The sequence below is a fragment of the bacterium genome, assembly GCA_017744355.1.
Taxonomy (GTDB): domain Bacteria; phylum Cyanobacteriota; class Sericytochromatia; order S15B-MN24; family UBA4093; genus JAGIBK01.
The window spans coordinates 57672-113600 of the sequence record JAGIBK010000003.1; the positions used below are offsets into that span (position 1 = coordinate 57672).

A 55929-nucleotide genomic window follows, 5' to 3' on the forward strand; every position below is an offset into this window, starting at 1 on the left:
GGCGTGGCCGGTGGCCTTGACGTTGCGGTAGACGGCCTTGAGGACGCCGTCCGCGCCGATCACGAAAGTCGAGCGGATGACGCCGACGTAGACCTTGCCGTAGTTCTTCTTCTCGCCCCAGGCGCCGAATAGCTCCATCAACTTGTTCTCGGTGTCGCTCAACAGGGTGAAGGGCAGGCCGTACTTGGTCTGGAACTTGAGGTGCTTCGTGGGGGCATCAGGGCTGACGCCGACCACCACGACCTTCTCGCCGTGGGTGGCCAGGCCGTCGCGGAAGTCGCAGGCCTCGGTGGTGCAGCCGGGGGTGTCGTCCTTGGGATAGAAGTAGAGGACCAGGTCCTTGCCGGGCACCAGCAGATCGGCAAGGCGATACTCGCCCTCCTCACCTGCCGGATTGACGCCGCGCAGGGTGATGTCCGGGATGGGGGATCCGACTTCGAGCATGGGATAGGTTCCTTTCAAGAATCAGGCGAGAATGGCGCGCAGGGCCTCGCGGAACTCCTGCATCGTCGCGAAGCGCGAGGCGGGCAGGGGATGCATGGCCTTGGCGAGGGCGGTGCCAAGCGCCTCGGGCAGTTGCGGGTTCAGCTCGTGCGCGGGCGGGTTGGACGTGCGGGAGATGAAGCTCTCGGGCTTCTGGCCCGTCACCAGGTGGTAGAGGGTGGCGCCCAGGCCGTACACGTCGCTACGCGGATCGGCACCCGAGGCGTTGGTAAAGAGCTCCGGGGCCGAGTAGGCCGGGTCGCGGCCGTGGATCGCCTCGGTGAAGACGATCGAAGGGTCCCCCTCGATGTGCGCCCCCGAGAAGTTGGTAACCTTCACGATCTCGTCCGAAACGCGGATGCTCGCGGGCGTCACGTTGCGGTGCACGACGGGGGGCGTGGCGTGGTGGGCCGCGTTCAGACCGGCGGCGGCCTGCGCTGCGTAGCCCACGGCCTCGCGCCACGAGAGCGAGCCGATCCGATCGACCAGGTTGAAGCCCTCGACCCACTCGGCGATGACGTAGAGGTTGCCCTCGTCCTCGATCACGTCGAGGATGGTGACGAGGTTGGGGTGAGAGAGCTTGGCCGTCGCTCGGGCCTCGCGCACCGCCCGGTTCTTCCAGAGGGCGAGCTTGTCCGGCGGCAGGTTGACGTCGGAGATGAGCTTCTTGATGAAGACCTGGCGCTCGGTGATGGCGTTGAAGGCCTTGAAGGAGACCGAGCGGGGCGAGCGCTTGAGGGTCTCGGCGATCCGGTAGTTCTCGAAGGGCAGGTACTCTTCCTCTTCGAGGTTGCTGCCGACCAGCACCTGGGCGATCGCCTGGACCTGGGCAGGGGTCGCCTCGTGGCGCATGCGCTCGGCGTCGGCCTGGATGACCGGCAACAGCCGCTCCAGCGTCACCAGCTCGATGTCGGTCGGGTTCTCCACGTGCATGGGGGTGTGGGGCGGCACGACGATGAGGGCCTTGGTCTTGAGCTTGCCCATCAGCCCCGAGTTCCAGCGCGAGAGGATGGTGTTGAGGGTCTTGGCCTTCATCTCGCAGCGCTGCAGGGGGTTCTCGATCTGGTGGGGCGGGTTGTTGTCCCGGTGCACCCGCCAGGTCTTCTGGTTGACGTGGCCGTGGACCTCGCCCTGCCAGTACTTGGTCTCGATGGCGTAGACCGCGTGGGTCGAGACCAGGATGATGTCGATCTCGATGTTGCTCTGCTTGTGGTAGAAGCCGGGCAGGATAACGTTCGTCAACGCCACGAAGCCCTCGGGAAGATGGCCGAGCGTGCGCGCGACGGTCTTCTCGAATTCGTTCACGGGGTTTCCGGCCACGATGATCTGGGCCATGGGGCGAGGGCTCCTTCCACGTAAGGCATGAGTCTTGCTCTCTTCATCCTACCCGGAAGAGCGCTTGGCTACGCCTTTTCGTGGCTCACGCCAGCGATCGCGCCACCACCCGATGCCAGACCCCCTCCAGGGCGCGCTTGAAGCTGAGGGCGTCCGGATAGCGATCGGCGGGGTTCTCTTCGAAGGCCCGGCGGATGATCGCGTCGAGCCCGGCGACCCAGCCCAGGTCCTCCGAGAGGGCCGGGGTGGCCGCGAGGGTGAGGGCGATCGCCCGGCTCTCGGCCGTCAGGGGCCTGAAGTGCTCGGTGGGGATCAGGCCGAAGGTCCGGGGCCCCAGCCAAGGCTCGGTGGGCATCTCCCCGGTGATGAGGCGATAGAGGGTGAGCCCCAGCGAGTACAGGTCGGAAGGGGCCTTGGCCTGGTTGGGGGCCGCGAACTGCTCGGGGGGCATGTAGGTGAAGGTGCCGATCGGCACGTTGGCGTCGAGCGTCAGGTTGGAGGTGCCGAGGGCCGCGTTCTTGGCGATGCCGAAGTCCAGGAGCTTGACGTGGCCCGTGTGCTGCGTGCGCATGATGTTGCTCGGTTTGATGTCCCGGTGCACGATCCCGCGGGCGTGAGCAAAGGCCAGCACGTCGCAAATGGCGATGCCGACCGAAAGCACCTGCTCCAGGGGCAGGGGCGCTGCCTCCTCGAGGTTCTCGCCCTCGATCCACTCGGTAACCAGCATGGAGGGCTCCATGTAGTCGTAGACCTTGACCACCCCGTCGTGGTGGTTGGAGAGGGCGATGAGGCTCTGGACCTCCTTCTGGAAGCGGGAGATGATGCCGTCGAGGGTCCCGGCCCCGCTCGCCACCTGCTTGAGGGCGACCTGACGGCCCAGCCGCGTGTCCTCGGCGCAGTAGAGGATCGAGTGCAGGCTGCTGCCCACCACCCGCAGGATGCGGTAGGAGCCCACCATCTCACCCGCCTCGCGCATGCGCACGCCCAGCGGGCCGTAGGTGACGGGTCCGGTCTGTTCGGCGCGCTCGCTCACCGGCGCCTGTGGGGGCGCCGGAGGCACGGGGCGCTTGCGGCGCGAGAAGCCAAACGCGAGCGCGCCGGCGCTGAGCGTCAAGAGCGAGCCCAGGGCCACGTACAAAGAGGTCGGCACCGCAGGGGCCACGGGGGGCGCGGGCGACGGCGTGGGCGAAGCGGTCGTCTCGGGCTTGAGGGCCCCCGACTGGATCTGGAAGATCAGGTCCTGGGCCGCGAGGCGCACCGCCGGGTCGCGCTTGATGGCCTCGGTGCAGAGCGCGATCGCCGCCGCGGGCCGTCCGGCCAAGGCGAGCACCCGCGCGACCGGCAGGTAGTTCCAGCCGTTCTCGGGCCAGGCCTCGATGGCGTCGTTGCCGTGAGAAATGGCGGCGTCGTAACGCCCCAGCCGCCCGTACAGGCTCGCCAGGCGCAGGTGGGCCTCGCCGGCGCGCACCTTAGGGGCCGCCTTGAGGAGCGCCTCGAGCTGCGCGATCGCAGCCTCCGGCCTGCCCTGGGCGATCAGATCGTCTACCGCCTGCATGGCATACACCCAGGCGCGATCGCCCGTGACCTCCTGAGCCGCCCACGCAGGCGCCATCGCCCCGGCGGCCGTCAGGGCGACCGGGGCGATCGAGAGCGTCATGGCGAGGATGAGGGCGGCCTTGCCTATCAATCCGGAGTCCTTCTTCGAACAGTGCCTGGGCCCCTTGCCTGAGTCATCATAACAAGCGCGCCGGCCTCTGCTCCATGTACCCCGGCAGCTGGCGAGCTATCCGGAAGACTGGACGAAAAGCGGCAATCTAAGCCAATCAGGGGCAGTTCAGGGCGCGATCAGGAGCGACGCGCCAGGTAGGCGATCCGGTAGGTCGAAGCGCTCACGGCGTTCAGGGTCAGGCAGTCGTAGGCGTTCACGAGGTCGAAGCCCGCGCGCTCCAGCGCCTCGCGGACCTCGAAGAGCGAGTAGCCGCGGTGGTGGTGGGTCTCCCGGATGCGGCGGTACAGGCCGGTGTCGGCCTCCTCGACGAAGTAGTCCACCTTGAGGGCGCCGATCCGCTTGTGCGGGTCGTAGGAGGCGCGCCAGATGCGGGCGTAGGCGTCCTCGACCTTCACCTCGGTCTCGTTGCCCCAGGCGGTCGAGACCGCGTACTCGGTGATCGCGTCGAAGAGGAAGAGGCCGCCGGGAGCCAGGTGGGCGGCCACCCGCTCGAAGGCCTTTTCGAGATCCTCGGGAACCAAAAGGTAGTTGATGGAGTCATAGAAGCAGGTGGCGGCATCGAAGGTGCCACCCAGCGCAAGCTCCCTGATGTCCTGGCAACGCCAGCGCACCTCGGCGCCCCAGCGCGTGGCCTTGGCCCGCGCGAGCGCCAGCATCGCCTCGGACTGATCCACGGCGGTCACGGCAAGTCCCCGGTTGGCGAAGGCCACCGCGGCCGAGCCGGTCCCGCAGGCCAGCTCCAGCAGCGATTGAGGTTCATGACCGGACAGCTCCCAGAGCTCGCGGGCGTAGCTGACCATCCGCAAGCTGAAGCGGCTCTGGCCGGTGCGGTCGTAAACGGAGGCGTAAGCGTCGTAGAGGGCTGACATGGCAGGTCGCCTGATACAAAAAAGATCGGACGGGTACGATGAAAGACACGTCGCCCCGCCGGGAAAGCCGGTATTAAATGATTTTTAAAGATTAATAAAGAATACGCTAGAAATCGGTCGGATTTATCTATATACTGAAAAGCTGCCGAGCTCTTCGTGCGATCGACTGTGACACGCGTCACTTTTCCCGCGGAGCCCGGCGATCCGAGACCAGGGCATTATCCCCTGCGCAGGCGAATTTGGCAAACTGGCCATCCCCGCCTCGCCCGACCCGGAGCCCGATTCGGATCGCCCCGTCGCCCCGCGACACGCAGAGCGGCCACGCCAGTACGCCTGGCTTTAAATATGAGGAGGTGCTAGTTGCCTAAGCTCGCCGGTGAAATGCTCGTTGAGATCGCCGCTCCGGTCCCCTTCGAAGAAGAGCCCCTCACCCATTCGTCCGACCTCGCCTTCACCAACGCCGAGGAAGAGACCGAAGATCTCGACGCCACCGAGACTCCCGAAGAAGAGAGCACTCACACCAAGAAGATCAACGTCGCCACCACGGGGGCTCACCACGAGCAATCCGACGACTCCATCCGGATGTACCTGCAAGAGATCGGCCGTCGCCGCCTGCTGACCCATCCCGAGGAGCTCGAGCTCGCCCGCCGCGTCGCAAACGGCGACGAGAAGGCCAAGCGCATGCTGGTCGCCGCCAACCTCCGTCTGGTGGTTTCCATCGCCCGCAAGCACCTGGGTCGCGGCCTCTCCTTCCTCGACCTGATCCAGGAAGGCAACATGGGCCTGATGCGTGCCGCCGAGAAGTACGACTATCGCAAGGGCTTCAAGTTCTCGACCTACGCCACCTGGTGGATCCGTCAGGCCATCACCCGCGCGATCGCCGACCAGGGCCGCACCATCCGCGTGCCGGTCCACATGGTCGAGACCATCTCGCGCGTCAAGAAGACCATCCGCCTGATGAGCCAGAAGCTGGGCCGTGCTCCCAACGAGCACGAGGTCGCCACCGAGCTTGCGATCACCGTCGAGAAGCTCCGCGAGATCACCAAGGCCGACCGCGAGCCCATCAGCCTCGAAACCCCCATCGGCAAGGACGACGACAGCCGCCTGGGCGACATCATCAAGGACCAGTACACCGCAAGCCCCCCCGCGACCGTCATGAACCGGATGCTCTCCGAGGACGTCCAGACCATGCTCGAGACGCACCTGACGGACCGCGAGCTGTACGTGGTGCGCCGCCGCTTCGGCCTCGACGGCGAGACCCAGCGCACCCTCGAAGGCATCGGCCACGACATGGGCGTCACCCGCGAGCGGGTCCGCCAGATCGAAGCCAAGGCCCTCCAGAAGCTGCGCAGCTCGGCCTTCAAGGAGCAGCTGCGGGGCTACCTCAGCTAGAAACCTCAACCCCATCTCACCCGGGACCTTTCGGTCCCGGGTTTTTTGTTGCAAGGAAGTTCAATTATTTTAACTTGTGAAATATCTAGTGAGCGAATATTTTAGTAACTGAAAGTTCAAAGGGAGAGCCCGATGCCGTTTTCCGATCCGAGAGCCGAAGTCCTGAATGACCTGTTCGACGGGTTCCGTGGGATGCGCGAGCTGTTCCACGGGCTCATCGCCCTGTACGGCCTGAACATCTCTCACTACGCGGCGCTCAAGCACCTGCACCGCCAGGGCCCCCGCTCCATGAGCCAGCTGACGAGTTTCCTGAACGTGACCCACGGCGCGAGCACCAGCGTGATCGATCGGCTCGCCGCCATCGGCCTCGCTGAGCGCCAGGCAGCCCCGCACGATCGCAGGGTCGTGCAGGTCCAAATCACCCTCCAGGGCCAGGAGGTCCTCAAGGCCATCGCCGACGAGTCCATCCTGCGCCTGACGACGGTATTCGCCGATCTGTCGAACGACGACCGGCAGCAGCTGGCGCAAGGACTCAAGATCCTCGCCAATTCCATCCGTACCGCCCACGCATCCCCGCTTGGAGAGAACCATGCCAACCGCTGAATCCAGCACCAACGGTCAAGCCCCCGCCCCCGTCGAAGACCTGAAGGTCACCCCGAAGCGCAAGCCTCCCGTCGTCCTGATGGGCGTGCTCGCCATCGGCCTGGTGATCGGCGGGGTGTACGGCGGCAAGTGGTGGACGCACCGCCAGGCCTTCGTCTCGACCGAGGACGCCCAGGTCGCAGGCAACCTGATCACCGTCAGCTCGCGCGTGCCGGGCCGCATCGGCCAGCTCCTGGTCGACGAGGGCCAGCAGGTCCAGGCGGGCCAGGTGGTCGCCGTCCTGGACGAGACCGACTTCAAGGCCCAGCTCGCTCAGGCCGAGGCGGGGCTCGCCGTCGCCAAGACCGGCCTCAAGACCTCCGAGACCGGGGTCTCGCTCCAGAGCGCCCAGACCACCTCGCAAATCGCCCAGGCCGAGGCCGGGGTGCGCGCCGCCCGCGCGGCCCTCACCAGTGCCGAAGCCAGCGCCGAGAAGGCGCACGCCGACCTCTCGCGCGTCGAGCGTCTCTTCGAGGCGGGCGGCATCTCCAAGCAGGCGTACGAAGCCGCCAAGACTGGCGCGACCGCGGCCGACTCGGCCCTGACTGCCGCCAAGAGCCAGCTCAGCTCGGCCCAGGAGGGGCTGCGCCTCGCCAACGCCGGCACCCAGGCGGTGAGCATCAAGCGCGGCGGGGTCGAGACGGTCCAGGCCCAGATCGCCCAGGCCGAGGCCGCGGTCAACCTCGCCAAGCTCCAGCTCGCCCACGCGACCATCACCGCCCCGGTCTCGGGCGTCATCGCCCGCCGCATGAGCAACCTCGGCGAGCAGGTCGCCCCCGGCCAGGGCCTCTACTCGCTGACCGAGACCGACAAGGTCTGGATCTCGAGCTACATCGAGGAGACCTACATCCGCCGCGTCCACCAGGGTGCTCCGGTCGACATCCGCATCGACGCCTACCCCGGCAAGACCTTCCACGGCAAGGTCCAGCAGGTCGGCTCGGTCACCGGCGGCCAGTTCTCGCTCTTGCCCGCCAACAACGCCGCCGGCAACTTCACCAAGGTCGTCCAGCGCATCCCGGTCAAGATCGCCGTCGAGGACCAGGGCCACGAGCTGAAGCCCGGCATGTCCGCCGTCATCGACATCGACGCCCGCACGCTGTAACCAGGAGGCCCCATGGCCATCGCAAGCCCGCGCAAGGGGTTCCAGAACCCGTTCGCCAAGCTGATCACGGATCAGAACTACATGTGGTGGGCGGCCCTGCCGGTCATCATGGGCATGTTCATCGTCATCATCGACTCGAGCATCGTCAACGTGGCGCTGCCGCACATCATGGCGGCTTTCGGCTCCAACGTCGACGACATCGAGTGGATCTCGACCGGGTACATGCTCGCCGCCGCGGCCATGATGCCGACCACCGGCTTCTTGGCCGATCGCTTCGGCCGCAAGAAGCTCTACGCCATCGCCATCTTCCTGTTCACCCTCACCTCCATGCTGTGCGGAGCGGCATGGAGCGCCGAGAGCCTCATCTTCTTCCGCATCCTCCAGGGGATCGCGGGCGGCGCCATCCAGCCCGTCGGGCAAGCCATCGTCTTCGAGGCGTTCCCGCCCGAAAAGCGCGGCATGTCCATGGCCATCGTGGGCATCGGTGCCATGCTCGCCCCGACCCTGGGCCCCACCCTGGGCGGGTACCTGGTCGAGTACATCAACTGGCGGTGGATCTTCTACGTCAACCTGGTCCCGGGGCTCATCGCCACCTTCATGGCCGCTGCGGTCCTGCGCGAGACGGCCCTCAAGAACGTCAAGATGGACGTCTGGGGCTTCGTCTCCATGGCGATCTTCCTCTCGACCTTCCTGGTGGGCGTCAGCGACGGCCACGCCAAGGGCTGGGACAGCCCCTACATCTTGGGCCTGTTCGCGGTGGCCGCCGTCAGCTTCGGCCTCTTCCTCGTGATCGAGCTGTGGCGCAAGGAGCCCCTCATCGACCTACGCCTGTTCAAGAACTTCACCTACAGCGCGGGCACCGTCGCCTCCATCGTCATGGGCATCGGCCTGTTCGGGGGCATGTTCCTGCTGCCGGTCTTCCTGCAGACCGTCATGGGCTTCGACGCGGTCAAGACCGGCCTCATCATGCTGCCCTCGGGCCTATCGGTCGCCTTCATGATGCCGGTCGCGGGGCTGCTCTCCAACCGGCTGGACCCGCGGGTGCCGCTGATCGGGGGCCTCAGCCTGATGGGCCTCTCGCTCATCCTCCAGTCCCACATGACCCCCGAGACGCCGCTCTTGACCATCTACGGCTGGACCATCCTGCGCGGTATCGGCATGGGGCTCGCCTTCCCCAGCATGAACCAAACGGCCCTGGGGGCGGTCCCCATCCAGAAGATCGGCCAGGCATCGGGCCTCTTCAACGTCACCCGTCAGATCGGCGGCAGCTTCGGCATCGCGATCCTCGCCACCATCCTGAGCCAGCGCACGGCCTTCCATACAGCCATTCTGGGCCAGGACGCGGCCCGCACCGGCGTGGCGGGCCACGCCATCGGCGCGCTCAAGGGGCTGATGCTGAGCCACGGCGCAAGCCCTCACGTCGCTCAGCAACAAGCCGGCGCCGTGATCGGCATGCTCGCGGGCAAGCAGGCCGCCGTCCTCGCCTTCCAGGACACCTTCTGGATCTCGGGGATCATCATGTTCGCGGGTGCTATCCCCGCCCTCTTCCTGGTCAAGAAGAAACAACAAGGCCAAGCGGGCGCTGCCCACATGGCCGTGATCGAGTAACCCCTACGACTATCCCTGACGGCACCGGAGGCCGCTTGCCATGAACCATCCCCTCACCCGGGGCCTTTCGCCCCTCCTCGCCGCCGCGACGCTTGCCGTCGCCACCCTCCCGGCTCAGGCGGCCGAGCAACCCCTCGACCTGCGCGCGGCGGTATCGGCCGCGCTCGACACCAGCCCCGCCGTCACCGCCGCCGAGGCCAAGATCGGCGCCGCCGAGGCCCGGCAGGGCGAGGCGAACGCCCGGGTGCTGCCAACCGTGACCCTCAGCGCCATGCCGGTTCACATCGGGATCCTCGACAACAACCTCTCGCGCATGCTCAAGGCGATGGCCCCGGGCCTCAGTCTCGATTTCATGCTCAGCGAGACGCTGACCGTCACCCAGCCCCTCTTCACCGGCGGCCGCATCGGGCTCGGCCGCGAGGCCGCCGAGGCAGGCAAGGCCATGGCCCAAGAGGGCGCGCGCCTCTCGCGCCAGAACGTCGCCTTCGAGACCGCCACCTACTACCTCAACGTGCTGCGCGCCGAGAGCCTGCTCGAAGCGGTCCTCGAGAACGATCGCCAGGCACAGGCCCACCTCAAGGACGCCCAGGCCCGCGAGAAGAACGGGCTCGGCACCCGCTTCGACACCCTCCAGGCCCAGACGGCCCTCGCCAACGTCAAGGGCCGGGTCATCCAGGCCCGCAACGCGGTCAAGCTCGCTCGGCTGAGCCTCTCGACGGCGATCCACCAGCCGCTCAACGACCGCCCCCTGGCAGCCCCCAGCCTCCCGATGTTCAAGATCAGCGAGAGCAGCATCGCAAGCGGCATCGAGGCCCGGCCCGAGGTGAAGGTCGCCCAGGGCCAGCAGAAGATCAATGCCCTCAGCACCGAGATCAGCCGACGCTCCCTGCTGCCCACCGTGGGGGTCCAGGGCATCCTCTTGGCCGACAAGCTCAACGTGCCGGGCTACGCCGTCATGGGCTCGGCCAGCTGGGAGCTCTTTGATGGCGGCAAGGTCCACGCCCAGATCCGCGCGGGCGAGAAGACCGAGGAGGCCGATGTGGCGAACCTCCAAGCCATGCGCGAAGGGCTCCGGCTCGAGGTCGAGAAGGCGATCGCCGATCGCAGCGAGGCCAAAGAGCGGATTACAGCCGCCGAGCAGGGTCTGAAGGCCGCTCAGGCCGGCTACGACCTGGCTCAGCTACGCTACAGCGAAGGGGCCGGCACCGGCACCGAGGCCATCGACGCGGCCAGCACCATGTCCCAGGCCCGCGCGACCTACATCCAGGCCACCTACGACGCCTTGGCCGCCGAGCTCAAGATCGCCAAGGCCCTCGGGCTGGACCTGGCGGGAATGCTGCGCAAGGCATAATCCTCGAAGCAGACGAGGCCCGCCATCCTGGGACGGCGGGCCTCGTTTCGTCCTGTTGGGTCCTGCCGTTACCAGCGCTTAGGAGGCGCGCTCTTCTTGCTGCTGCCGCTGCTGAGGTTGTTGCCGTTGCCCGTCTGCTGGCTGGAGCCGCCGACGGCTTGGTTGTTCTGGTTGATGCGCACCTTCGAGCGATCGCCGGCATAGACGTCGCTGTAGTTGAGCTGCATCGTGTTGCCGCTGTTGCCCCACTCGCCGAAGTTGTCGCGGTTGTCGCTCGGCCCACCCGAGCCGCTCTTGGAGCCCGACCCACCGCTGCTCGCGTTGTTGCGGTTGCCGACTTGCTGGGCGGCGCCACCGACCGCCTGGTTGTTTTGATTGACGGAGACGTTCGACTTGGATCCGGCCTTCACCTTGCTCACGTTCGCCTGATAGGTGTTGCCGCTGTCGTCCCAGTCACCGAAGTTGTTGCGGTTGTCCGAGCCCTGGATCGACCCCACCGGGCTGTGCCCGCAGGCCACCGTGGTGAGGAGCACCGCCACAATCGCGGAAAGATGAACAATACGCATGTTTCAAGTCCCCCTTCTTAATACTGGTCGTACGCTACGCCGTACCTTCTGCACGGGTTGCGGGGCAACTATAGGCTGCCAGCAGTCCGGAAAAATACCCCGCCTCGCCGCATCATCTTTGGGCAAGAGCACCCAAGTGGCCGTTGAGCAAGCGGCCTGAAATGCAATAATTGAGCGCATTTGAGAGGGCACGGTCAGCGACGGGCAAGCAAGCAAAGGATAGGCCTCATTTCTTCTCCCGAACGACGGAAGACTCCGCGCCCCACCTGCGATGGCGCCTCTCAGCGGCACACGCCGGCGGCGGAGCGAAGGCGGGCTCTCCTTCGGCCCAGAACCGTCACCCCCTTCATTCCGCGCGACGCAGGGCGCAATCCCACAAAGCAAGGTCCGAGACTGGACGCGTCCCCGCAGCGACCGTAAGATAAGGGCATGAGCGACATCCAGCACCCTTTGACCCTCAACGCCCCCCTCTGCACCACTTTCCTCGAGAAGTTCCTCGTCAACGAGGTCACGAAGGTGGGCTTCAAGCGAGTCGTACTCGGCCTCTCCGGCGGCATCGACTCGGCGCTCGTGGTCTACCTGGCGGTGCGGGCGCTCGGCCCTGAAGCGGTGAGCGTCATCGCCATGCCCTACAAGTCGAGCAATCCCGAGAGCCTCGCCCACGCGCAGCTCATCGCGGACGACCTGGGCCTCTCGCTCATGACCGAAGAGATCACCCCGATGGTTGACGCCTTCTACGCGCGCCACCCGGAGGCGAGCGCCCACCGGCGCGGCAACTTCATGGCCCGCCAGCGGATGTGCGTCCTCTACGACCACTCGGCATTGGTCAATGGCCTGGTGCTCGGCACCTCCAACAAGACCGAGCTCCTCCTGGGCTACGGCACCCAGCACGGCGACCTGGCCTCGGCCTTGAACCCACTGGGCGACCTCTACAAGACCCAGGTCCGCCAACTCTCGCGTTACGTCGGCGTCCCTGCTCCGGTCATCGACAAGCCGCCTTCGGCGGACCTGTTCGAAGGGCAGAGCGACGAGGCGGATCTCGGCTTCACCTACGACGAAGTCGACCGCTTGCTCTATCACCTGGTGGACCTGCGCAAGAGCCGCGAGGAGGTCCTGGCCCTGGGCTTCTCGCCCGAGATGCTCAAGACCGTCGAGCGGCGCATCCGCCTGAACCACTTCAAGCGCCGCCCGCCCATCCTGCCCAAGATCTCGAACCGCACCATGGACAAGGACTTCCACTACCTCAGGGATTGGGGCGTCTAAGCCTCGCTCGAACGTTAGTAGGGCGAGTCCTTCGGTTTCCCCCCCTTGGGCCAGTCGTGGACCTTCGGCCCGAAGTCGGGGCGGGGCTGCGAGAGCAGGTAGGCGGCCACGTCGTACGCCTGCTGGTCGCTGAGGGTGCCCCCCTGCCCCAGGGGCATGTTCCACTTGATGAAGGCCGCCGCCGTGTCGAGCCGCGCCATGCCGGCTCCGATATTGAAGGAGCGCTCGCCCCAGAGGGGCGGGAAGGCGGCCGTCCCTTGTCCATCGGGCCCGTGGCACTGCGCGCAGCTCGTCCCGTAGACCTGGCTTCCACGTTTCGCGTCAGGGGGAGCGGACGGGCTGATCCGGGAAAAACCTTGGCCTTCGACCTTCATGCCCGTCGGCACTCCCTCCGAGAGCCAGGCCATGTAGGCGACCAGGGCGGTCATCTCTCGGCTCTCGTAGGGCAGGGCCTTGCCGTTCAGGCTGCGCTGGAAACAGTCGTTGATCCGATCTTCGATCCGATCGACCTTTCCGCTCCGGGCGCGGTACTGGGGAAAGCTGGCATACACCCCGACGTACGGGGCCGCCTTCGGCTTGCGGCCCGCCTCCAGGTGACAGTTGGTGCAGCTCAGGGCGTTGCCGACGTAGGGCTTGGCGAAAACGCCCGTCTGGGTGACGATCCGCTGGCCGTATCGGATCGTCTCGCCGCGCACGTCCGAGGGGAGCATCGCCTCGGATGGCGGGTTGAAGGGGGCGACGGGGGCGGCACCCGAAGATGGCGTCGCCCCGAGCGCCAGGAGCGCCCAGGCGGTGATCGCCACTGCTTGCAAGTTCATGGCGCCTCCTCGCTTCGCGGCACGCCCTCAAACGAACGGCCGGCCACTCGAATGAGCAGCCGGCCGTTTGTTTGAGGGATGTTACTTCTTGGTCGCCTTCTTGGCGGCCGGGGCCTTCGCAGCCGGCGCCTTGGCGGCAGCCTTCGCGGGGGCCTTGGCGGCGGTGGTCTTGGCCGGAGCCTTGGCCGCAGCCTTCAGGGTCGCGGGCTGGGGAGCCGAGGCGGCCTCAGCGGCGTACTCGGTGGCCAGCTCGACCAAGAGGCGGACGCCGATGCCGGTCGCGCCCTTGGGCACGTAGGCGGAGCCCTTCTCGTTCCACGCGGTGCCCGCGATGTCGAGGTGGGTCCAGGGGTAGTTCTTGGCGAACTTCGACAAGAAGGCGCCGGCGGTGATGGTGCCGCCCGCGCGGCCGCCCGTGTTCTTGAGGTCGGCCACGTCGCTCTTGATCAGATCGAAGTAGTCGTCCCACATGGGCAGCTTCCAGGCGCGCTCGGCCGAACGCTCGCCAGCCTGGCGGACCTTCTCGCCGAAGGCGTCGTCGTTGGTCATCAGGCCGATGGCCTGGGTGCCCAGGGCGATGACGCAGGCGCCGGTCAGGGTCGCGAGGTCGACCACGCCGCGGGGCTTGTAGCGCTCGGCGTAGGTCAGGGCGTCGGCGAGGATCAGGCGACCCTCGGCGTCGGTGTTGATGACCTCGATGGTCAGGCCGCTCATGGAGGTGAGCACGTCGCCGGGGTGGATGGCGTCGCCCGAGGGCATGTTCTCGGTGGCGGGCACCAGGGCGACTACGTTGACGGGCAACGCGAGCTTGGCGATCGCGCGGATGGCGCCGATGACCGCCGCAGCGCCGGCCATGTCGTACTTCATCTTCTCCATGCCCTCGCCGGGCTTGATGGAGATACCGCCCGAGTCGAAGGTGATGCCCTTACCGACGAAGACCAAGGGAGCTTCCTTGTCGCCGTTGGGCATGTACTCGAGGACGATGAAGCGGGGAGGCTCGGCGTCGATGGAGCCCTGGGCGACACCCAGGAACGAGCCCATGCCTTCCTTCTTGATCTGCTTCTCGTCGAGGACCTTGCAGGTGATCCCGACTTCGGCGGCCATCTTCTTGGCCATCTCGGCCATGGTCGAGGGGGTCAGGTCGTTGGGGGGCATGGAGACCATGTCCCGGCTCAGGGCCACCGCATCCGCGATCGCCTCGGCCTCGGCCTGGGCCTCGCCGATGAGCTCGGCCTGCGCCTTGTCGGCGGCAAGCAGGGTCACGCCGTCGAGATACTTGTGCTTGTCCTTGTTCTCGGTGCGGTAGACGTTGAACTGGTAGTTACCGAGCAGCATGCCCTCGACGAAGGCGCGAGCGGTCGCATGCGCGTCGATGTCCTCGGCGTCGAGGCCGAAGACCGCGGTCGAAAAGGTCTTGATGCCCAGGTCGCGGGCAGTCACGGTCGCCTTGCCGGCGGCCTGGCGCACGCGCTCCACGGTCAGCTCGGCGGGCTTGCCGAGGCCCACGAGCAGCAGGCGCTTGGCGCCGAGCTTGCCGCCGGTGGGGATCATCATGGTCTGGTTGAGCTTGCCGGCGAAGTCGCCCGACTTGAGCACGTCGGCGACGATACCGCCGAGGGCCTTGTCCACGGCCTGCGCGTCGGCGCCGAGCTTGCTCTCACCTTCGAACAGGGCGATCGCGATCAGTTCGCCTTTCTCGGCGGCCGGAGCACCGGTCTTGATGGTTAGCTTCATAGAGACTCCTCAATTCGTTCGACGGCCTGAGCGATCCGCTTATTTAAGCCCGTCTAAACCCCATGATAACAGATTTTCGCGCATGCTCGCTCGCGCGCAGGAACGTGACGAGCTTGTGAGGTTTCGATAAATCTATCAGGGGACGGGTATAGTCATGTCAGGCGAGGGTCATCCCCCTCGCCCCTCGCCGGCCTACTTTCAGAAATGGTTGACGGATTCGCATGAGCACGTCGATTCGCACGCCCCTCGAAGCCCTGCAGCCCGGGATGGTCCTGGCAGAGCCAGTCTTCCATCCCTCGGATCGGCAGCAGTTACTGGGGCCCGGCACCGCCATCACCCCCCAGAACCTCTCGCTGCTCTATCGCGCAGGGGTCGAGGCGGTCACGGTGATCAACTTCCAGGCCCAGCCCGTGAAGGCACCCTCCCGCCCCTTGGCGGCTCCCGTGCGGCAGACGGCCAAGACCGGCCCCCTGGGGCGCCTCTTCGGCGCGAACGAGGCCCCCGCGAAGCCCGCCACCCCCGCTCCGCCTTCCCGCGCCGAGACCGGCGCCCTGTCGCGCTTCACCGAGAGCCGCATCGAGAAGCTCGCCCGCGACGTGGTCACCCACAACGTCGCCTCGATCCGCGAGATCGCCAACACTTACAAGGAGTCGGCAGCCATCGACTTCGAGAAGGCCGACTCGTGCGTGCAGACCACGCTCCAAGAGATCGTGATGAACAAGGAGATCCTCAACAGCCTCTGCGATCTGCGGGTCTACGACGAGTACACCTACGCCCACTCCGCCAACGTCATGAGCCTTAGCCTCCTAATGGGAGTCACCCTGGGCTACCCCATCGACAAGCTGCGCCTCCTGGGGATCGGCGCCCTGTTGCACGACGTGGGCAAGAACCTCATCCCCGACTTCATCCTCAACAAGCCCGGCAAGCTGACCGAGGCGGAGTTCGCGGTCATGAAGACCCACTCCGAGAAGGGCCTGCGCCTGATCCAGAACCACCGCTGGGCCACCCCCGAGATCAAGGGGATCGTCCTGCACCACCACGAGAAATGGGCGGGCGGCGGCTACCCCTACGGCCTCAAGGGCAACGACATCCCCGAGATGGCCCGGGCCGTCGCAATCTGCGACGTGTGGGACGCCCTCATCTCCAACCGCGTCTACAAGAAGGGCATGCCCCCCAACCAGGCCTACCGGATCATCCTGGAGGGCATGGACACCCACTTCGAGCGGCGCATGGTCTGGGCCTTCCAGAACTTCATCGTGCCCTACCCCAAGAACGCGCTGGTGCTGCTCAACTCGGGCGAGATCGCGAAGGTCGCCCAGGTCAACCGAGAGGACCCGACCCGGCCGGTGGTCGAGATGGACGGCCAGCTCATCGACCTGGGCAAGCACGGCCGCCTGGTGGTCCAGGACCTGTACCGCCCCGAGGTCAAGGCCTAGGCCGGCGCCTGAGGTATAATGGGGCGAAACGTCCCACGATACCTTGAGGAAGAACCCACCACCATGGCGAGAACGGTCAAGTGCGGCCTGATCCAGGCCGCGAACGTCGAGAAGGACACCTCCAAGCCCATCGAAGCGATCAAGAAGGCGATGATCGACCACCACGTCGCCATGATCCACGAGGCCGGCAAGCAGGGCGTCCAGATCCTTTGCCTGCAAGAGATCTTCTACGGCCCGTACTTCCCGGCCGAGCAGGACACCCGCTGGTACCAGGCCGCCGAGCGCATCCCCGACGGCCCCACCGTCAAGCTCATGCAGGAGCTGGCCAAAGAGCACCAGATGGTGCTGATCGTCCCCATCTACGAAGAGGAAATGGCGGGCGTCTACTACAACACCGCCGCGGTGATCGATGCGGACGGCACCTACCTGGGCAAGTACCGCAAGCACCACATCCCGCACCTGCACCCCGGCTTCTGGGAGAAGTTCTACTTCAAGCCCGGCAACCTGGGCTACCCCACCTTCGAGACCCGCTACGCCACCATCGGCGTCTACCTCTGCTACGACCGGCACTTCCCCGAAGGGGCCCGGGCCCTGGGCCTCAACGGCGCCGAGATCGTCTTCAACCCCTCGGCCACGGTGGCGGGCCTCTCGGAGTACCTCTGGAAGCTGGAGCAGCCCGCCCATGCGGTCGCCAACGGCTACTACGTCGGCGCCATCAACCGGGTGGGCCACGAGGCCCCCTGGAACATCGGAGAGTTCTACGGCCAGAGCTACTTCTGCGATCCGCGCGGCCAGATGGTCGCGGTCGCGAGCCGTGACCAGGACGAACTGCTCGTCGCCGACCTGGACCTGGACATGATCCGCGAAGTGCGCGACACCTGGCAGTTCTTCCGCGATCGCCGGCCCGAAACCTACGACGACCTCACGACCCAGAGCCGGTAACAGCCAGCAAGAGGCCCCGGAACCAAACGGTTCCGGGGCCTCAATCTTTGTCGGACTACTCGACCATCACCGGGACCATGGTGGAGTCCACCATGCCGTGGATAGCCTTCTTGTCCGCCGGTGCCACGGTGGCCAGGATCCCGTGCAGGTGCGCCTGTTCGCCGTCCACGAAGTAGTAGGGACAGAGGCGCACGCGGCCATCGAACTGGCGGATCTCGCGCCGGTTGAAGTCGTAGTACCGGCTCTGGACCTTGGCGGGCTTGTGGTACTCCTGCAGCAGGTACGGGGTCTCGGGGAAGCTCGCAAGCGCCGCCTCGACGCGCGTGGCCCACTCCTCGGAAGGGGTGTCGCTGCCGAAGGTGATGCCCCGGCTGCCCCAGGCGAGCTCCGAGAAGCCCGAGGGCTTGAGCACGAACTCGCGCTGCTTCTTGGTGGTCGGGATCAAGTCGCGGAAGTCGCTGACCGGGCGTCCCTCGACCGTGAGGCCCGGGATCACCCCGTGCGGCGGCAGGGGGCGCGCATCCACGATCCAGGTGCGGGGCAAGAGCCGCTCCATGGCATGGAAGCTCTCGGCGCCCAGCTCCTGCTCCCAGTAGCCCTGGAGCATGGGGTGGTGGAAGAGGGCGAAGAGCATCTTCTCTTCGAGGAAGGTCTTGAAGGGGGGCGTGACGACGACCTGCTGCTTCTTGGCCGCGTACATCATCAGCTCGGTCTTGGGCACGTTCTTGAGATCGAACAGCTCGAAGAAACGATAGATGACGTCGAGGCGCTCGGCGTCGAGCCAGAAGGCCTCGTCGGCGTAGCGCAGCTGCTCGGGACGCACGACCTGGACCCGCAAGAGCCCCGCGGCGTTGAGCGCGTCGGCGACGTGGGCCATCTCGTTCCAGTAGTCGTTCGACTCCTGGGAGATGACGATGGCGACGAAGGGATCGGCCACCTCGGGCACCTGGGCACGGATCATGCGGGCGAAGCCATGCAGCATGCCGTCGGCGCCGCCCACGGTCTCGAAGCCGAGCTTGGCGTAGGCCGTCGAGAGGCTCGAGACGAAGCCCTGACCGCCGGGCACCGAGTCGAGCTCGCAGGCGATCGCGCGTCCCTCGTCGGTGAAGATGAGGTCCGGCCGGATGATCGCCGGCACGAGCTTCTTCTGGCGATTCATGCGGGCGTACTCGATCAGGTGCTCGGGCTTGCCCTGCTCCAGGTACTCGGCCACCCAGGGCGCGATCTTGCCCTTGACGCTCTCGTAGTAGAGCTTGTTGGCGGCCTGGTAGAACCGCAGCAGGTGGTTACCCAGGCTCTTGACGTAGAGGTACGTCTCCTTGGAGATGCAGAAGGGCTCCGGCGCGATGCGCCAGGGGATGTGGCTGTCGGGGTGATGGTCGCGGGTGGTCGATTTGAAGATCGCCTCCCCCTCGGCCATGCGGTTGAGGCTCAGGCAAGCCTCGACCGGATCCACGTGAGAGGGCTTGAGCGCACAGTTTCCGACAATGGTCATAAGCTCGGCCTAGTTGTTGCCGGTGGCGCGCGAGACGCCCCAGGCGATGAGGATCACCACCAGTACCAGCACCATGCCGATGCCGAACCAGGAGTCCTTGCCCCCCTCGCCGTGCTCCCCGTCGCCGAAGTCGCGGTCCTCGATGCCCAGGGCATCCAGGTCATCGGCCTTGAAGCCCTCGGTCGCGGTGGGCGGGGGGATGGTGATGCCCGTGAACTGAGGCGTCTGAAGGTAGCTGGCCTTGGCCTCGGACACCATCAGGGCCCCGCAGTGCTTGCAGAACTTGGTGTCTTCCTTGTAGCCGCAGCTCGGACAAGTCATCATCGCGTCAATACCTCAATGCGTGCGAATGAACCCTGCGAGCCGGCACGACGCGCGGCACGCAAGACCTCCATTATCGTCGATCGCGGCCCGTCTGAAAAGGGGGCTAACCTTTCGTTAGTGACTTTCGCGCCGTTCGAGGATCACGATGCCCGGCGGCCAGGGGATTCCCGCCGGTTGCGGCGACAGGATCCGGGCCCCGTCCCCGTCCACCTGGAAGCGCGCGACCCGCTGGAAGGTGCCCCCGCCGCCGTCCTTGACGGTGAGAAAGACCTCGTAGATGCCCGGGGTACGCGGCGGCAGGTAGGCGCTGTAACTGGTGGCCAGCGAGTCCGAGGCGACCGGCACGCTCTCGGAAGCGACCGATAGCCAGCCTGCGCTGGTGCGCCAGTTGAAGGCCATCATCCCCACCCCGCTCGCAAGGGCCATGAGTTCGAAGGGGCCGCGCTTCTCCAGGGTGGAGGCAGGGCGCGCCTCAAAACGGACGATCAAGGGATTTTGCTCGCTGCGCGGGCCGTAGGCCCCGGTCAAGTGGTCGCAGGCGCTCAACGACGCCACGATCATCGCCCCGGCCACAACCCAGCCCATCCACTCGCCTGCCTGACGCATGGTGCAGACCTCCCGGGCTGCGCTTATGCAGCCAAGGCTTACGATACCTGCCTTCACGCCCATGCCACAGGCCGGGACCGACGAAGTTTCACGCATGCCTCGTGCGATATGACCAAAGCTAATTTCTGAGCTTGAGCGTCAACACCAGGCGCTTGATGCCGCGCGGCGCGGTCATTTGAAGCTCCACCCGGCACGAGCCGGCGGGCAGCGTGGCAGGGAGCCGGGTCGTCACTTGCCAGTCACGTTTGTCCACCCGGCGCAAGGGGATGGGTGGCGATCCCTCGAAGCGCAGCCAGACCTGACGCGCCGTGGCGATCGCCCGGACCCGCACAGTGACGGGCCGCCCGCGCACGGCGGGGTCGGGGGTGAAGACCACGGGCGGCGGCGAGTTGTGCGGCGCTTGAGGCTCGGCCGCCGTCTCGAAAAACTCAGCGGACAGGGAGCCGTCGAGCTTGAGCAGGGGGGCCTCTTTCTGGCTCACGACGAAGTCCAGGTCGTCGCGTGCGGCCTGCTCTTTCAGAGAAATGGCATGGGCCTGCTCTTCCCAGGTATAGTCGCCGTCCATCGAGGAGCTCGCAAGGCGTACCACGTAATGGCCCGCCGGCAGGGCCTCGAAGGCGTAGCGACCTTCCGCGTCGGTCCATGTCTCGCGCGCCTCCTCGCCTTCGAGCGCCACGGTGAGCGACGCCACGCCGCGCCCCTGGCGATCGCGCACGCGGCCCGCGAGGCGGCGCGCGAGCTGGACGTCGAAGCGCAGGTCCAGAAGCTGCTGCCCCTTGGCCAGGGTAACGGCGCGCACGGTCTGAGCAGGCGCGATCGCAAGCGCCAAAGGCAAGCGATTGGCGTCGAGCGACACGAGGTGAGGGCCCGGCGTGACCTCGTCGAAGGCAAAGCGCCCATCCGGGGCCACCGTCGCAACCTGCACCCGATCCAGCAGGACCCGCAGCTCGCCTGTGACCGTGCCGGGCGGCAAGAAGACGCGTCCGCCGAGGCGCGCCGGGCGCTCATCAGGCGTCCTCTCGCCCGGTGGCCCGAAGCGGCTCTCGTAGCGAGCGAGCCAGCGGGCACTCGCCGGCCCACCGATGCTCTGTTCGAGCGCCCCCGTCGCGCTGAGCTGCTCGCTCTCGGAGAGCAGGGTGCTCAGATCGAGGCTCAGCCCCACGCGGCTGCTCGGATCGAAGGGTTCGGTCGCCAGGTGTTCGAGAAAGGCGCCGCTACGGACCTGCACCCGTCGATCCAGGAGCGGCCCGCCCCAGGCGAGGCCGTGCAGGAGCCTGGTCGGGGCATCCGCGCGAAGCGTCACGTTCTCGTTCCAGTCCAGGGCGCTGCCGAACAGGCCGCTCTCCTGCAAGCCCAGCAGGTGCTGCTGAATGGGAGCACCTGAGAAGTGGCTCTGCCACCACTCCCAGCGGGCCCGGCTGCGCTGCGCGAACGGCAGCTGAAAGGTCAGCTCGCTCGCGAGGCGGTCGAAGCGCAGCGCATAGGACGTAGAAGCGCTGGTCGTGAGCATGTCGCTCTGCGAGTAGCTCACGTTCGTGCCGGGCCCCTGCCGTGGCTGGTAGGCGAGCCCCACCATGGCAAAGCCCGATTGCTGGCGCGGCAGGGCCGCATCCCCGGCCAGGTTGAGCATCCCACGCCCCATGGTGGCGTTGGCCTGCCATTCCCCCGAGAGCTCCGCTTTCAGGGACGCGTTCCAGTTCTCGCGCCCCCCCTCGCGCAGGAAGGCCTGGTAGCGAACCGGCTGGAAGTCGGCCCCCTGGCGCAGGTAGGTACCCTGGAAGCGCAGGCGATCCCATGGCACCTCGGCCGACCAGCGCGTCCCCCAGTCGGGACGCGCGCCTCCGAGCGCGGCGGCGAGGTCCCCTTCGAGACGCGTCCCGCCCTCCACGTAGGCTGCCCCGACGCTGGTGAGGCCGCCGCGGATCGCAAGGTCCTCGTCGTCCTGGGCGAGCAGCCTCCCGCGCAAGACGAGGCGATCGGAGAGGGGCGTCTCCGCCTGGGCGCCGGCGAGGGTGCGGCGGCGCTCGGCCGAGGCGATGGCAGGGCGATCGCGTCCGGCGAAGGCCATCCCCTTCCAGTTGCGGCCCTGCAGGTGGGCTCCCCCACCGCGGATCGCCAGGTCGTCCATCAAGAGCGCGCCCAGCGAGAGCGCCTCGTCGCCGATCGTCAAAAAGCCACGATCGCCCAGGTGGCCGACGAGGCTGAACTCACCGAGTTGCCAGGCCTGGTCCTGCCGGTCGGCGACCGAGCGAAAAGACCAGAGCGTGTCTCCCTGGCTCCCGCGCAGCGACAAGCCCAGGCGCGACGTGCTCATGCCCTGGCCCGCGTCGCCCCCGTAGCGGCTCGCCCCTTGATGAAGCTGCATTTCGCCCGAGGGCAGCCAGGGCATGAGGCGCAGGGGGTTGAGCACCCCTTCCGGCAAAGGAGTGGTCGGCACCTTGAGAATGGTTCCCTGGGTCGAAGCCGGTGGTGGCGAGGGTGCGGCCTTCTTGACGCGCTTGACCACGGGCACCTTGGCCTCGGGCAGCAGGAGCTGTTCGCTCGGCACGGCCCCCCACGCCGCGCCGGCGAAGCCGAGCACCCCGATTGCGCATGCCCAGCGGCAAAGCGTACGCAAAGGCTATCGTTCCAGGAAGGTCTCCGCCTCCAGGGCCTCCTCGCCGCCATAGTCGAGGGAGACCTGGGCCTGGTAGCGTCCCGGGGCGAGGTCCTTCTCAAGGGGAAGCTGAAGCAGGCGCTTGCTTTCGCGGATGAGGGCCACGTCCTCGATCTTGAGCTCCGCGACGGTCGTGCCGTCCGGTCGACTCAGCTTGACCACGCCCGAGCACCGCACATGGACCTTGCCGGGATTCTCCAGCACGAGGCCGACCCGCGCAGGGGCCTTGCCCTTAGGCGGTAGGTAGGCGACGCCCCCGATCGTGGCCTGCCGCTCGAACGGCGGAACCGCCACGTACAGGGTGTCCCCCAGGCGCTGGCTGAAGAGGATCATGGAGCGACCCTTCTTGGTGGGCACCTGAGGCGGTGTCGTCTCGAAGAAGAGCATGCCCTGGTACTCGCCCGGCTCGACGCCCGCTGGCACCGCCACGTTGACCCGGACGGCCTGCTGCTGGTTGGGCAGCAGCACGAACTGCGCCGGCGAGAAGGTGACGAAGCGCTGCGCGGAGTACGCAGACTTGCCCGGCAGCAAGAAGAGCATCTCCCCCGACGGGTGAAGGCCCCAGTCGGAGTAGTAGGCGCGGACCCGCAGGGCGTCTTTACCCGAGTTGGCGACGGTGACCGAGAAGGCCTGATTCTCGCCAGGCGTCACGACCAGCTCCTGGCGCGCGGGAAAGATCGACAGCGAGGAGAGCCCAGCCTTGGCGGGGGATGCCCAGGCGAGACTCAGCAGGCAGAGGGCCAGGAAGAGGAGGGGGCGAGCTTGGTGCTGCACGGAAGAGGCGCCTTTCAATACCCGGCCGCCGTGTAGGTGACGGTCGAGACGTACGTATCGGAGGTGTAGGCCCAGCTGGGCAGGAACCGGTAGTCGAAGGTCAGGATCCCGCCGTCGGTGCGGCCGTCGAGCGTGGCGAGGCTCAAGGCCTGCTGGCTGAAGGCGTCCCAAACGCCGTTGCCCCGGCTCAGCTGCACCTGCGCCCTCACCGCCTCTCCCCCGACCGGCGGCCGCGAGGGGCTCGCGCGAAAGAGGAAGCTCGAAAGGGGGAGGGTCTCGCGCTCCGAGGTGGGCGCGGTCGCCGCGACCGAGAGGGTGGTTTGGCCATAGTTGCTCTTGAGCGTGACCACCGCCGCGCCATCGGCCTGATCGGTGCCGGGGGCCTCCGGGTCGGAGACCAGCTGGATGGGCCCCGTGTTGACGGTGAGCGTCAAGCGAGGGGGCACCGTCACCGCAACGGTCGTGGGGGTCAGGACCGCGGGCGGTGCGGCGCCGCTCGCGAAAGCGGCGGTATAGGTCAACTGCGACGTGTAAGTGGCCGGGGCGTACGCCCAGTCGCTGTCCACCTGAAAGCTCAGATCGAAGGGCGTCTCGGCGGAAGGCCCCGAGAACGAGGCCACCGTCTGGTCCGTTTCGCTCAGGGCACGGGGCGCGGCCGAGCCGAGACGGAAGGTATAGGCGCCGAAGGGGATGGTGTTGATGCCGTCCGAGAGGGGCCTTGCCCGGATGGCGAGCGTCGTCGCCTCCCCTGGCCGGGCGTTGCTCTTGAGCACCGCCCTCACGTTGGAGGTGGCGGGCGAAGCCGCCAGCGGATCGGCCGTCAACGTGAAGTGACTCGGCGGGACCGAGAGGGCCACGCGAGGCGGCACGGTAAGCGCGATCGCGAGGCTGGTCGGCAACACCGGCCCATCCTCGAGGCGGTATCCGTAGCTGAGGCCTGCCGAATAGGTGCCCCAGGGCTGCAGCCAGCTGTTCTTCAGCTTGAGCTGCGTGTTGTAATACCGGGCACCCTTCTTGCTCTTGCTCAGCCCGAACTGGCGCGTCGCGGTCGCAAGGGCCTGGTTATTGGGGTTGCTCCGCGATCGCGTGGCCGTCCAGACGGACTTGGAGTCGGTCCCGGCCCCGTCCCAGACCAGGTTGGCGAGCGGCATGCTGCCGAACGAGGATAAAAGGTCGCCCGACGCGCCGAGGAAGGCCCCGACCTCGTCCTTCTTGGGGGTCAGAAACCAGAGCGGATCCTGGAGCAGGCCGCCGAGATCCAGGTCCAGATCGAGCGAAAGACCATCGTCGGGGCCGTTCTGCGAATAGCTGAGTTCGTACTGGATACCGGGGGAGAGGATCGAGACGGGCTCCGTATCAGGGTTGGAGGCCTCCATGACCCCTACCAGGGAGACGGCACCGCCAAGGGGCGCCCCCGTGGCGGCGTTTTTCAACGACGTCACGGGCGGCGCCACCTTGGAATCAGCGATCGCCTCGGTTGCCAGTCCCAGCCATGTCGCCACGACCAGGAGGGACAGCCGACGCATGCTTAGGGGGCAGCGACGGTGTAGGTCACGGTCGAGGTGTAGTCGCCCGCGTCATAGTCGAAGCTGTTGCCGAGCAGATAGGTGACGTTGACGTGGGCGCCGTTCTTGCCGGTCTTCGTGTTGAGGTCCTTCACCGAAGTCGCCGTGGTGTCCGAGAAGGTGACGGCGGTGTTGGAGCTATCCACCCGGTACTTGAAGTTGGAAAGGGGAATCGACGAGCCGGCCGCGGTGCCCGCGCCCTGCGGGGCGGTGGCGGTCACGCTGACCTTGGCGCCGCCCTTGTAGTTGCTGAACACGGTGAGGCCCGAGGCGAGGCTCGAAGCGGTGCCGTCGGCCGCGTCCGGATCGACGGTCAGGGTGCCGGCGAGGTTGTCCATCACGATGGAGAGACGCGCCGGAACGCTGATGTTGACGGTGTGGGTGCCGTTGGTGGCAGCCTGCGCCACGGGGGCCATGGCAACGAAAAGGCCGAGCGCGAGGGCGCCGGCGCTAAACTGGGTGATTGACTTCATCATTCGAAGGGGGCCTTTCTGAACAAGAGGGCTTCGCCACGATGCAACATGGCAACGCGCGAGCGGAAAAACTTCAGCTATCGGAGTTATTCCCTTCGCCTAATGCATTCTTACGAAAGACTTCATATAGAAATAATAAAGACTTAGTGAAGGTCAAGCACCACGCGCCTTATCGCTTCACGTCCGTCTTCTAACGCAAGGGCCACCAGCGTCTGGGGATCGCGCTACGGTGCTCGGCCACCCATCGATAGAGCCGATCTTCCCCCCACCGCACGGGAGGCACGTGATAGAGCAGGGCCAGGCAGCCCCAGACGCCGCCGAGGGCGCGGAAAGTTCGATTGATCGCCGCTGCCCCTGCGTAGCGTCGTCCCTGAGGCTCGATCGCCCACGCCTCGCGCGCGGCTTGCTCACGCGTCAAGCCCAGCTCCTCGAGCAGGCCAGGTTCCTGAAAGGGAACGGCCTGGATGCGGCCCGCGCGATCGCGGGCCCTCACCCAGGCCACGGTATCCCGGCACAAGCCGCATTCCCCATCGTAGACGAGGATCAAGCGCTGCGCGTCCACCTCGGGGCTCAGTACATGCCGAACCGGTCGGGAGTCTGGACCAAGTTGCGATCGCGCTCCATGGCCCCCGCCTGCATCTGCTGCGCGAGCTGGGCCTGTTGCTGCTGAGCTTGAAGCGACCCCGCCTCGAGGCCGGTGGTCTGGGCGATCGCCTCGAGTTGCTTCTTGATATCGTCCAGCTTGCGCGCCACGTCGAGAGCGGCCGCCCCGCCGCCTCCTTGGCCGCCGCCAGCGTCGAGGCCCCCGTCACCCTTGCCCGGGGCGGCGTCCGCCATTTGCTGGAGCTGGGCGAGCTGGGCCATGAGGGCCTTCATCGCCTCGGGATTGGCCCCGCTCGCCAGGGCATTCTTGATCAGCTCGCCGAGCTGCTTGATCTCCTGATCCAGCTTGGCGCCGACCTCTTGGAGCTGTTTGAAGTCAGGAGCACCCTGCGCGCGCTGCAGCGCCTGGAACCCACCGCCCCCGATCCCGTCGATGCCCATGGCGTTCCTCCTTGATGAATCACGCGACTCGTCAAGTTATCCCGCCAGGGATCCTCGAAGTGACCTTCCAGGAAATAAAGGAGCGTTTGGCTTGCGTTAAATCTTCGTTCGAGTGGCTCAGATGTGATAGCCGCGGAAGCGCTCGGTCTTGGCCTGCGGGCGCAGCACGGCCGCGTCCTGGACCCGGGCGGCCTCCTGGGCCACGCCGAAGTAGTCGAGCCACTCTTGCGGGGCGTCGATGGTCTCGCCGCCGTGGCTCGTCAGGCGCGATCGCACCTGGCACAGCACCGGAGTATTGATCGCAACCCCCGCCACCACCACTTGCCCCTTGGTCAGGGCCGGCAGCTCGTCCAGCAGGTCGCGCCCCGCGCCCTCGACCGAGCTTGCGATGGTCTGCTGGTCGATGGGGTTCACGATCTTCATGATGAACTGGGTCATGCACTGGGAGAGCACGTCGCTGTCCAGCTTGCCCGGTCGCTGGGTGATGAGGCCGACCCCCACGCCGAACTTGCGGCCCTCGGCGAGGATCGTCTTGAGGATCGGGGTGCTGACGACTGTGGCCCCGGCCGGTGCGAAGCGGTGGGCCTCTTCGAGCAGCACGAAGACCGGGTAAGGCACGTAGGTCTCGCCGTCGTGGACCTTGCCGTTCTTGGTGTCCATCCGCGCGCGGTTGATGCGCCTGAGCAGGGTCGAGACGATCACCTGCTGCATGTCCTGGTCGATCTCGTTGAGCTGGATGACCGTGACCTGGCCGGGGGCGAACAGCTCGGGCAAAGGCAGGTGGTCCCGGTCGTGGAAGATCCGCGATCGCGCGAAGCGGTCCTCGAGGCGCCAGCGGATGCCCTCGATGGTGCTCGCGTTGGAGGACGGATCGTCCTCGGCCCCCTCGGTGCGCATGGCATCCAGCGCGTTGAAGAGGTCCTGGAGGCCCCACAGGTGGCCGTCACCCTTGCGGCCCCGGACCCGGTCGAAGGCCTTGCCGAGGAAGGCGTTCATCTTCTCGCTCATCATGGGCAGCAGCGATCGCACGTCAGTCTCGGTGAGGCTCGAGAAGCGGATCCGCACCTGATCGTGCGGGATGATCCGCACCCGAGGCCGGTAGCCGCCCTGCGAGAAGGCCGGATGGTTCTCGAACTCGCGGAAGGTGTGGTACTCGCCGTGGGGGTCGATGACGAGCACCGCCGCGCGGTTGTAGGGGCGCAGCAGCTCCTCGATGAGCACACCCGCCGTGTAGCTCTTGCCGGAGCCGGTGGAGGCCAGAATGGCCAGGTGGGTCGAGACCAGGTTCTTGACGTCCAGCACCACGGGCACCTCGCCGGCCGCTCGGGTCAAGAGCGAGCCGAGGTGGGCCGAGCCTGGCGCCCCTTCGGTCTTGGGGCTCAAGACCTCGGTCAAGAAGGCGCTACTGGCCAGGTGGACCCGCGCACCCGGATCGGGCATCATCCGCGGATTGACGAAGCCCTTGAAGCGCGGATCGAAGTAGCCCGCGATCGAGACCGTCACCTCGTAGAGCTCAGGGGTGGCCGCGTCGAAGCCGATCAGCTCGGCCACCTCGGAAGGCGGGATGTGGGGATCCGCGAGGAAGGCGTCGGGCAGGGTGCGAACGATGGCCTTCTCGGTGATCTTGCCGAGGATCAGGCGCTCGGTGCCGTCCACCGACACCGGGTAGTAGACGAACTCGCCCACCTTGGTGCGGGCGTTGTCCGGGGTGATGAAGCGGTACTCGTGGGCGCTCTCGCCCGGGCCCTTGACGGTGCCGATCAACAGGTCTTGGCTCATCACTTCACCGCCTGGATGGTTCGCTGCCAGTTGAGCGCGTTGCGCAGCACCCCGAGCCGTGCGCGATCCTCAGGGCAGAGGGAGTTGAGGCGATCGAGGACCGCAAGGAGCAAGCTAAGGCTCGCAGGGCCTCCGTTCGCCTGCACCAGGGGCAGGTAGCGCAGCTGGAGGCGCCCCGTCTCGTCCCGGTGAAAGCGAACAAAGTCCTCGTCCGGCAGGGTCTCGACCTCGGAGTGGACCGGGATCACCTCGCCCGGCACCTCGTGGACCCCGTGCAGAGCGCCCAGGCGCCCGAGCAACAGGACGCTCACGAGCGTTGCCTGCTCGTCGATGAGGTCCGGCGTGAAGACCCGGATCTCTTGGGGCGAGTTGCTCAGGCGGGGACCGAAGTGGCCGAAGTCGGGGTTCTGGAGCTGGGAGTCGAAGACGATGCCGATCGCATCCCCCGCCAGGCGCACGAAGCGGCCGAAGGCGTAAGCGCCAGGCTCGGGAGGCTCGGGGATCTCACCCGGATGGTAGATCTGGCAGACGTAGTCCAGGTGCGATCGCGACGAGACGATCTTTCCGATGCGCAAGGCCTTCCCTCCAGTCGAAGCAACCTTTCGATTCTAGAACAAACGATTGATGTCCGGCTAGCGGCGCCGGAGCTTGGAGAGGGCCTTCTTCGAGAAGCGCAGCGGCACGCCGCGCACGTCGAGGAACTCCTGGACGGTGCGGTAGAAGCCGTCGCGATCGGCCGCCGAGAGCACCGCCGTCGCATCCGCCGCCGCCAGCGTGTAGGGGTAGCCGCCGCCTGCGATCGCATCGGCGCGCACCACGTCCAGCACCTCGTCCAAGAGGCCCGCCTCCTGGATCCAGAGGGGGTACTCCAGGCGCGCGGGCGGCGCGTCGGCATTGGTCTGCAGGTAGCAGAAGCCGATGCGGCGGGCCCAGTCTCCATAGTTGTCGAGGATCCCCTCGCGCGCGCAGATGGCGGTCGGGGTGCGATCGCCCCACTCCAGGCGACCCGCAAGCAGCGCGGCGTCGCTGACCCCGCCGGTCCCCGAGAGGCCCCGCCAGCTGGCGAGCATGGTCGCGAGGTCGTGGGCGTAAGAGGTGTCCACGTAAGCGATGAGCGGCACCCGCGCGGCCTCGGCGTCAGCCAAGAGCCCTCTCACGAGCTCCACGTACCGAAGTGAATAGGCGTCCTGCTTGCGCTTCTCAGCAAAGGAGACCACCAGGCTGCCGTCCAGGTAGACGATGCGCCCGGGCTCACCCGGCGCGGCCAGGTAGCGCCTGAGGGCGGCCACCTCCAGCTCGAAGCGCGCGAGGTCCACCTTGCGCTTGGGCGGGCCCACCTCGTCCTCCTTGAGGTCGTCGGGGCCCAGCACTCGCACGTCCACGTCCTTGCGGTAGCCTGGGGCCTCGGCGGCATGCAGGTTCTCGAACCACCCCACCTGGACCAGGGCCACCGGCAGCGAAAAGCGCCGATCGGGCTCGATCTGGCTGCCGTCCGCCGCGAAGGTCGGCCGGCCCGCGAGCTTATTGAAAGCCCAGGCCCTCGCCGCGGAGTGGTCGTTCCATGAAAGGCCGAAAGGGATCCGCGCACCCCGGTCCCACTCTTCGGTGGGCAGAGCGCCGGGCGCATCGAAAGTGGCAAGGGCCGCCCCGAGCGACGCGGCATCGGCCTCGGAAAGCGCATCGAGGGCCGCGACGAGCGCTTCGAGCCGTCCGGTCAGGGCGGCGTCGTAGGCGTCGAACGCGCTCGCGCAGGCTTCCAGGGCCCCCAAGAGGCGATCGCGGTAGAGCATGCTCAGGCGTCGAGGGCGTGGTCGAACTCGCGCGCCATGATGAGAGCCTCCTCGGGGATGTCGGCGACACCCAGGTCGGTGGTGACCCAGGCCTCGCGCCCCAGGGCGAGGTTGGCGTCGTGATAGCCCTGCTGAATGTAGGTCTCGCGCAGCTCAGGGTGGAAGAACCCCTCGAAGACGTCACCCGGCAAGGACGGCCGGGGGAAGATGGGGATCAAGCGCACGATCCGCCGCCCCAACAGATCGTCGAGGCTCTTGTAGCCTGCCGCCAGGGCCAGGGTCTCGTTGAAGGTGTTGGCGAGGACATTGCCGTTCTTGCCGCGCTTGAGCAGCTGGTGAAGGCGAGCGAGCTTGTCGTTCTCCTTGCGGACCTTGCGGTAGTTCTGGACGACGAAGCGGCCCGCGAGCATCGAGAAGACCCGGCCCAGGACCCCGTAGAGCGTGTCGGGCTCGTGCTCGGGTCGATCGACCACCGTCACGCCCGACACCACCAGCACCGTGTCGATGTCAGGATCCATGCTGATCACGCGGCCGATGGGCGCGTTGTCCATCAGGCCGCCGTCGAACAGCATCGCGCCGCTCGCCGCGTCGCGGGTGGGCGGGAAGAGGAAGGGAAAGGAGCTCGACGCCTCGATCATCCGCGTCAGGCGGGGCTGGACGTTCGCCTCCCATTCCTCGTGGGTGGTGTCGGCGCTCCAGACGTAGTCCTCGTAGACCGAGTAGCGCGCAGCAAGCTCCATGGCGTCGCTCAAGGAGGTGGAGCCCATCAGGTCGGTGGCGACCAGGCTCAGCTTGACGGGCCGCTTGATGACCTGCGGAAGGCGGACGTAGTCCTCCATGATCTGCCGGACGAAGTGGTGGGAGATGAGCGAGGCGAAGTCGCCACGGATCAACTGCTCGAAGGCGAAGAGGGAGTCGAAGCCGATGCGGGGGCGGTACTGCCGGCGCAGGGGGTCGACCCCGATGCGGTTGAAGAGGGTGCGCAGGTTGCGGCGCTCCAATTCGTCGCCGTCCATCCGGCCGAAGCCGTGGTAGAGGTTCTGCGCGTTGACCGTCTCGCGCCAGTGGTACACCAGCTCCGACTCGACCGCCTGGCCCGTGAACTGACCGGCGGCAATGAGCTGGGCCGCGAAGGTCCCGTTGATGGCCCCCGCCGAGATGCCCACGATGGCGTCGGGGTAGATCTGGTGCTCAGCGATGGCCTTGAGGACGCCCGCTTCGTACGCCCCCTTGGCGACCCCGCCGCACAGTACCAAGCCTACCTTGCCCATATCGTGTCCCTCCGCGCGAGCGCCATCGCTTGCACCCTCCTTGTACCCAGCAGGCGCCGGATCGTCGCGCTTACAGCAAAGCGGGCCTTATCCGAAAAAATGGCCAAAATGCTGAGGGCAAGTAGCCAAATATCAGGATGACAAGGTCACCACCTGGCTTTCAGGCCCAAGCTCGCCCCCCGAAAAAGCGCGAGAGCACGCGTTGTAGAAGGATGGACCAGCCCCTAGCATCGACGTCGGCGCACAGGGGGACGAGCTTCATTGCTCGGGGCTCCCCAACACCGCCGGATGGCCCTCGGGGCCGGGAGGTTGCGAACGATGAAACGGGTGAAGATGTCGACTTGGATCATCGGCGGCTTAGCCGTTACGGCGACAGCAGCTTGCTCGACCGTGGTTCCGAACACCCCCACGGTCAGCGAAGCTCCGAAGCCCTTGGCGCAAGTCGCCCCCGATCGCACGATCCTCGCTGAGATCCAGATGCCCAACGAGGATATCTTGAAGTCGCTGCCCAAGGAGATCAGCGAAGCCGATGCCAAGAAACTGCTCGTTACGCTCCCCATAGATAAGGTTGAGGCTCCTCTGACGATGGGCGACGAGCCGTCGCGCACCACCCTGCAACGGGGCTTCCGCGGTGGCTTCCGTGGCGGCTTCGGCCGGGGCTTCGGGTTCGGCCGCGGCTTTGGTCGCGGATTCGGCTTCGGCCGCGGCTTCGGCCTCGGCTTCGGCGGCCTCGGCTTCAGCGGCCTCGGTTGGGGCGGCTGGGGCGGCTGGGGGCCACTCTGGTACCCCTACCAAAACTGGTGGTTCCCCTACACTTGGTCCGGCGCCGCCTGGACGCCCTACTACTGGCCGACCACCTGGGGCGGCTACAACTACCCCTTCGCGTGGGGCGCGCGCGGACGTTGGTGGCCCTCCGTCTGGCGTTCCCGCTGGATGTGGTAAGCGACACCTAGCGCGCGCATGGCGCGGGATCCGCTCGGATCCCGCGCCATGCGCTTTTTGAGGCGCTGAAACACACCAACCCCTTGGTGGCCCATCCGGAAAAATGGCCAAAGTGCTGAGGGTAAGTCGAACGATCTCGCTGCAAGAGGGGTGGGGACCTCGATCAGGGCCGAAGCCCGCCCCCTGCGAAAGCGCCAGAGCACGCGTTGTGGGATTGATGGCCAGCCCCTAGCATCGACCTCGGCGCACAAGGGGGCGAGTTGCTCCTCGGTGTCGCCGAACGGCCCCAAGGGCCAGGAGGTTGCGAACGATGAAACGGGTAAACATGTCAACCTGGATCGTCACGGGTCTCGCCCTCACGGCAGCCGGTTGCTCGACTGCGGCTCCGAGCGTCCCGCCCGTCAGCGACACGCAGAACCCGACCCCTCAAGTCGCCCCTGAGCGCGGCGTTCTCGCGGAAGGCCAAGAGCCCAACGCAGAAGTATTGAACGCGCTGCCCAAGCGGATCAGCGAAGCCGATGCCAGGAAGATCCTCGTCAACCTGCCCGCTGACAAGGTCCAGGGCTCTTTGACGGGCGACGACGACCGTAGCATCATGCAGCGTGGTCGCGGCGGTGGGTTCCGGGGCGGTGGGTTCCGGGGCGGTGGGTTCCGGGGCGGCGGGTTCCGGGGCCGTGGCTTCACGGGTCGCGGGTTCCGGGGCCGTGGCTTTACGGGTCGTGGCTTCCGGCGATTTACGGGCCGCGGCTTCCGTAACAACATCTTCGTTGGCGGCCTCGGGTTTGATACTTTCGCCTACTATCCCTACGCCAACTACTACTATCCGTACTATCTGTACGACGGCTACTACTATCCGTACTCCTACCCCTACTACGGCAATTACTACTATCCGTACTACTACGGCGCTGGCTCGTACTACTATCCGAGTTACTGGCGCTACGGCCGCCGGTGGTGGTAGGCAAGGAGCATCTTGCCGATGGCGCGGGATCCCGGCGGATCCCGCGCCGCTTCTTGTTTTGCGCGTGATTCATTCGTGATTTGGCCGCAACACGCCGCCCTTACCATCGAAGCCGTCAGCCACATCCCGAGGAGGATCCCGATGGAGAGCCAATCGCCCGAACTGGAGCAACTCTTTCGCACCATCTCCCTGGCCACCGTCGTCATGGCCGTGGTCTGGCTCGGGCTCTTCCTCACGGATCCCCCGAGCGTCCTCGGCCCGGCCAGCTTTGCCCAACCCCGCCCCGAGGCCAGAGTGCTCGACGCCTACGACACGAGCGAGCGAGCCGAGACCTTCCGCGCGATGGTCAAGGATCTGAACTAGAAGGCGGTGCTATAATGGCCGCATGGCAAAGAAAGTCGCAATCGGACTCAGCGGCGGGGTCGACAGTGCCGTCGCCGCCTACCTCCTCCAGCAAGCGGGACACGAGCTGGTCGGGGTCACCTCGCTCAACTACGCCGAGTCTCGCTGCTGCGACGCACGCTCCGTCTTCGAGGCCAAGCGCGTCGCCGAGTTCTTGGGCTTCCCGTACCACACCATCGACCTGATCCTGCCCTTCAAGCAGCGGGTGGTGGACGCCTTCACCGAAGGCTACCAGGCGGGCCTCACCCCCAACCCCTGCACCATCTGCAACGCCGAGGTCCGCTTCGAGGAGCTCTTCGACGAGGCCGAGTGGCGCTTCGAGGCCGAAGCGATCGCGACCGGCCACTACGCCCGGGTGCGCTACAGCGAGGAGCACGGTCGTCACCAGCTCTTGCGCGGGGTGGATGCGAGCAAGGACCAGTCCTACATGCTCTACCGCCTCGACCAGCGCCAGCTCGCGCGTGCCATCTTCCCGCTCGGCGAGCTCCACAAGACCGAGACCCGCGCCATCGCCGAGAAGATCGGCCTCGAAGTCGCCAAGAAGGCCGATAGCCAAGACGTATGCTTCGTCATGGGCGACACCCTGGGCTTTATCAAGCGCGAGATCGGCGATCGCCTCTCGCCGGGCCCCATCGTGGACACCGAGGGCAAGCGCCTCGGCACCCACGAGGGCATCGCCTACTACACCGTCGGCCAGCGTAAGGGCCTGGGCATCACCAGCGCCCAGCCCATGTACGTGGTGCGGCTCGAGCCTGCGACCAACACCGTGGTGGTGGGCCCCCGTGAGGCGGTCCTGGTCGATTCGCTCGTCTCGCGCGAGGTCAACTGGGTCTCGTGGGCCCGACCCGACGCCCCCTTCCGGGCCGAGGTCCAGATCCGCTACAAGACGACACCCGCCCCCTCGACCGTCACCCCCACCGAGGACGGCTTCCGGATCGACTTCGACGAGGGCCAGTTCGCGGCCTCTCCCGGCCAGGTGGCTGCGGTCTACGTGGGGGACGTGCTGGTAGCAGGCGGCGTGATCGCTGTTTCCTGACCCCTCGGCAAAGCGGGTGCCCAACGGCACCCGTTCTTTTTTGCTTGACAACTGACCAGCGGTCATTTATTAATTGACCATCGGTCAGTTAAAGGAGCCCCCCCATGCGTCGCGCCCGCCACAGCGAACAGAAGCTCGAACGACGTTCGTGCATCCTCGAAGCCGCGCTCGCCCTGTTCGTCGAGACATCCTTCCAGGCCATCACCATGGCCCAGGTCGCCGAGCGGGCTGGCGTCGCCAAGGGCACGCTCTACCTCTACTTCACGAGCAAGGAGGCTGTCTTCCTCGCGATCCTGCAGGAGCAGCTCTTGCCCGCCTACTTCGACGGGGTCGAGCGCGCCCTTGGCGCGCTCAGCCCGCCCACGGGGCCGCACAGCCTCGCGCGCCTCATCTGCGAGCCGTTCCGCGAACGACCCGAGATCGCGCGCCTGCTCGGCATCCTGCCGGGGATTCTCGAACAGAACCTCTCGCTCGAAGCGGCGATTTCCTTCAAGCGTTTTCTGCTCGCGCGCACCGCGCAGGCAGGCGCCACCCTCGAGCGAACGCTCCCCGTGCTCGCACCCGGGGATGGCCTGCGGCTCATCCTCCGCAGCCACGCCTTGATCATCGGCCTCCAGCAACTCGCGGACCCCAGCCCCCTCGTTCGCACCGCCTACGAGGCCCCCGGCCTCGACGTGTTCAAGCTGGATTTCACCCAGGAGCTCGAAGCCACCCTCGGCATGCTCTTCGCCGGGCACGCCCTCGTGACAGGAGAATCCAATGAATCTCACCAGCCTCAAGGGTAGGACCGCGCTCGTGACGGGCGCCTCGAGCGGGCTCGGCAGCGACTTCGCGCGCCACCTGGCCGAGGCGGGCTGCCACCTGGTCCTCACGGCCCGACGCGAAGAGCTGCTCAAGGCCTTACAGCAAGAGCTCAGCGAGCGCCACGGCGTCAGGGTCGAGGTCGTCGCGCTCGACCTCGGCGCGCCGGGCGCCCCGGACCAGCTCTACGAGCGCCTCGCAGCGGACGGCATCGAAATCGACGTGCTCGTCAACAACGCGGGCTTCGGACTCTACGGCGACTTCCTGGACATCCCCTGGGAGCGCGAGCGCGCCATGCTGGAGCTCGACATCCTCGCCCTGGTGCATCTCACCAAGCGATTCGCCAAGGACATGGTCGCGCGCAAGTTCGGCTATATCCTCCAGGTGAGCTCGATCGGGGCCTACCAGCCCACTCCGACCTACGCCAGCTACTCGGCGGCCAAGAGCTTCGTGCTCAGCTTCGGCGAGGCGCTCAACCACGAGCTCAAGGGCACCGGCGTCTCCTGCACCGTCCTCTCGCCAGGCGTCACGGCCACCGCCTTCCTCGAGGTCTCGGGCCAGGCCCCCACCTTCTACCAGCGCCTGGCCATGATGCGGAGCCCCGAGGTCACGCGCATCGGCCTGCAAGCGCTGCTGCGCCGCCAGTCCAGCGTCGTGCCCGGCCTCTTGAACGCCGTGACGGCGTGGTCCACCCGCCTGATGCCCCGACCGTTCGCCGCCGCCGTCGCCCACCGCCTGATGCGCTAGGCGCAAGGCCCCGACCAAGGAGGTCCCCGTGAGCCCCGATGCCCTCCCTGCCACCATGGACGCCCAGCGCGCCTTCTTCCGGAGCGGCAAGCCGCACGAGCCGGAATTTCGCATGGAGAGCTTGCGCCGGCTGCAAGGCGCCCTCCAGCGCCACGAAAAGGCGCTCCTCGACGCGCTGCGCGCGGACCTCGGCAAGTCCGAAGCCGAGGGCTACCTGACCGAGGTGGGCTTCGTCCTGCAAGAGGTCCGGCATACCCTCAAGCACCTGCCCCGCTGGGTCCGCCCCCGCCGGGTGCCGACGCCCCTCGTGTTCCAACCGGCCAGGCAGCGTCTTTACTATGAGCCCCTGGGCGCGACGCTCATCATGGCCCCCTGGAACTACCCGGTCGGCCTCACCCTCTCGCCGCTGGTCGGTGCGATCGCCGCGGGCAACACCGTCGTCCTGAAGCCCTCGGAGCTCGCGCCGGCCTCCTCGCGGGCGATCGCCGAGCTGGTGCGCGACGCCTTCGACCCCGCGCACGTGTCAGTCGTGGAAGGCGGCAAGGAAGTCTCCCAGGCCCTCTTGGCCGAGACCTGGGACCACATCTTCTTCACGGGGGGCACGGGCATCGGCCGGATCGTGGCCAAGGCCGCAGCCGAGCACCTCACCAAGGTGACCCTCGAGCTGGGCGGCAAGAGCCCTGCGATCGTCACGGCTCAGGCCCGCCTCGACGTGGCGGCCCGCCGCATCGCCTGGGGCAAGTTCACCAACGCGGGCCAGACCTGCGTGGCTCCTGACTACCTGCTCGTCGAAGCGCGCGTCTACGCGCCCTTCCTCGCCGAACTCAAGGCGGCCATCCGCGCCATGTACGGCGAGAATCCCGCCACGAGCCCCGACTACGGGCGCATCATCAACGGGGCGCACTTCGAGCGCCTGAAGGGCCTCATCACCCCGGAGGCGCTCATCCTGGGCGGGGAGCACGACGCCCAAGCGCGCTACATCGCTCCGACCCTCCTCGGCGACGTGCCTGCGACGCACCCGGCCATGCAGGACGAAATCTTCGGGCCCATCCTGCCGGTGCTCAAGGTTCCGGACCTGGAGGCTGCGATCGCGCGGATCTCCGAGCACCCCAACCCGCTCGCGCTCTACGTGTTCTCAGAGGATCGCCGCGAGCAGCAGCGGGTGATCGCGAGGGTGCCCTTCGGGGGCGGCTGCGTCAACCACACCATCGTTCACCTGGCGGATCCGAACCTGCCGTTCGGTGGGCGCAATCAGAGCGGACTCGGGGCCTACCACGGGGAGCACTCGTTCGAGGTGTTCTCCCACCGCAAGGCCGTCCACGAGGCGGCGACCTGGCTCGACCCGACCCTCAAGTACCCGCCCTATGCGCGCCAGCTGCCCCTGTTGCGCAAGCTGCTCCGCTAGATCCGGAAGCCCTGGGCGGGCAGCTCGCCACGCTCGCGCAGGCGGGCGATCGCCTTCTCGACGGTCTCACGCTCGCTCTTGTAGGTGAGGATGGGCAAGGTCTCTTCGAGCGACCACCAGCGAGCCTCGTCTACCTCTTCGCAGGCATCGGTCGCCTCGCCGCTCACGTAGCGCAACAGGTAGAAGTGAACGGTCTTGTGGACCTTGACCTCTTCCTCCTTGGCGTAGAACCAGTAGGAGATGGTGGAAAGGCGGTCGATGACCTCGCCCTCGATGCCGGTTTCCTCGAAGATCTCGCGCCGGGCGGTCTGCTCGAGCGTTTCGCCGGCTTCGACGCGTCCCTTGGGCAGCGCCCAGACGCGCCCGCCGCGGATGGCGATGAGCGCGATCTCGATGCGATCCTCGTGCCGGCGAAAAACCACGCCGCCAGAGGATACCTGGTGCTTGACCTTGGCCAAGAGGGCTTCCTGTCCTTTCCAATGCCGTAAGGGCGTCTGATATTCTAACACGCAAGGGACCCAAGAGGCGCTAGAATTACTCCCATGGCCGCATTCCGCTACCTCATGCTCAACAAGCCCTATGACGTCCAGAGCCAATTCTCGGGCGACGACCCCGTCCAGACCCTCAGGGGCTACGTCCAGGTCCCGGGCGTCTACCCGGTCGGCCGTCTCGACAAGGACTCGGAAGGCCTCCTGCTCTTGACCGACGACGGGGGGCTTTCGCACCGGCTCACCGACCCGCGCTACGAGCATCCCAAGACCTACCTGGTCCAGGTCGAGCGCATTCCCGACGAGGCCGCGCTCCACGCGCTGCGCACCGGGGTCGTCTTCGAGGGCAAGCAAAGCCGCCCGGCGGAGTTCGAGCTGCTGGACGCGCCGCCGGATCTTCCCGAACGGCCGGTGCCGGTGCGTTTCCGCAAGAACGTGCCCACCGCCTGGCTCAAGGTAGTGCTGCGCGAAGGACGCAACCGCCAGATTCGCAAGATGACCGCCGCGGTGGGGTTTCCGACCCTGCGCATCTACCGGGTGGGGCTCGGGGGCCTCAGTCTCGGGGCGCTGCCCCCCGGCGCCTGGCGCGAGCTGAGCTCCGAGGAGGTCGCCGCCCTCCGCGCCCTCTCGCGCCCCCCGTCAGGTGGCCGGCGGCGTCGCCGGTAGGGTGAACCAGAAAGAGCTGCCCTTGCCCGGCGCGCTGTCGACGCCGACCTCGCCGCCGTGGGCCTCCACGATGGTCCGGACGATGGGCAGACCGAGGCCCGTGCCGCCGGCCTTCTTGCCGGCCTCGGTCTGGAAGAACTGGTCGAAGAGGTGGGGGACAGCCTCGGGGGGGATGCCGAGGCCCGTGTCGTTTACCTCGGTCCGGGTCCGACCGTCGGCCTCCTTGCAGGCCTTCACCGTGATCCGCCCGCCCGTGGGCGTGAACTTGATGGCGTTGGAGAGCAGGTTGTTGAGCACCTGGATCAGGCGGTCCGGATCCGCCACGAGGGTGATGGGCGCGCTCGGCGGCTCGACCGAGAGCGTCAAGCCCTTGCGCTCGGCCTCGTACTCGAACTTGGCGCACGTCTCTTGCAGGAAGGGCCCGTAATCGAACTCGGTCGGCTCGATCTTGAAGCGGCCGGCTTCGAGGCGGGCGAAGTCCAGCAGCTCGTTGAGCAGCCGGGTCATGTAGTCGCTGGACTTCAGGATCTGGTCGACGAATTGCAGCTGCTCGTCGCCGAGCTTGCCGCCCATTCCCTCTTGCAGGAACTCCGCGTAGCCCACGATCGAGGTGAGCGGGATGCGCAGGTCGTGGCTGACGGCGTTGAGGAAGGTCCACTTCACCTTGTCGAGCTCGGTGAGCCGGGCCATGGCGCGCTGGAGCTTCTCGTTGGCCTCCTGAAGGGCGTGGACGTTCTCCTCTAGGCGCGAAGTGGTGGCATTGAAGCTCTGCCCCAGGTCGTCGATCTCGACAAGCTCCTCGCGCCCCGCCCGGGTCGAGAGGTCCCCGTCCGCCACGGCGTGGAGGGCCTGGCGCAGGCGGCCCAAAGGTCGAGTGAGCAAGGGGGTCATGAGCCTGGCGAGCACGAGCGCGCAGGCCAGGAGGACCGCAAGCACGATGAGCGCGTTACTCAAGCGGCGCGTGACTTCTTGGAGCAGCACCTGGTGGTCGATCACGGCGACGACCTGCCACGGCCCCCGCACGAGGGTGACGTAGGCGCCCCGCACCACGTCCAGCTCCTGCAAGAAAACCGGCTGGTTCTTTGTTCCGGCCGCGATCGAGACGGTCCCCTGCGGGCCGGCGAAGGGCAGCCGGCGGACCAAGGCCTCGGGCAAGGGGTTCCCGACGGTCACAAGCACGCGCCCATCCCCCGCCACGAGGGCAAAGGATGCGACCGAATGCGTGGGATCCTCCGCGAGGCGCGCTTCGAGCTCCGCCTTCAAGTCTTCCGGCTGCGAGGCCGCCCCGTCGTTCGCGAAGCGGCGCTGGATCGCAAGCGCCGCCTCGCTCGCCGTGTTCTGCGCGATCGCCTCGGCCCGCTGCCCCCAGAGCTCGCCGAACTCGCGCGAGCCGGTCGCCGTCAGTACCAGGATCGGGATGCTCGCGGCGAGCATCGCGAGGATCAAGACCAGCTTGCGCAGGGTCATCGCCGGCAGGTAGGCACCGCTGATGGCGCCACGGAGCCAGCGGCGCACCGGCGGAACGAGCAGGAGGGTCTCGGCGAGTGTCGCGCAGATCAGGGCGTTGAGCAGTTGCTTGAAGCCCACCGCGAACAGCGCGAAGCGGACGGTGTCCGAGAGGGGCCACCCGTCGGTGAGCGCCACCTCGGAGGGAATCCCGAACACGAGCCAGAAGAGCGGCGCCGAGACCAGCGGCGACCAGCGGCGCGCCAGGGCGCCGACGAAGAAGCCCTCGAAGCCATAGCGCAACAGGGCGGGCGGATCCGCCCAGTAGACGAGCGTCGGAAGGGCCGAGGCCATGCCCGCGACCAGCCCCCACCAGGGCCCACCCACGATAGCTGCCACCATGACCACCGCGCTGCCGAGCACGAAGTGGATACCGGGCAAAAGCGGGACGGGAAAGAGGTTGACCAGGCAGGCGAGACCGGCGAAGGCGGCCAAAACGAGGAGGCGCTTTCCTTTCGAGTCCGGCGTTTGCATCGTGCCTACCTCGCTGCGGCCTCAGGCCTGCGGGCTGATGATCGCATCGCCCCGAAACGAAGCCTCGCCCTGAATCCGCTCGCGCAGATCGGCAGGGAGCTGGATGGGGCGCCCCTCCCGGTTGACCACCACGTGCGCCGTCCAGCCCTCGGTGACGAGGCGATCGCCCTTGTAGATCCGGTAGACGAAGCGGAAGGACCGGCTGCGCAACTCGGCGATCCGGCTGACGATCGTCAGCTCGTCGTCGTAGCGGACCGGCGCCAGGTACTTGGCCGAGAGCTCGGCGACCACCACGAAGGCCCCCGAGGCTTCCATGGCGTTGTAGTCGAGGCCGATGGCCCGCAGGTAATCGCCACGCGCCACCTCGAACCAGACGATGTAGTTGGCGTGATAGGCGACCTGCTGGGCGTCGGTCTCGGCGTAGCGAACGCGCAGCGACGTCTTGACTTCGCGCGACAGGCTCATGGCGTCAGGGGCTCCTCTCTGGCGCCATTATACTGCGGCGGCGTCATAGCCTTCTTCGCGCACCGCCGCAACGAGCGCCTCGAGGCTCGCGTCGCCCTCGATCCGGGCGACGCCCGATTCGAGCTCGACCGTGGCCGCGGTGACCCCCGGGACCGCTTCGAGGGCGTGGGTGACGTGCTTGACGCAGTTGTTGCAGGTCATCCCCGAGACCTTGAGCGAACGCATGTGGTTTCTCCTTCAAAAACGAAGCGGGAGGCGGCCCCGCCACCTCCCGCTTGCAGCCGTTCAGGCGGCTAGCGAACCTCCTGGCCCCCCTCCGCGTCCCGGCGCAGGAGCAGCTCGAGCTTCTCGCGGTTGCGATCGATCGAGGAGGTGGTGATCCCGATCAGCAGTTGCAGGGGCATCAGATTGTGAGCCACGACGTTCTCTTCCTCGTCGCAGGCGTCGAACTCGATGTAGTCCTGGCCGACCCGGGTGATCCGAGCGAGGTAGTAGTTGTTGGTCGGCGCGAAGAAGAGTTCGACCAGGTCGCCTTCATCCATGATCTTCCGCAGGCGATCGCGCAGTGTCATGACGTGGACCTCCTTGACGTTCGACGGCAGAGCGGGGCAAAGCGCCCGCAGCGCACGCTCGTAAGCTTCTTATTCCCGAAACATGGCCCGAATATCGACCCTCTCATGCCCGGGCGATGGAGCGAACGAACATTGTAGCGCATGGGGGCCGGGAGCATAATCGGCGTGCCGACTCTGTCCGTAGGGAGGTGTCTATGCGCCGCCGTGAGTACGATCTAGAGAACCGCCTCGTCGAAATGCTCGGCCCCGGCCCCGGCCCCGAGAAATTCGTGCTCGACCAACTGGACGATAGCCAGTTCGCCTGGCATCTGGAGCACGACGGGCGCCTGGTACCGCCCGACGCGATCAGCCCCGAATGGCGCCAGTACGCCGAAGAGGCCCTCTGCCGCCTCGGCCGTACCAAAGGCATGGGGGTGGGGCTCGCCGCCGGCCAGAAGCACCGGGCCTGAGCGCCATTCTTTAACACAACTTTTCCTCCGATTTCACGATAAGATCGAAAGGTCCTGCGATCTCCGGAGGAAGCCTCGTTGTCCCGACGCACCCGCACCGTTCTAGCGCTCGTCCTCTCGGCCCTCACGGCCGCGACGGCGGGCTGCGGGCTGGGCGGGGCTTCGGGCGTGAGCCCCACCGCCCATCAGCTCTCGAGCGCAGGCAAGATGCCGGCCGGCACCTACTCGACCCGACGCGTTCTCGTCTCCTTCAAGGCGGGCCAGGAGGCCGCCGGCAAAGAGAGCCTGAAGGCACGCCTCGGCATGCGCGTGGTCCAGGACATGCCCCAGCTGGGCATGAGCGTGCTCGCCCTCCCCGCCGCTGCCCAGCGCGAGAGCGCCATGGCCGCCATCGCCGCCCAGCCTGCCGTCACCTCGGTCGAGGCCGACGTCCGGATGCGCGCGGGCTACCGCCCCCAGGATCCCCAGTCGAGCCTCGGCAGCTTCAGCGGCCTGTACGTGGGCTTCCGCTCGGCACTGTTCCGGGCGTGGGATGCGACCCTCGGCGACCCCAGGGTGGTGGTCGCGGTGGTCGACACCGGGGTGGACATCACCCACCCCGACCTGCGCGATCGCGTCGTGACGGGCAGGAACTTCGTCACCCAGATCGAGGAGGACCAGGACGACGGCACCACCAAGCTGGTGGACCTACCGGATAAGGGCCCCCTGGACGACAACGGCCACGGCACCCACGTGGCGGGCATCATCGCGGCCGCCGAGAACCTGCAGGGCATCACCGGCATGGCCCCGCGCTGCAAGATCATGCCGATCAAGAGCCTCGCCTACAACGAGAGCGGCTTCTCCAGCGACGTGGCGATGGGCGTGGTGTGGGCGGTGGACCACGGCGCCCACGTGATCAACATGAGCCTCGGGGCCTACGGCGGCTCGAAGGCCCTCGAGAAGGCCGTGGCCTACGCCCTCTCGAAGAACGTGACGGTGGTCGCCGCCATGGGCAACGACCGCGCCGACGCCGATGCCGGCTTCGGCCTGAGCCCGAGCTACCCCGCCGCCCTGCCCGGGGTGATCGCGGTGGGGGCGACCGACGGCGACGACAAGAGCGCCTACTTCTCCAACGCGGGGCGCTGGATCTCGGTCTCAGCGCCCGGCGACGGGATCCTCTCGACCACCCCGACCTACCCGGTCCATGGCTTCGTCGCCCAGGACTACGACGAGATGAGCGGCACCTCCATGGCAACCCCGTTCGTCGCGGGCCTCACGGCCCTCATGCTCAGCCTCACGCCGAACCTCACCCCCCAGCAGCTCAAGGGCCGCCTCGAGGCGAGCGCCGACGACGTGGGGACGCCGGGCTTCGACACCGCCACCGGCCACGGCCGCATCAACCCGATGCGCGCCCTGGGCATGAAGTAGCGACCACCCCTTGCCTTGGGCGCCCCAGCGCCTATGATGGCCCCGGCTCCCCTCGACGGGGAGCAGCGCCTGCGGCTTTTCCGTAGGGCAGCGAGAGATAGGGGCAGCGCAGGCAAGGAGACCTCGAACGACATCTCTCGCTGTCCCGAAGGAAAGACTTTGGGGAGGCTCGCATGCGCATCCGCTCGCTTACTCCGTTCGCCCTCGCCGCGATCGTAGCACTCGCAGGCTGCCAGCAGGGGAAGCCCGCCCCGAAGGGCGGCGGCGGTGGCGGTCCCGGGGCCGCCTACAACCCTGCCGACCAGCCCGCCGCCAACCCGCTCAGCTCACAGGGGCCCGTGGTCTCGGGTGGACGCCTGCAACGCTCGGAGGGCGGGATCAACGCGGGGGCCTACGGCCCCACCCCGCCCGAAGGGGTGAGAGGCTCGGGCAGCGCCTACAACCCCAACCCGGTGGCCCGTAGCAAGCGGCAACAGTACAACCAGCAGCAAAAGCACTAGCCGCCGGCTTTGCCGCCCGGTAAGGCTCGCTACCCTCCTGCGGGATGATAAGATGGGACGGCACCGTACCGCCCCGGTGGCATCCCGACAGGAGCGGCCATGCTGACCCCCGCCTATCCCGCGCTCTCGGGCAAGATCTTCGGCTTCAACGCGGAGCGCGACGCCATCGTCGCGGACGTGGTCGCACGCGAGTACGCGCGCAAGGCCTCCTCCGAGAGTGCCCTCGAACTTGCGATCAACGACGCCGCCGTGCAAGAGATCGCCCGGCTCGAAGGCTCGCGCAAGTCGAGCTCCCTCGAGCGCTGGCGCGAGCTCTACCGCACGCTGGGGCGCCGGCCCCTCGCCGACAAGCAGGCCCTTTACCGGCGCCTGCTCGATGACTCGGCCCGCGACATCGTGGGCAACTTCAACCCGAGGGTGTACGACTTCGCCACCAAGGCCGTCCCCTACGGGCTCACCTGGCTCTTCAAGAAGCAGAGCCACTTGCCCGCGCTCTCGCCGTCGCTCGCCGACCGGATCCATGTCGAGGGCCACGTGGACACCCTGCGCGCGCTCGCCCAGCGCGGTACGGTGATCCTGGTGCCCACCCACTCGAGCAACCTGGACTCGCTGGTCATCGGCTACGCCCTGTACCACATGGGCCTACCTCCCTTCACCTACGGCGCCGGCAAGAACCTCTTCACCAACGCCCTGCTTTCCTTCTTCATGCACAACCTGGGCGCCTACAAGGTCGATCGCAGGCTCACCTACACCCTCTACAAGGACGTCCTCAAGACCTACTCGACGGTCTTGCTGGAGCGGGGCTATCACTCGCTGTTCTTCCCGGGCGGGGGGCGATCGCGCTCGAACGCCCTCGAGTCCAAGCTCAAGCTCGGCCTCGTGGGCACGGGGCTTGCCGCCTACATCAACAACCTGCAGGCAGGCAAGGCCAACCCCGAGGTCTTCGTGGTGCCCGCCACCCTCAACTACCACCTGGTGCTCGAAGCCGAGACCCTCATCGACGACCAGTTGCAGCGGGTGGGCAAGTCCCGCTACATCATCGAGGATGACGAATCGGCCCAGGCCCGCCGGGTCGCGAGCTTCGTCAACCAGATGCTCAAGCTGGACACCAGCATGGTGCTCCGCTTCGGCGAGCCGCTCGACCCCTTCGGCAACACGGTCGGGCCGGACGGCGTCAGCCGCGATCTGCGCGGACGCGCCATCGACCTGCGCAAGTACGTCGAGGTGGACGGCGTGCCCCAGCACCGAGCACAGCGCGACGCCGAGTACACCCGCGAGCTGGGGACGGCCATCGCTTCGAGCTACCGCAAGAACGCGGTGGTCCTTTCGACCCACCTGGTGGCCTTCGCCCTGTTCACCCTCGCCAAGGAGCTGCACCCCCACCTGGACCTGTTCCAGCTCCTGCGCCTGCCCGACGACACGGCCTACCCCCTCGCCATGGTCTGCGAGCGGATCGATCGCCTACGCGATCGCCTGGTCGCGCTCGCCGAGGCGGGCGAGGTCGTGCTCGGCGATCACGTCCGGGACGACGGGACCGAGGCCCTGGTGGACCAGGCCCTCAAGATCTTCGGGGTCTACCACACCCGGCCGCTCGCCACCCGCCAGGGCGACGAGGTGCGCCTGGTAGACCTCAAGCTCCTGCTCTACTACCACAACCGCCTGACGGGCTACGGCCTGGAAGCGGCGCTCTCGCCCCAGGAGGCCCACGCATGACGACCCCCCACGGCGTTTCGGTCATCGGGGGCGGCTCGTGGGGCACGACCATCGCCCACCTCATCGCCGAGAACGGACATCCGGTCAAGCTCTGGATGCGCGACCCCGAGCAGGTGGCAGAGCTCAACCGCACCCACCGCAACGCGCGCTACCTGGGGGATCTGCCCCTCAGCCCGCGCCTGCTCGCCGTCAGCTCGCTCGAAGAGGCCGCCCGCGACGCGGCCACCCTCTTCATCGTGACGCCCAGCCACTCGCTCAGGACCATCGCCCGGGAGCTTGGCGACCACTTGGACGGCTCCCGGATCCTGATCCACGGGGTCAAGGGGCTCGAACCCGGCAGCTTCAAGCGCATGAGCCAGCTCTTGCGCGAGGAGACCTGCTGCCGCAAGATCGGCGTGCTCTCGGGCCCCAACCTCGCCAAGGAGGTCGCCCAGGGCCAGCCCAGCGCCACCGTCGTCGCCTCGGCGTTCCAGGAGGTCATCGAGGCCGGGGTCTCCATGCTCAAGAGCAAGACCTTCAGGGTCTACGGCAACGACGACGTGGTCGGCACCGAGCTGGGCGGCACCCTCAAGAACATCTTTGCGATCGCAGCAGGCCTCGCTCACGGTCTGGGCTTCGGCGACAACACCAAGGCTCTCTTGCTGACCCGCGGGCTGACGGAGATGACCCGCCTCGGCGCCCACATGGGGGCCTCGGCCGCGACCTTCTCGGGCCTCTCCGGGATCGGCGACCTGATGGCCACCTGCTTCAGCCCCCTCTCGCGCAACTACCAGGTGGGCTTCCGCCTCTCGAAGGGCGAGAGCCTGGAGGCCATCACCGCCGATCTGCGCCAGGTGGCCGAGGGCGTCCGCACCACCAAGACGGTCGCGGACTACGCCCGCTCCAAGGGCCTGTACCTGCCGATCACCCAAGGCGTGGCCCGGGTTCTGTTCGAGGGCGCGACCCCTCAGCAGGCCCTTTCGGGCCTGCTCGAAGTGGGCCGAAACCCGTTCGAGACGGACGCCCCCGACCGGGAGATCTCGATCCTGTGATCTTACGGTCGATACCTTGCCATGTCGTACAACAGGTGTTATCATGCGTTGTATATAGGCTGTCCAGGATTCACCAGCCGTCTATCGCATCTTTTCGAGTTGGGGGCCTTCGCGGTGACCGCGGGGGCCCTGGTGATTGAAGGGGCGCGTGAAACCGCAAGTCCGTTCCGTTAGGGAGAATTAAGTCAATGGCCATGTTTACTGAGCAAACGATCACCTGCGTTGATTGCGGAGCGCAGTTCCCCTTCACCGTTTCCGAGCAAGAGTTCTACGCCGAGAAGGGTTTCAGCAACCCTCCCCGTCGCTGCAAGCCCTGCCGCACTGCGGCCAAGGCCTCCCGTGAGGGTGGCGCCGGCGGCTTCGGTGCCGCCCGTCCCCAGCGCGAGCTGTTCGACGTGACCTGCAGCGCCTGCGGCGTCGCCACCAAGGTGCCCTTCAAGCCCAACGGTGCCAAGCCCGTCTACTGCCGCGACTGCTTCCGCAAGTAAGCATCAGCGCCTAGGCTTCGAGGCCCCTTCCACTACGGTGGAAGGGGCCTCGTCTTATCGCTCCCTACAGCTTGGTGGCTTAGCGCCGCGAGCCGGCGAAGTTGAAGCGCAGGCCGAAGGTGGCTCCGGAGAAGGCGGTATCCTCGGGCATGTAGAGGTAGCCCGCCGTGAGGCTCACGCGGCTCTTCTCGTCGAGCTTCAGGCCGAGGGCGAGAGAGGGCTCGAGCACGAGGCCCGCCGCCTTGTCGGCGCCGATGGCACCGCCGCCACCGCCCACGAGCAGGCGCAGATCGTAGGTCGAACGGCCGAAGAGGGTATCGGTCGCCCCGAGCATCACGCCGCCGTAGCCGAAGGCCGAGCGCGGCTCCGAGAGGACGGGTCCACCGCTGCCCGCGCCGCCCAGGTAGAAGGGACCACTCGTATAGAAGGTCCCTTCGCCGCCGAACAGCACGGCCGTCTTGCCGGCGGAGTTCGCGAAGCCCCGGATCCCCACGCCGTCAAAACCCTCGGCGGCGCTGGCAGGAGCCGCCCCCAGGGCGACGGCGAACAGGGCGGCTGCGATAACACGCTTCTTCATGGTGGACTCCTTGTCGTGGTGCGAAGTGGCTGAGAGAAAAGCGCCGAATGGCGCGTCATACCTTCAAGATAGCCCCTCGCGATCACGCGGCCGATCACCGCAGCGATCACGCCAAAAAAATCATCCAGACACCGCGAGCGCCGAGGACTTCATTGTCCTCGGCGCTCGCGGTGTCTTTTGCGGTCGGGGCTAGGCCACCGGCACCCGCTCGGGCTCGGGCACCGGGTGCTTCACGCGCCAGCGAATCAACCAGCGGTAGAGCACCGGCAGCAAGAAGAGGGTCAGTGCCGTCGAGGTGAAGAGCCCCCCGATGACGACCCACGCGAGCGGCCGCTGGATCTCGGAGCCGATGCCCTGCGACAGGGCCAGGGGCACCAGGCCGAGGCTTGCGACCATGGCGGTCATCAGGACCGGCCGCAGACGGACCGCGGCCGCCTCGCGCACGGCCTCCTCCAAGGGCATCCCCTCGTGCCGTAGCTTGTTGAAGGTGCTGACGAGGATCACCCCGTTCTGCACCGCCACCCCGAAGAGGGCGATGAAGCCCACCGAGGCGCTCACGCTCAGGTGCTGGCGCGTCAGGAACAGGGCGACGATGCCCCCGATCAGGGCGAACGGGATGTTCAAGAGGATCAGCGCCGACTGGGTCACGGACCCGAAGGTCCCGAACAGGAGGGCGAAGATCAGGCCGATGACGAGGGGCACGACGACCGCGAGGGTCGCCATGGCGCGCTGCTGGCTCTCGAACTGGCCGCCCCAGGTGACCCAGTAGCCGCTCGGGATCGTGACCTCGCGCGCAAGGGCTTCCTTGGCGTCGGCCACGAACGAGCCGATGTCCCGGCCCCGCACATTCGCCTCGATGACGATGCGGCGCTGGCCGTTCTCACGGCTGATCATCGCGGGGCCGCTCTCGACGGTGATCCGCGAGAGGTGCGCGAGCGGCACCCGGGCCCCGGTGGGGGTGGGCACCAGAATGGCGCCCAGCTTATCGGGATCGTTGCGGTCCTGCTCGCTCAGGCGGACCGCAACGCCGACCCGGCGCTGGCCCTCCTGGATCTCGGTGACGACCCGACCGCCGATGGCCGCCGCGACCACCTCGCCGAGATCGTCGATCGCAAGGCCATAGCGGGCGATCGCCTGCCGGTCGTAGCGGATCTGGACCTGGGCGAGACCCGCGGTCTGCTCGGTCTTGACGTTGATGGCGCCGGGCACCTTCTGGAGGGCCTCCTGGACCTGAGCGGCCTTCTCGGCGAGCACCGTCATGTCCTCGCCGAAGATCTTGACGGCCACCTGGCTCTTGACCCCCGAGACCATCTCGTCGACGCGCACGGCGATGGGCTCGCCGAACGACAGACCGATGCCGGGGACGTGGGCCACGGCCTCCTGCATCTTCTCGACGAGGGCCTCCTTGTCCTTGGCCGTCACCCACGCTTCACGCGGCTTGAGCTTGATGAAGATGTCGGACTGGCTGACGTCCATGGGGTCCGAGGCGACCTCGGCGCGGCCGGTGCGGGTGACGACCGCCTCGACCTCGGGGAACTGCTTGAGGATGTTCTCGACCGCGTTGGACTGGGCGTTGGCCTTGGCCAGAGAGACGCTCGGCAGGCGCGAGGCGGTGATGACGCTCGAACCTTCGTCCATCTTGGGCAGGAACTCGGAGCCGAGGCTCGGCACCAGGGCGAAGGAGGCCACGAGGGCCGCGACCGCGCCACCCAGGAGCCAGCCGCCGTGGCGCAGGGACCAATCGAGCGAGCGGGCGTAGGCCCGGCGCACGGGGGTGAAGAGGGGGTTCTCCTTCTCGCTCAGGGGGCCCTTGAGCCAGAACGAGGCGAGGACCGGCACCAGGGTCAGGGCGAGGACCAGCGAGCCCAGCATCGCGAAGGAGATGGTGAAGGCCATGGGGCTGAACATCTTGCCCTCCATCCCCTGGAGGGTGAAGAGGGGCAGGAACACCACGATGATGATCGCGATGGCGAAGACCACCGGCCGACCCACCTCGATGGCCGAATGGTAGATGGTCTCGACCAAAGGCTTCTCGCCGTGCTCCTCGCTCAGGTGGCGGAAGATGTTCTCGACCATGACGATGGCCGCGTCGACCATCATGCCGAGGCCGATGGCGAGGCCCCCCAGGCTCATGAGGTTGCCCGGCAGGTTGAAGAGCTTCATCATCGCAAAGGCAAAGAGCATCGCGAGCGGGATCGTCACGGCGACGATCAGGCTGGAGCGCAGGTTCCACAAGAAGAACAGCAGAACCCCCACCACCATGACGCCGCCTTCGAGCAGGGCCTTCTCGACGGTGTGGACCGCCTTCTCCACCAGCTCGAGCTGGTCGTAGAAGGGCTTGAGCTTCACGCCGGGAGGCATGATCGCGTTGGCTTCGGCGAGCTTCTCCTTGACGCGGCCGATCACCTCGCGCGAGTTCTCGCCCTTGAGCTTCATGACGATGCCGATGACGGTCTCGTGGCCGTCGCGGGTGGCGGCCCCCTGGCGAGGAGCGGCGCCCTCGACGACCCGGGCCACGTCGCGCAGGTAGACGGGGTGACCCTGGCGGGTGGCCACCACGGCCCCCTCGAGTTCCTCGGGCCGATCCACCAGGCCCAGCCCGCGGATCAGGTACTGCTCGTCACCGTGCTCGAGGTAGTTGCCGGCAGCGTTGGCGTTGTTGCGCGCCACCGCGCTCATGACGTCGTGGAGGGTCAAGCCGTAGGCCGCCAGGCGATCCGGCCTGACTTCGACCTGGTACTGCTTGAGCAGGCCGCCCAGGCTGTTGACCTCGGTCACCCCGGGCACCCCACGCAGGAAGGGCCGGACGATCCAGTCCTGGATCGAGCGGCGCTCGGCCAACGACAGGGGGCCTTCGACCGAGTACTGGAAGACCTCGCCCATGCCGGTGGCGACCGGGCCCATGGCGGGCCTCACCCCTTCGGGCATCTGGCTCTGGACGTTGTTGAGGCGCTCGGCGATGAGCTGGCGCGCGAAGTAGATGTCCACCCCGTCGTGGAAGACGACGGTGATGACCGAGAGGCCGAACTTGGAAGCCGAACGGACCTGATCCACCTTGGGCAGGCCGTTCATCTCGATCTCGATGGGGTAGGTGACCAGGCGCTCGACCTCGGCGGGGGCGAGCCCCTCGGCCTCGGTCAGGATCTGGACCTGGACGTTGGTCACGTCCGGGAAGGCGTCGATGGGCAGGCGCTGGAACGAGAAGAGCCCCACCCCGACCAGCATGAAGCACAGGATCAGGGTCAAGAGGCGCTGGCGCAGCGCAAAGCGGATGAGGCGATCGATCATGCTAGTCCTCGCCTCCGAACAGGTCCTTGCGGGCCTGGGCGCGCAGGTCGAAGCTGCCGCGGCCGATGACCGTCATCCCCTCGGCAAGGCCGCTCTTGATCTCCAGGTAGTCACCGAAGCGATCACCCACCTGAACGCTCACCTCCCGGTAGCGATCGCCGCCCAGAGGGGCGTAGGCGAAAGAGCGGGCGTCCTCGCGCTGTACGGCCGCAAGCGGCACGCTGAGCACGCCCGCTCGGGGCAGGGCGATGGCGACCTTGACCGACATGCCGGGGCGCAGGCTGCCGTCGGGGTTGGGAAGGTCGATGAGGGCCTCGCCCGTGCGGCTCTCGGCATCCAGGACCGGCGAGAGGCGCACGACCTTGCCCTGATAGGGCTTGCCGGGGACGGCCACGAGCGAGACCGACGCGACCTGGCCGGGGCGAATCGAGAGGAAGTCCCGCTCGGCGAGATCCGCCCGGACCCGGACGATCGAAAGGTCCATGAGCGAGAAGAGGGGCGAAGCGGCGTCGGGGGACACGTACTGACCGACGGTCGCCGCCCGCTCCACCACGGTGCCGGCGAGCGGCGCTCGGACCACGACCATGGGGTCGATGCGGCCCCGGGCCTCGAGCGAGGCGAGCCCGCCGTCGGTGAGGCCCAACAGGCGCAGGTGCTCGCGGGCCTGGGTCCGGGTGACGGTCGCGGCCTCCAGGCGCTGCTTGGCCGCCTCCAGGTCCTTGGTCGCAGCCACCTCGGCGGCGATCAGCTTCTTGATCCGCGCAACCTCGCGCTCGGCCAGTTCAGCCTCGCTCCGGGCCTTGAGGAAGGCCGCCTGGGCCTCGCCGAGCTCCGCGCTCTTGAGGGTCGCAAGGGCAGCACCGGCCGCGACGCGATCGCCCGCCTTGGCGTGGAGGGCGACCAGGTGGCCCGCGATGGGGGGCAGGACCACGCTCTGACCTTCGGGACGCGGCACGATCTGGCCCATGGCCTCCTGCGTCGCGGTAAGCGACCGGCGCACGACGCTCGCGCTCTCAAGGGTGATGAGGCGGCGGGCGCTTTCGGGCAGAACCACCACGTCCGAGGCCGTCGCTTCGGCGGTTTCCGAGGCGGGGGCGGGCTCGTGCTTGCTGCAGCCCAGGAGGCAAGAGAGCGTGACGAGGCCCAAGAGAAGGGGCTTCATTGAAATATCTCCTTCGCGCGTGATCTAACGTCCGGCGGCGCTTTCGAGCCGCAGGTAGGAAAGTTGGTAAGCCAAGAGGGCCTGGAGACGATCGGAGGCCACGTCCGAGAGGGCGTGCCGCGCGGCGGCGAGCTCGGCGATCGGACCGACACCGGCCTTGCGGCGCGCCGTGGCCTTCTCGAGCATGTGCTCGGCGAAGGGCAGGCTGCGCGTGTCGATTTCCGCAAGGCGGGTCTTGGCCTCGAGGGCCGCGTAGTAAGCGGCGAGGACCTCCTGGGCGATCTCTTGATCCTTGACCAGGCGCTCGGCTTCGAGGCGCGCGGCCTCGGCCGTGGCCGCGGCACGTTCGCCCGCCTGGTTATAGCGCACGGGCAGGGGCAGGTCGAAGCCCCCGACCACCACCGGCTCGGTGTTGGCCGCCGTACCCAGCTGCGCCTCGATTTCGCCGTTGCCGAAGCGCAGCGAATCCGCCAGGCGCACGCCGCGCTCCTCGCGGCGGCGGGCGATCGCGATCTCTTGAGGTTCAAGGCGCTCTCGGCGCGCCTCGGCGAGCCAGGCATCCAGGGGCTGAAGCGAGATCGGCTGCGGAGCGACGAGCTCGGCGAGGGCGAGCGGCTCGCCCAAAGGACGTCCGAGCAGGAAGGCAAGATGGGCCTCCTGGCCGACGACCTGCTGCTCGGCGCCGCGGCGCGCAAGCTGGAGCTTCAGCAGCTCGAAGTCGGCGTCCAGGCGCTCGTGGGGGGCGAGCTCGCCTGCGGCGATCTGCTTGTTCACCCGGCCCACCTCGGCCTGTTGCCATGAGATGTCCCGGTCGTGGACCTTGAGGGCCTCGCGGACGCTCCAGAGGCGGTAGTAGGCCTCCTTGGCCTGGAGGGCCACCTGCTTCTCGAGGCGCTTCCGCGAGAGCTTCAGGATGGCCACGTCCTCGGCCGCCTGCTCTTTGCGCTGGCCGGCGAGGCCGCGAAAGTCGAGGGGCTGGCGCAGGCCCAGGGTGACCATGTTGTTGGCCGCCTGGGGTGAGAGCTGAAGCTGGCCGACGAGGCTCGGGTTGGCGGGGGCTCCGACCGCCGTCGCTCGGGCATCGGCGGCGGCGATGGCTTGATCCATCGCCTTGAGAGCGGGGCTGTGGGCCACCGCCGCGTCCACCACTCCGGCAAGCGAGGCGGCGGGCTGAGCCCAGACGGCGGCGGGTAGCAGGGCAAGTGCGCAGAAGGCAGCGAGCATGGTACGAGGCTGGATCACTGGGTGCTCCGTGTCGAAGGGGGAGGTCGCCTCCCTCCATGGTAGCAACGGTTCGTGAAAAAAACGGGAACCCCTCGATCGATGAATGCCCGTGCCAAACTCTGCCCGGGATCGAATTTCAAAAAAAACCCCTTCGGTCTATTTTTGCCTCGTGGCGGCACGACGAGCCGCCGTCCTCATAAAGGAGTGCGAACCTATGAAGCATTTGAGCGCGACGATGCTGGTGGCGGCCATGGCGGCCTCGATCCAGCTGAGCGGCTGCGGCCGCATCGCCCCCGGCCCGGTGCAGGCGCCCCAGGCGACGGTCCAGACGGAGCGCACGACCAACTTCTTCGTGCTCGACGCCGCCGCCAGCAGCAACGCCCAGGCCCTTTCGACCGAAAGCACCCACGCCCGGATCCTGAGCCAGCTCGACCTCAGCGACACCCAGAAGACCCAGCTCAAGCTCATCCGCGCCAAGGCCCGAGCCCTCTACAACCGCGAAGAGATGAAGGCCAGATGGCAAACCCTCGAGGCCCTCATGAACGCCCCGACCCTCGATACGGCCGCCCTCAAGGCCTACGTTGCATCCATGGAAGCCGAGCACAAGGGCAAGATCGACGCCTTGGCGGCCTTGGCAGGTGAGATGCGCGACGTGCTGACCTCCGAGCAGCGCGATAAGCTGGTTTCGCTGGTGAGCGAGCAGCAGCCCGGCCGCATGGCCGCCCGGGCCCGCAGCGCCATCCGCACCAACGTGATCAACGCCCTGAACCTGAGCAGCAATCAGCAGAACACCCTCTCGGCCCTGCAGAACCAGATGGAAGCCCAGCATGAGGTCAAGCGCGACGCCAAGCGCAAGGCCTTCATCGAGTTCATCGTGGACGGCAACCAGCTCGCCCTCGCCGAGAACCTCAAGCGCAGCATGGGGCACGAGAACATCGACGAAGCGATCCAGTGGGTCGGCAGCCTGAGCCAGGATCAGCGCAAGGTCCTCGTCGAGAAGCTCGGCGAGATCAAGCAGCGGCACATGGCCCGCATGATGGCGGACTAAGCATCCGGCAGGCCCCGGGGCGGCGCCGCCCCGGGGCCTCTTCTCTGCTATGCTGGGGATATGCGCATCCTGGTCATCGAGGACGAGCCCCATCTCGCCAACGCCCTGCACGAGGCCCTCTGTGCCCAGGGGCACGCCGTGGACGTGGCACACGACGGCCTCGAGGGCCTCGACCTGCTGCGCGGTGCGCCCTTCGACCTGGCGGTGCTCGACGTGATGCTGCCGCGCCGCTCCGGTCTCGAGGTCTGCCGCGAGGCCCGGGCGCACGGGGTCGAGACCCCCATCCTGATGCTGACCGCCCGCGACACCCTCCAGGACAAGGTCCAGGGGCTCGATGCGGGCGCCGACGACTACCTGGTGAAGCCCTTCGAGCTGGCCGAGCTGCTCGCCCGGGTCCGAGCGCTCTTGCGGCGCAACGCGACGCAGAAGGAAGCGGTGCTGGTCGTGGGCGACCTCTCGCTGGATCCCGCCACGGGCGAGGTGCGGCGGGCGGGCCAAGAGATCAAGCTGGGGCGCAAGGAGCGCGCCCTGCTCGAGGCCCTGATGCGCAACGCGGGACGTACCCTCAGCCACGACCAGATCATCGCCCACCTGTGGGATCTCTCCGCCGAGCCGAGCCCCGAGGTCGTCCGTGCCCACGTCAAGGGGCTGCGCCGTGCCATCGGCGATCAGGCGCCCTCGCGCCTCATCGAGACCGTCCACGGCCTCGGATACCGAATGAGCGCCCATGCTCCAGGCCCTTAGGCGTCGCCTCAGCACCTATTACCTCAGCGTCCTCGCCTTGATCCTGATCGGGTACGGGCTCGGGGTGTACAGCTCCACTCGGGCGGTACTGCTGCGGGGCTTCGACGAGGTGAACCGCCACGCGCTCGCCAACTCGATCGGCGCTTTCCAGGTCCCCGGGGCCACCCTCGAGACCGTGAAGCACGAGCTCACCGAGATCGGCCTCGAAACAGACGAGCACCTGGCGCTGCTCAGCCCCGAGGGGCGGCTCCTGTACGCCCGCGGCGAGCACCTGGAAGCCGAGGCGCCCCTGAAGCCGGGGGCGACCACCTACCATCATCCGGACGGGGCGCTGCGCATGTACGTCGTCCCCCTCGAGAAAGATGGCAAGCTCCACGGTTACTTGCGGATTTGCCAGTCCCTGACCGAGACGGAGCGGACCCTGCGCACCCTGGGACTGACCCTCGCAGGCCTGGTGCCCTTGGGCCTCCTGATCGCCTGGCTCGGCGGACGCTGGCTGGTCGGGCTCGCCGCCAAGCCGATCGAGGAGGCCCTGGAGCGAGAGCGGCAGTTCACCCGCGATGCGTCCCACGAGCTGCGGACCCCCCTCTCGGTCGTCCTCGCCCATTCCCAGCTGGCGCTCACCCAGGACCTGCCCCAGGCCGCCCGCGACAAGCTGGAGCTGATCGTCGCGACCACCCGCAAGATGAACGCCCTGGTCGCCGACCTGCTCGCCCTGGGACGGATCGACGCGGGCGGCGGGGGCGCGCCCTTGCGCTTCTCGCTCGCCGAGCTGCTCGACGAGGAGAG

At 67.3% G+C, this 55929-nt stretch carries 54 protein-coding genes (2 of these 54 running past the window's edge); 25 read left to right on the forward strand and 29 right to left on the reverse strand.

From position 1 onward, the window contains the following. The 4 genes from J7643_09130 to J7643_09145 all read right to left on the reverse strand — a co-directional run. Nucleotides 1–444, reverse strand: partial view of a peroxiredoxin gene (locus tag J7643_09130; protein MBO9540738.1) — the 5' portion only. The gene continues 27 nt to the left of window position 1, outside the view; the window shows 444 of its 471 coding nt (coding positions 1–444); its start codon is at nt 442–444; its stop codon lies beyond the left edge, outside the window. A gap of 21 nt (nt 445–465) precedes the next feature. Continuing rightward, nucleotides 466–1818 (reverse strand): NERD domain-containing protein, encoded by a 1353-nt coding sequence (locus J7643_09135; protein ID MBO9540739.1) that lies wholly within the window; start codon nt 1816–1818, stop codon nt 466–468. Between the two features lie 85 nt (nt 1819–1903). Beyond that, nucleotides 1904–3505, reverse strand: a complete 1602-nt coding sequence (locus tag J7643_09140; GenBank protein ID MBO9540740.1) for a protein kinase — start codon at nt 3503–3505, stop codon at nt 1904–1906. Between the two features lie 158 nt (nt 3506–3663). Further along, nucleotides 3664–4416 carry a class I SAM-dependent methyltransferase gene (locus J7643_09145; protein ID MBO9540741.1) on the reverse strand — a complete coding sequence of 251 codons (753 nt, stop codon included), beginning with the start codon at nt 4414–4416 and terminating at the stop codon, nt 3664–3666. Between the two features lie 381 nt (nt 4417–4797). On the opposite strand from J7643_09145, the gene J7643_09150 reads away from it, so the two are divergent. From J7643_09150 to J7643_09170, 5 genes are all read left to right on the forward strand, one after another. After that, nucleotides 4798–5808, forward strand: a complete 1011-nt coding sequence (locus J7643_09150) for a sigma-70 family RNA polymerase sigma factor (protein MBO9540742.1) — start codon at nt 4798–4800, stop codon at nt 5806–5808. A gap of 132 nt (nt 5809–5940) precedes the next feature. Further along, complete coding sequence (locus J7643_09155; GenBank protein ID MBO9540743.1) at nt 5941–6411, forward strand: MarR family transcriptional regulator; 471 nt, start codon at nt 5941–5943, stop codon at nt 6409–6411. After that, nucleotides 6398–7552 (forward strand): HlyD family secretion protein, encoded by a 1155-nt coding sequence (locus tag J7643_09160; protein ID MBO9540744.1) that lies wholly within the window; start codon nt 6398–6400, stop codon nt 7550–7552. Before J7643_09155 ends, J7643_09160 begins: the two co-directional genes overlap by 14 nt. Before the next feature lie 12 nt (nt 7553–7564). Continuing rightward, nucleotides 7565–9160 (forward strand): DHA2 family efflux MFS transporter permease subunit, encoded by a 1596-nt coding sequence (locus J7643_09165; GenBank protein MBO9540745.1) that lies wholly within the window; start codon nt 7565–7567, stop codon nt 9158–9160. Between the two features lie 40 nt (nt 9161–9200). Beyond that, a complete protein-coding gene (locus tag J7643_09170; GenBank protein ID MBO9540746.1) occupies nt 9201–10511 on the forward strand; it encodes a TolC family protein in 1311 nt (436 codons plus the stop codon). A gap of 68 nt (nt 10512–10579) precedes the next feature. On the opposite strand, the gene J7643_09175 is transcribed toward J7643_09170, so the two are convergent. Next, complete coding sequence (locus J7643_09175; GenBank protein ID MBO9540747.1) at nt 10580–11077, reverse strand: hypothetical protein; 498 nt, start codon at nt 11075–11077, stop codon at nt 10580–10582. 429 nt (nt 11078–11506) lie between these two features. On the opposite strand from J7643_09175, the gene J7643_09180 reads away from it, so the two are divergent. Continuing rightward, on the forward strand, nt 11507–12340 hold the full coding sequence (locus J7643_09180; protein ID MBO9540748.1) for an NAD+ synthase: 834 nt from the start codon (nt 11507–11509) through the stop codon (nt 12338–12340). 14 nt (nt 12341–12354) lie between these two features. Here J7643_09180 and J7643_09185 read toward each other — a convergent pair whose 3' ends face one another. Both J7643_09185 and J7643_09190 read right to left on the reverse strand, forming a co-directional pair. After that, complete coding sequence (locus J7643_09185) at nt 12355–13158, reverse strand: c-type cytochrome (protein MBO9540749.1); 804 nt, start codon at nt 13156–13158, stop codon at nt 12355–12357. An 81-nt stretch (nt 13159–13239) separates the two neighbouring features. Continuing rightward, a complete protein-coding gene (locus J7643_09190) occupies nt 13240–14892 on the reverse strand; it encodes a leucyl aminopeptidase (protein MBO9540750.1) in 1653 nt (550 codons plus the stop codon). Nucleotides 14893–15113: 221 nt separating this feature from the next. Between J7643_09190 and J7643_09195 the strand changes: the two genes are divergently transcribed. Continuing rightward, entirely contained in the window at nt 15114–16328 is a 1215-nt protein-coding gene (locus tag J7643_09195; GenBank protein MBO9540751.1) for an HD-GYP domain-containing protein, read from the forward strand. Between the two features lie 63 nt (nt 16329–16391). After that, nucleotides 16392–17270: an acyltransferase gene (locus J7643_09200; GenBank protein ID MBO9540752.1), complete on the forward strand. Its 879-nt coding sequence runs from the start codon at nt 16392–16394 to the stop codon at nt 17268–17270. A 55-nt stretch (nt 17271–17325) separates the two neighbouring features. Here J7643_09200 and J7643_09205 read toward each other — a convergent pair whose 3' ends face one another. The 13 genes from J7643_09205 to J7643_09265 all read right to left on the reverse strand — a co-directional run bounded on the left by J7643_09205 (nt 17326) and on the right by J7643_09265 (nt 31047). Beyond that, nucleotides 17326–18765, reverse strand: coding sequence for a hypothetical protein (locus J7643_09205; GenBank protein MBO9540753.1), 1440 nt, complete (start codon nt 18763–18765; stop codon nt 17326–17328). Between the two features lie 9 nt (nt 18766–18774). Next, nucleotides 18775–19089, reverse strand: a complete 315-nt coding sequence (locus tag J7643_09210) for a zinc ribbon domain-containing protein (protein ID MBO9540754.1) — start codon at nt 19087–19089, stop codon at nt 18775–18777. A gap of 114 nt (nt 19090–19203) precedes the next feature. Beyond that, nucleotides 19204–19695, reverse strand: coding sequence for a hypothetical protein (locus J7643_09215; protein MBO9540755.1), 492 nt, complete (start codon nt 19693–19695; stop codon nt 19204–19206). A 118-nt stretch (nt 19696–19813) separates the two neighbouring features. Next, nucleotides 19814–22312 (reverse strand): carboxypeptidase regulatory-like domain-containing protein, encoded by a 2499-nt coding sequence (locus J7643_09220; GenBank protein ID MBO9540756.1) that lies wholly within the window; start codon nt 22310–22312, stop codon nt 19814–19816. Between the two features lie 3 nt (nt 22313–22315). Beyond that, nucleotides 22316–23125: a hypothetical protein gene (locus J7643_09225; protein ID MBO9540757.1), complete on the reverse strand. Its 810-nt coding sequence runs from the start codon at nt 23123–23125 to the stop codon at nt 22316–22318. A gap of 14 nt (nt 23126–23139) precedes the next feature. After that, the gene (locus tag J7643_09230) at nt 23140–24651 is read right to left on the reverse strand and encodes a hypothetical protein (GenBank protein ID MBO9540758.1); all 1512 of its coding nucleotides are present in this window, start codon (nt 24649–24651) and stop codon (nt 23140–23142) included. Between the two features lie 2 nt (nt 24652–24653). After that, complete coding sequence (locus tag J7643_09235; protein ID MBO9540759.1) at nt 24654–25166, reverse strand: hypothetical protein; 513 nt, start codon at nt 25164–25166, stop codon at nt 24654–24656. A gap of 187 nt (nt 25167–25353) precedes the next feature. Then, the gene (locus J7643_09240; protein ID MBO9540760.1) at nt 25354–25725 is read right to left on the reverse strand and encodes a DUF393 domain-containing protein; all 372 of its coding nucleotides are present in this window, start codon (nt 25723–25725) and stop codon (nt 25354–25356) included. Between the two features lie 8 nt (nt 25726–25733). Continuing rightward, on the reverse strand, nt 25734–26207 hold the full coding sequence (locus J7643_09245; protein ID MBO9540761.1) for a hypothetical protein: 474 nt from the start codon (nt 26205–26207) through the stop codon (nt 25734–25736). Nucleotides 26208–26324: 117 nt separating this feature from the next. Continuing rightward, nucleotides 26325–27986: an ATP-binding protein gene (locus J7643_09250; protein MBO9540762.1), complete on the reverse strand. Its 1662-nt coding sequence runs from the start codon at nt 27984–27986 to the stop codon at nt 26325–26327. After that, nucleotides 27986–28561: a hypothetical protein gene (locus J7643_09255; protein ID MBO9540763.1), complete on the reverse strand. Its 576-nt coding sequence runs from the start codon at nt 28559–28561 to the stop codon at nt 27986–27988. Before J7643_09255 ends, J7643_09250 begins: the two co-directional genes overlap by 1 nt. Nucleotides 28562–28618: 57 nt before the next feature. Further along, nucleotides 28619–29776 (reverse strand): DNA double-strand break repair nuclease NurA, encoded by a 1158-nt coding sequence (locus J7643_09260; GenBank protein MBO9540764.1) that lies wholly within the window; start codon nt 29774–29776, stop codon nt 28619–28621. 2 nt (nt 29777–29778) lie between these two features. Further along, nucleotides 29779–31047 carry a patatin-like phospholipase family protein gene (locus tag J7643_09265; GenBank protein MBO9540765.1) on the reverse strand — a complete coding sequence of 423 codons (1269 nt, stop codon included), beginning with the start codon at nt 31045–31047 and terminating at the stop codon, nt 29779–29781. A 333-nt stretch (nt 31048–31380) separates the two neighbouring features. On the opposite strand from J7643_09265, the gene J7643_09270 reads away from it, so the two are divergent. The 7 genes from J7643_09270 (at nt 31381) to J7643_09300 (ending at nt 37338) form a co-directional block, all read left to right on the forward strand. Further along, entirely contained in the window at nt 31381–31989 is a 609-nt protein-coding gene (locus tag J7643_09270) for a hypothetical protein (protein MBO9540766.1), read from the forward strand. Nucleotides 31990–32314: 325 nt separating this feature from the next. After that, nucleotides 32315–32947, forward strand: a complete 633-nt coding sequence (locus tag J7643_09275) for a hypothetical protein (protein MBO9540767.1) — start codon at nt 32315–32317, stop codon at nt 32945–32947. Between the two features lie 141 nt (nt 32948–33088). Beyond that, entirely contained in the window at nt 33089–33310 is a 222-nt protein-coding gene (locus J7643_09280; protein MBO9540768.1) for a hypothetical protein, read from the forward strand. 22 nt (nt 33311–33332) lie between these two features. After that, complete coding sequence (gene mnmA / locus J7643_09285) at nt 33333–34385, forward strand: tRNA 2-thiouridine(34) synthase MnmA (GenBank protein MBO9540769.1); 1053 nt, start codon at nt 33333–33335, stop codon at nt 34383–34385. A gap of 104 nt (nt 34386–34489) precedes the next feature. Next, complete coding sequence (locus tag J7643_09290; GenBank protein ID MBO9540770.1) at nt 34490–35170, forward strand: TetR family transcriptional regulator; 681 nt, start codon at nt 34490–34492, stop codon at nt 35168–35170. Next, nucleotides 35145–35933: an SDR family oxidoreductase gene (locus tag J7643_09295; protein MBO9540771.1), complete on the forward strand. Its 789-nt coding sequence runs from the start codon at nt 35145–35147 to the stop codon at nt 35931–35933. The genes J7643_09290 and J7643_09295 overlap by 26 nt, the downstream gene beginning before the upstream one ends. A gap of 55 nt (nt 35934–35988) precedes the next feature. Continuing rightward, nucleotides 35989–37338, forward strand: a complete 1350-nt coding sequence (locus tag J7643_09300; GenBank protein MBO9540772.1) for an aldehyde dehydrogenase — start codon at nt 35989–35991, stop codon at nt 37336–37338. On the opposite strand, the gene J7643_09305 is transcribed toward J7643_09300, so the two are convergent. Then, nucleotides 37335–37796, reverse strand: a complete 462-nt coding sequence (locus tag J7643_09305; GenBank protein MBO9540773.1) for an NUDIX hydrolase — start codon at nt 37794–37796, stop codon at nt 37335–37337. The genes J7643_09300 and J7643_09305 overlap by 4 nt on opposite strands. Before the next feature lie 84 nt (nt 37797–37880). Here J7643_09305 and J7643_09310 point away from each other — a divergent pair, with 84 nt between their 5' ends. Next, on the forward strand, nt 37881–38492 hold the full coding sequence (locus tag J7643_09310; GenBank protein MBO9540774.1) for a pseudouridine synthase: 612 nt from the start codon (nt 37881–37883) through the stop codon (nt 38490–38492). Here J7643_09310 and J7643_09315 read toward each other — a convergent pair. The 4 genes from J7643_09315 to J7643_09330 all read right to left on the reverse strand — a co-directional run bounded on the left by J7643_09315 (nt 38466) and on the right by J7643_09330 (nt 41509). Further along, the gene (locus J7643_09315) at nt 38466–40472 is read right to left on the reverse strand and encodes a HAMP domain-containing protein (GenBank protein MBO9540775.1); all 2007 of its coding nucleotides are present in this window, start codon (nt 40470–40472) and stop codon (nt 38466–38468) included. The genes J7643_09310 and J7643_09315 overlap by 27 nt on opposite strands. 21 nt (nt 40473–40493) lie before the next feature. Then, nucleotides 40494–40937 carry an acyl-CoA thioesterase gene (locus J7643_09320; protein ID MBO9540776.1) on the reverse strand — a complete coding sequence of 148 codons (444 nt, stop codon included), beginning with the start codon at nt 40935–40937 and terminating at the stop codon, nt 40494–40496. A 27-nt stretch (nt 40938–40964) separates the two neighbouring features. After that, nucleotides 40965–41162 (reverse strand): cation transporter, encoded by a 198-nt coding sequence (locus tag J7643_09325; GenBank protein MBO9540777.1) that lies wholly within the window; start codon nt 41160–41162, stop codon nt 40965–40967. A gap of 68 nt (nt 41163–41230) precedes the next feature. Beyond that, the gene (locus tag J7643_09330; GenBank protein ID MBO9540778.1) at nt 41231–41509 is read right to left on the reverse strand and encodes a hypothetical protein; all 279 of its coding nucleotides are present in this window, start codon (nt 41507–41509) and stop codon (nt 41231–41233) included. A 194-nt stretch (nt 41510–41703) separates the two neighbouring features. Here J7643_09330 and J7643_09335 point away from each other — a divergent pair, with 194 nt between their 5' ends. The 6 genes from J7643_09335 (at nt 41704) to J7643_09360 (ending at nt 47097) form a co-directional block, all read left to right on the forward strand. Beyond that, nucleotides 41704–41958 carry a hypothetical protein gene (locus tag J7643_09335; GenBank protein MBO9540779.1) on the forward strand — a complete coding sequence of 85 codons (255 nt, stop codon included), beginning with the start codon at nt 41704–41706 and terminating at the stop codon, nt 41956–41958. Nucleotides 41959–42036: 78 nt separating this feature from the next. Continuing rightward, on the forward strand, nt 42037–43365 hold the full coding sequence (locus tag J7643_09340; GenBank protein ID MBO9540780.1) for a S8 family serine peptidase: 1329 nt from the start codon (nt 42037–42039) through the stop codon (nt 43363–43365). A gap of 173 nt (nt 43366–43538) precedes the next feature. After that, complete coding sequence (locus J7643_09345) at nt 43539–43865, forward strand: hypothetical protein (GenBank protein MBO9540781.1); 327 nt, start codon at nt 43539–43541, stop codon at nt 43863–43865. Nucleotides 43866–43964: 99 nt separating this feature from the next. Further along, nucleotides 43965–45578, forward strand: coding sequence for a 1-acyl-sn-glycerol-3-phosphate acyltransferase (locus J7643_09350; protein MBO9540782.1), 1614 nt, complete (start codon nt 43965–43967; stop codon nt 45576–45578). Next, nucleotides 45575–46609: an NAD(P)-dependent glycerol-3-phosphate dehydrogenase gene (locus J7643_09355; protein MBO9540783.1), complete on the forward strand. Its 1035-nt coding sequence runs from the start codon at nt 45575–45577 to the stop codon at nt 46607–46609. Before J7643_09350 ends, J7643_09355 begins: the two co-directional genes overlap by 4 nt. 194 nt (nt 46610–46803) lie before the next feature. Next, on the forward strand, nt 46804–47097 hold the full coding sequence (locus J7643_09360; protein ID MBO9540784.1) for a zinc-ribbon domain containing protein: 294 nt from the start codon (nt 46804–46806) through the stop codon (nt 47095–47097). A 79-nt stretch (nt 47098–47176) separates the two neighbouring features. Here J7643_09360 and J7643_09365 read toward each other — a convergent pair whose 3' ends face one another. The 4 genes from J7643_09365 to J7643_09380 all read right to left on the reverse strand — a co-directional run bounded on the left by J7643_09365 (nt 47177) and on the right by J7643_09380 (nt 53366). Further along, a complete protein-coding gene (locus J7643_09365) occupies nt 47177–47674 on the reverse strand; it encodes a hypothetical protein (GenBank protein MBO9540785.1) in 498 nt (165 codons plus the stop codon). A 189-nt stretch (nt 47675–47863) separates the two neighbouring features. Continuing rightward, nucleotides 47864–50962 (reverse strand): efflux RND transporter permease subunit, encoded by a 3099-nt coding sequence (locus tag J7643_09370; GenBank protein ID MBO9540786.1) that lies wholly within the window; start codon nt 50960–50962, stop codon nt 47864–47866. A gap of 1 nt (nt 50963) precedes the next feature. Further along, complete coding sequence (locus tag J7643_09375; GenBank protein ID MBO9540787.1) at nt 50964–52124, reverse strand: efflux RND transporter periplasmic adaptor subunit; 1161 nt, start codon at nt 52122–52124, stop codon at nt 50964–50966. A gap of 24 nt (nt 52125–52148) precedes the next feature. After that, nucleotides 52149–53366 carry a TolC family protein gene (locus J7643_09380; protein ID MBO9540788.1) on the reverse strand — a complete coding sequence of 406 codons (1218 nt, stop codon included), beginning with the start codon at nt 53364–53366 and terminating at the stop codon, nt 52149–52151. 196 nt (nt 53367–53562) lie between these two features. Between J7643_09380 and J7643_09385 the strand changes: the two genes are divergently transcribed. The 3 genes in view from J7643_09385 to J7643_09395 are tightly spaced (at most 60 nt apart) and all read left to right on the forward strand, a layout consistent with a single transcriptional unit that may run on beyond the window. Next, nucleotides 53563–54396, forward strand: a complete 834-nt coding sequence (locus J7643_09385) for a Spy/CpxP family protein refolding chaperone (protein MBO9540789.1) — start codon at nt 53563–53565, stop codon at nt 54394–54396. 60 nt (nt 54397–54456) lie between these two features. Beyond that, nucleotides 54457–55140: a response regulator transcription factor gene (locus J7643_09390; protein MBO9540790.1), complete on the forward strand. Its 684-nt coding sequence runs from the start codon at nt 54457–54459 to the stop codon at nt 55138–55140. After that, nucleotides 55124–55929, forward strand: partial view of a hypothetical protein gene (locus tag J7643_09395; GenBank protein MBO9540791.1) — the 5' portion only. It continues 436 nt past the right edge of the window; the window shows 806 of its 1242 coding nt (coding positions 1–806); its start codon is at nt 55124–55126; its stop codon lies off the right edge, out of view. The genes J7643_09390 and J7643_09395 overlap by 17 nt, the downstream gene beginning before the upstream one ends.

What these genes read in the sequence shown, in the direction of transcription:
- J7643_09135 (MBO9540739.1), bottom strand. Translation starts at nt 1,818, where the DNA reads ATGGCCCAGATCATCGTGGCCGGAAACCCCGTGAACGAATTCGAGAAG.
- J7643_09145 (MBO9540741.1), bottom strand. Translation starts at nt 4,416, where the DNA reads ATGTCAGCCCTCTACGACGCTTACGCCTCCGTTTACGACCGCACCGGC.
- J7643_09150 (MBO9540742.1), top strand. Translation starts at nt 4,798, where the DNA reads ATGCTCGTTGAGATCGCCGCTCCGGTCCCCTTCGAAGAAGAGCCCCTC.
- J7643_09155 (MBO9540743.1), top strand. Translation starts at nt 5,941, where the DNA reads ATGCCGTTTTCCGATCCGAGAGCCGAAGTCCTGAATGACCTGTTCGAC.
- J7643_09160 (MBO9540744.1), top strand. Translation starts at nt 6,398, where the DNA reads ATGCCAACCGCTGAATCCAGCACCAACGGTCAAGCCCCCGCCCCCGTC.
- J7643_09165 (MBO9540745.1), top strand. Translation starts at nt 7,565, where the DNA reads ATGGCCATCGCAAGCCCGCGCAAGGGGTTCCAGAACCCGTTCGCCAAG.
- J7643_09170 (MBO9540746.1), top strand. Translation starts at nt 9,201, where the DNA reads ATGAACCATCCCCTCACCCGGGGCCTTTCGCCCCTCCTCGCCGCCGCG.
- J7643_09175 (MBO9540747.1), bottom strand. Translation starts at nt 11,077, where the DNA reads ATGCGTATTGTTCATCTTTCCGCGATTGTGGCGGTGCTCCTCACCACG.
- J7643_09180 (MBO9540748.1), top strand. Translation starts at nt 11,507, where the DNA reads ATGAGCGACATCCAGCACCCTTTGACCCTCAACGCCCCCCTCTGCACC.
- J7643_09185 (MBO9540749.1), bottom strand. Translation starts at nt 13,158, where the DNA reads ATGAACTTGCAAGCAGTGGCGATCACCGCCTGGGCGCTCCTGGCGCTC.
- J7643_09190 (MBO9540750.1), bottom strand. Translation starts at nt 14,892, where the DNA reads ATGAAGCTAACCATCAAGACCGGTGCTCCGGCCGCCGAGAAAGGCGAA.
- J7643_09195 (MBO9540751.1), top strand. Translation starts at nt 15,114, where the DNA reads ATGAGCACGTCGATTCGCACGCCCCTCGAAGCCCTGCAGCCCGGGATG.
- J7643_09200 (MBO9540752.1), top strand. Translation starts at nt 16,392, where the DNA reads ATGGCGAGAACGGTCAAGTGCGGCCTGATCCAGGCCGCGAACGTCGAG.
- J7643_09205 (MBO9540753.1), bottom strand. Translation starts at nt 18,765, where the DNA reads ATGACCATTGTCGGAAACTGTGCGCTCAAGCCCTCTCACGTGGATCCG.
- J7643_09210 (MBO9540754.1), bottom strand. Translation starts at nt 19,089, where the DNA reads ATGATGACTTGTCCGAGCTGCGGCTACAAGGAAGACACCAAGTTCTGC.
- J7643_09215 (MBO9540755.1), bottom strand. Translation starts at nt 19,695, where the DNA reads ATGCGTCAGGCAGGCGAGTGGATGGGCTGGGTTGTGGCCGGGGCGATG.
- J7643_09230 (MBO9540758.1), bottom strand. Translation starts at nt 24,651, where the DNA reads ATGCGTCGGCTGTCCCTCCTGGTCGTGGCGACATGGCTGGGACTGGCA.
- J7643_09235 (MBO9540759.1), bottom strand. Translation starts at nt 25,166, where the DNA reads ATGATGAAGTCAATCACCCAGTTTAGCGCCGGCGCCCTCGCGCTCGGC.
- J7643_09245 (MBO9540761.1), bottom strand. Translation starts at nt 26,207, where the DNA reads ATGGGCATCGACGGGATCGGGGGCGGTGGGTTCCAGGCGCTGCAGCGC.
- J7643_09250 (MBO9540762.1), bottom strand. Translation starts at nt 27,986, where the DNA reads ATGAGCCAAGACCTGTTGATCGGCACCGTCAAGGGCCCGGGCGAGAGC.
- J7643_09260 (MBO9540764.1), bottom strand. Translation starts at nt 29,776, where the DNA reads ATGCTCTACCGCGATCGCCTCTTGGGGGCCCTGGAAGCCTGCGCGAGC.
- J7643_09265 (MBO9540765.1), bottom strand. Translation starts at nt 31,047, where the DNA reads ATGGGCAAGGTAGGCTTGGTACTGTGCGGCGGGGTCGCCAAGGGGGCG.
- J7643_09270 (MBO9540766.1), top strand. Translation starts at nt 31,381, where the DNA reads ATGTCGACTTGGATCATCGGCGGCTTAGCCGTTACGGCGACAGCAGCT.
- J7643_09275 (MBO9540767.1), top strand. Translation starts at nt 32,315, where the DNA reads ATGTCAACCTGGATCGTCACGGGTCTCGCCCTCACGGCAGCCGGTTGC.
- J7643_09280 (MBO9540768.1), top strand. Translation starts at nt 33,089, where the DNA reads ATGGAGAGCCAATCGCCCGAACTGGAGCAACTCTTTCGCACCATCTCC.
- mnmA (MBO9540769.1), top strand. Translation starts at nt 33,333, where the DNA reads ATGGCAAAGAAAGTCGCAATCGGACTCAGCGGCGGGGTCGACAGTGCC.
- J7643_09290 (MBO9540770.1), top strand. Translation starts at nt 34,490, where the DNA reads ATGCGTCGCGCCCGCCACAGCGAACAGAAGCTCGAACGACGTTCGTGC.
- J7643_09295 (MBO9540771.1), top strand. Translation starts at nt 35,145, where the DNA reads ATGAATCTCACCAGCCTCAAGGGTAGGACCGCGCTCGTGACGGGCGCC.
- J7643_09300 (MBO9540772.1), top strand. Translation starts at nt 35,989, where the DNA reads ATGGACGCCCAGCGCGCCTTCTTCCGGAGCGGCAAGCCGCACGAGCCG.
- J7643_09310 (MBO9540774.1), top strand. Translation starts at nt 37,881, where the DNA reads ATGGCCGCATTCCGCTACCTCATGCTCAACAAGCCCTATGACGTCCAG.
- J7643_09315 (MBO9540775.1), bottom strand. Translation starts at nt 40,472, where the DNA reads ATGCAAACGCCGGACTCGAAAGGAAAGCGCCTCCTCGTTTTGGCCGCC.
- J7643_09320 (MBO9540776.1), bottom strand. Translation starts at nt 40,937, where the DNA reads ATGAGCCTGTCGCGCGAAGTCAAGACGTCGCTGCGCGTTCGCTACGCC.
- J7643_09325 (MBO9540777.1), bottom strand. Translation starts at nt 41,162, where the DNA reads ATGCGTTCGCTCAAGGTCTCGGGGATGACCTGCAACAACTGCGTCAAG.
- J7643_09330 (MBO9540778.1), bottom strand. Translation starts at nt 41,509, where the DNA reads ATGACACTGCGCGATCGCCTGCGGAAGATCATGGATGAAGGCGACCTG.
- J7643_09335 (MBO9540779.1), top strand. Translation starts at nt 41,704, where the DNA reads ATGCGCCGCCGTGAGTACGATCTAGAGAACCGCCTCGTCGAAATGCTC.
- J7643_09345 (MBO9540781.1), top strand. Translation starts at nt 43,539, where the DNA reads ATGCGCATCCGCTCGCTTACTCCGTTCGCCCTCGCCGCGATCGTAGCA.
- J7643_09350 (MBO9540782.1), top strand. Translation starts at nt 43,965, where the DNA reads ATGCTGACCCCCGCCTATCCCGCGCTCTCGGGCAAGATCTTCGGCTTC.
- J7643_09355 (MBO9540783.1), top strand. Translation starts at nt 45,575, where the DNA reads ATGACGACCCCCCACGGCGTTTCGGTCATCGGGGGCGGCTCGTGGGGC.
- J7643_09360 (MBO9540784.1), top strand. Translation starts at nt 46,804, where the DNA reads ATGTTTACTGAGCAAACGATCACCTGCGTTGATTGCGGAGCGCAGTTC.
- J7643_09365 (MBO9540785.1), bottom strand. Translation starts at nt 47,674, where the DNA reads ATGAAGAAGCGTGTTATCGCAGCCGCCCTGTTCGCCGTCGCCCTGGGG.
- J7643_09370 (MBO9540786.1), bottom strand. Translation starts at nt 50,962, where the DNA reads ATGATCGATCGCCTCATCCGCTTTGCGCTGCGCCAGCGCCTCTTGACC.
- J7643_09375 (MBO9540787.1), bottom strand. Translation starts at nt 52,124, where the DNA reads ATGAAGCCCCTTCTCTTGGGCCTCGTCACGCTCTCTTGCCTCCTGGGC.
- J7643_09385 (MBO9540789.1), top strand. Translation starts at nt 53,563, where the DNA reads ATGAAGCATTTGAGCGCGACGATGCTGGTGGCGGCCATGGCGGCCTCG.
- J7643_09390 (MBO9540790.1), top strand. Translation starts at nt 54,457, where the DNA reads ATGCGCATCCTGGTCATCGAGGACGAGCCCCATCTCGCCAACGCCCTG.